We start from the raw sequence: 57,275 nt of genomic DNA, 5'->3' as shown, positions 1-57,275 counted from the left end.
CGCGCAGCCTTCAGGAGTTGTGCGGGATTCCGCGGGGCGGCGCCCCGGCGGGTCAGCAGGTGCCGGGCCAGCTCCCCGCGGGTGTGCTTGGCGAAGTGGCTGACAACCTTGCGGACGCCATTGGCCTCGGTGAAAACGTTCACTGAAACAGTCCGCTGCGCCGGCGGAACCCACGCCGCCGCGTAGGTGCTGGAGCGGCAGTCCACCAGCAGCTCGCCCTCGGTGGCCGCAGTGAGTGCCTCGGCGATCTGCGGTTTCCAGAAGGACGCAAGGCGTCCGACGTCGGGCAGTGACGTTCCCATGGACAGCCGGTAGGCGGGCACGCGGTCATTGAACCGGATGGCCCCCCAAAGGGCGGAGATGACCAGTACCGACTCATCGGCCTTCCGCCGCTGGCGGGCCGTCATGGACTGGTAGCCGAGAGCATCGTAGAGGACGCCGGAATAGACGCGGTGGGCCGGCGCCGCTGGTTCGGTATGCAGCCGGGTGTTGCGTTCGACGTCGGCGCTCAGGGATGCTCCGACGCCCAGCAGGGCGAGGGCATCCTCGTGAGCACTGACGGTCCCCAGGGCCTCCAGGACCTTCGCCCGGTACGTATTGAGTCCAGGGAAGCTGAGGGAGTTCCAGTCGACGGCGTCGCCTTGGCTTGCGGGGGTCTTGCCTTCGGACGGCGGCAGCAGAATTAGCACCGTACGATCTTACCGGGACGGCAACGGCCCGGCCCCCGTCGCGCGGGAGTCCCGTTCGGGCGGGCCTATGCGGCCTTGACCGGTGTGGCCGAAGCGGGCGGTTTTTGGGCGGAGGCGGCCGCCTGGGTCTCGCGGGCCAGGAATGCCGAGAGTTCGCCGATGGTGCTCATCAGCGGCGCCGGGAAGACGACGGTGGAGTTCTTGTCGACGGCGATTTCCACCAGGGATTGCAGGTTGCGCAGCTGGAGTGCCAGGGGATGGGCCATCATGGTGTCCGAAGCGTCTCCAAGGGCTGCGGCCGCGATCGATTCGCCCTCGGCGGCGATGATCTTGGCCCTTTTCTCGCGCTCTGCCTCGGCCTGGCGGGCCATGGCGCGTTTCATGCTCTCTGGCAGCTGGATATCCTTCAGCTCCACCAAGGTCACTTCAACGCCCCAGGCCAAGGTGAGCTCATCGAGAATAGTGCGGATGTCGCTATTGATGCGCTCCGTCTCCGAGAGCGTCTGGTCCAGGCTGTGGCGGCCCACGACTTTCCGGAGTGTGGTCTGTGCGATCTGGTCGATTGCCGCTGCAACATTTTCAATGGTTACCACGGACTTCACAGGGTCCACCACGCGGTAGTACGCCACCGCGGAGATATCCACGCTGACGTTGTCCTGCGTGATGATGCCCTGGGACTGGATGGGCATGGTGACGATTCGCAGGCTGACCAGCGGGAGGCGGTCGATGACCGGAATGATGAACCGCAAGCCCGGTGCTCTCACGCCGACGATCCGGCCCAGCCGGAACAGCACACCGCGTTCAAACTGCCGCACTATCCGGATGGACATCCTGGCCACGATGAGCAACAGGACCACAACCACGACGGTGGCGAAAAGGCTGATGGAATCCACTGCGATCCCCTCCTTGTTATCAGAGCTGAACCTTGATCCATTCTCTCACCACACCGGATTAATGTGTGTGTGGCCCGGCGGCGAAACCTGGAGGGCGGACTAGCCCGTAGAATAGAGCGCGGATGGGTTGACCAGGCGGTCGCGCGTCACTTCGGTGACTCGAGGAACGTCCGGGCTCCGCAGAGCAGGGTGGTGGGTAACGCCCACTCGGGGTAACCCGCAGGCCAGTGCCACAGAAAACAGACCGCCCGGCTTCGGCACGTGCCCGCACGGACCGGAGACCAGGTAAGGGTGAAACGGTGGTGTAAGAGACCACCAGCTTCCCGGGTGACCGGGAAGGCTAGGTAAACCCCACCCGGAGCAAGGCCATACAGGACACGTTTGAGGGCTGCTCGCCCGAGTGTCCGGGTAGGCCGCTGGAGGGCGTCGGCAACGGCGTTCGTAGATGGATGGCCGCTACTCCCGCGCCGGCAACGGCACGGGAACACAGAACCCGGCGTATCGGTCAACCCATCCACCCAACCCACCCAGGGCACATGTGAGTGACTTCACGCTTTTCGGGCCGCGCTGTTGGGCGTTCCAGCCCTAGAATGGACAGTGAACGCGGGAGTTCGGCCGCCGGGTCTGCGTTTGCAGCCGGTGGCTTTTTCTTTGCGCTCCTCCAAGGCGTCCGGGGTGGACCGAATCCCCGCCGACGCCTGTGCCCCGGATCATCTCCGGTGGCCGACTTCCGTATACGAGGACGTATGTGGTTGACCCAAGGAAGGTAGTTCTGTGAGTCAGACGTCAGATTCTTGTCTTGATACGTGGATGGGCCGCGAGGCACTTGCCGAGGCCATGATCCCGGTGATCGGCCGGCTATACCGCGAGAACAACGTGGTGACCAGTATCCACGGCCGCAGCCTGATCAATAAGTCCACCATGAACATCCTGAAGGCGCACCGGTTCGCCCGCAGGATGAGCAAGGACGAGCTGCTCCTGGAGGAGACCGCCCCGTTGCTGTCTGCCCTCGCCGATCTGGAGCTGGGCGCCGCAGCAATCGACATCGCGCGACTGAACCAGAAGTTCAAGTCCGAGGCCAATGGCAGCAGCCTGGAGGAATTCCTGCGCGCCGAGCTTGCCGATGTGGTGGGCAAGCGGGGCGGCGACGACCGCACCAGCACCGACGTCGTGCTCTACGGTTTTGGCCGGATCGGCCGGCTCCTGGCGCGCCTGCTCATCGAAAAGGCCGGCGGCGGTCATGGCCTGCGCCTTCGTGCAATCGTGGTCCGCCGCGGCTCCGACAACGACCTGGCCAAGCGCGCGAGCCTTTTGCGCAGGGACTCGGTGCATGGCTCTTTCGAAGGCACCATCAAGGTGGACACCGAGGCCAACACCATCACGGCCAACGGCGTCCAGGTCCAGGTCATCTACTCCGACAACCCGGCCACCGTGGACTACACGGCGTTCGGCATCAGGGACGCACTAGTGGTGGACAACACCGGCCGCTGGCGCGACGCCGAAGGGCTGTCCCAGCACCTCCAGAGCAAGGGTGTTGCCCGCGTCCTCCTCACGGCCCCCGGCAAGGGTGAGCTGAAGAACATCGTCCACGGCATCAACCACGACACCATTCTGGACTCGGACAAGATCGTCAGCGCCGCGTCCTGCACCACGAACGCCATCACACCGGTGCTGAAGGCCATCAATGACAAGTTCGGTGTGGTTCACGGGCACGTTGAGACTGTCCACTCGTTCACGAACGACCAGAACCTCATCGACAACTTCCACAAGGGTGACCGCCGGGGACGTTCGGCGGCCCTGAACATGGTCATCACCGAAACGGGCGCCGCCAAGGCGGTCGCCAAGGCATTGCCGGAGCTGCTGGGCAAGCTGACAGGCAGTTCCATCCGCGTCCCCACCCCGGATGTCTCCCTGGCCATCCTCAACCTCAGCCTGGAGCGCGGCACCACCAAGGAAGAAGTCAACGACTATCTGCGGCAGATGTCCCTGCACTCGGAACTGCGCAAGCAGATCGATTACATCGATTCACCTGAGGTGGTTTCCACCGACTTCGTCGGCTCCCGCCGTGCCGGCATCGTTGACGGCCTGGCCACCATTTCCAGCGACAAAAATCTGGTTCTCTATGTCTGGTACGACAACGAGTTCGGCTACAGCTGCCAGGTTGTCCGGGTCATGGAGGAAATGGCCGGAGTGAATCCGCCTTCGTATCCTGCCAAGGAACCCGCTGCGGTTCTGGAAGCAATCGCCGCCATCTAGCCCCCGCGACCGGCATCCCGGCAAATTCCCGGCTGATTCTCTGGAATCAGCCGGGAAAGGGAACCAGAATGGTCTCATGGAACACGAATCGACTCTCGAACATGAAACCACGCTGGAACACGCACTCGATGTGGCGCGGAAGAACCATAAGGAAGCCAACCGACTGCTCGACCAGGCACGCGTGGCCCATGCCGCGGGAGAGATCGGCGACGACAGGGTCCGGCAGCTCGAAGAGCTGTTGGAGCTTGCCACCGAAGATCTGAAGCGTGTGATGAAGGAGCAATAACCTTTCCTCCACACTGTGGATAGCGGTCTGGTTGTCAGGGGTCCGGCCTAGGCTCTTTTGGGTGATACCCAAACACCTACGCGCCAAGTTCCCGTGACCGCGAGCTGGACGGCTTATCAGCGCGCCCGGCGCCGCTCACGCCAGGCATGGGCCGTGCTGCTGGTCCTGGCCACGGGATTGGTCGCAGCGGTCATCTGGTTCTTCACCGCCGGGCAATTCGCAGTCGCCGAACCCTCGATATCCGGACCCAGTGAAGCGCCAGTGCTGGCTCCCGGCTGGATGAAGCCGGTCGCCGCGGTGCACCCTGTCCCTCCGGGTCCCGCCTCAACAGTGCTGGAGTCGCTACCGGTCAAGGGCCGGGCATCCAGCGACAACTACGACCGGACCGCCTTCGGCCAAGCATGGTCGGACGTTGACCACAACGGTTGCGACACGCGCAACGACATCCTGCGGCGCGATCTGGCTGGTGTCGTGTTCACCGAGGGTTCCCGCTGCAAAGTGGCGAGCGGGGAACTCCGCGAGCCTTACACCGGGGTTGTCGTCAATTTCCGTCGCGGAGCCGAGAGCAGCAAAACCGTGCAGATCGACCACGTAGTGGCACTGGGGGACGCCTGGCAAAAGGGTGCCCAGCAGTTGTCTCGGCAGCAACGTGAGAGCCTGGCCAACAATCCTCTGAATCTGGTGGCCGCCGACGGGCCGGCCAACCAGGAAAAGAGCGCTTCGGATGCTGCGAGCTGGCTGCCGAAGAACAAGACCCTCAGGTGCCATTACGTGGCACGCCAGATCTCGGTGAAGGCCGCTTACGGGCTCTGGGTCACGCAGGCTGAGAAAGACGCCATGAAACGCGTACTGGACTCCTGCCCCCAGCAGCGGACCATCGTTCCGGGTTACTCAGGTCAATGACCGAACGGATCGGGGTCGACGCCGGGCATCCAAGTGAGGCCGGGAACGCCCCAGCCGTTCTTTTTGGCCTGCTTCATGGCTTTCCTTGCATACCGGTCGATGAGCCGGTTCACGTACAGCTTTCCGTCGAGGTGGTCGTACTCATGCTGGATGATCCGGGCAAACCACTCGGTGGCTTCGAACTCCAGCGGATTGCCCTCGGCGTCGAAACCCTGCACGCGAACCCATTCCGCGCGCTTGAGCGGGTACTGGCCGCCTGGGAAAGACAGGCAGCCCTCCACTTCCTCATCGGGGTCGGGCAGCGCGCCGGAGACCTTGGAAAGCGTCAACACGGGGTTCACCACAACGCCGGTCGGAGGAACTCCGTCGTCGTTGGCGAATCTGTAGACAAACAGGCGCTTGCCCACCCCGACCTGGGGCGCAGCCAGCCCAACACCATTGGCGGCGTCATTGGTCTCAAACATGTCCGCGACCAATGTGCGAAGTTCGTCGTCGAAGATCTCCACTTCGGTGGCCCGGCGATGGAGAACCGGCTCGCCCCAAATGGTGATCGGCAGAACGGTCATGTCAGTTGTTCCTCTTGGTGCAGTGCGGATGACGTGATGCAGTGCGGGTGCTGTGCGGAAATCTATCAGGGGGGAGCGATCGGACAGCACCCCAATGAAGACTCCCGCTAAAACCAACAAAGGCCGCACCGGATATCCGGTGCGGCCTTTGTAAAAGGACCTGCCAGTCCCTTGTGAGGGTGAGCGACGGGGGTTGAACCCGCGACCTCCTGGACCACAACCAGGCGCTCTGCCAACTGAGCTACGCCCACCACGTGCCTGGATCGGACTCTCCAGCTAGCTGGCTGTCCGAAAAGGCAACGTCAAATAGCTTACCTGCTTTCGGCGGGTGTTTTGGCCACTTTTGACCTTTTGGCCAAAATTTCCCGCAAACGTGGCGCAGATTACATTTCAGGAGCTTCCGCGGGAACTTCCTCAGGCGCTCCGGCGGAGCCCATGACGGCCTTGGAGATGCGCTGCGCGGTGGCGCTGTCCGGCCCCGGGGCAGGGACAAAGATCGCTTCCCGGTAGTAGCGGAGCTCGTCGATGGAGTCCCTGATGTCGCCCAGCGCGCGGTGGCCGCCATGCTTGGCGGGCGCTTGGAAGTAGGCACGCGCGAACCAGCGCCGCGACAGCTCTTTGATGGTGCTTACGTCAATGACCCGGTAGTGGAGGTGTTCGACGACGGCGGGCATGTCGCGGGCAAGGAAAACGCGGTCGGTGCCCACTGAGTTTCCGCCCAGCGGTGCCTTGCGCGGATCCGGAACCCACTTCGCGATGTATTCCATGAGGGCGGCCTCGGCCTCGGCCATGGTCTTGCCGTGGGGGAGCTCCTCCAGCAGGCCGGACCGGGTGTGCATGTCGCGGACGAAGTCGTTCATCTGGGCCAGGGCCGCGTCATCGGGACGTATGACCACGTCCACGCCGTCGCCCAGGATGTTCAATTCTGAGTCCGTTACCAGGGCCGCTACCTCTATGAGGGCGTCGTTCTTGGGGTCCAGGCCGGTCATTTCGCAGTCGATCCAGACGATGCGTTCGTTAGTTATAGGCACTGGCCCAGCCTACCGTTTCGCCGCCGAAGAGCTGGCCGGTGTTAGGATTTCGGGTACGTGGCGGTGCGCTTTTTTCGCCTGCCGCGGCCCCACCAGGGCCGGTCTGCCCGGCTGTCACAGGGTGGAAATATGCCCCACGACTGATTGGACGTTCCTGAGATGACGGCGCCTGGACCTACTGCGGGGAAGGTGGCCGCCGCTACGTCACCTGCATCGGCTCCGGAAGTGGACAATGCCCTTTCGGCGCTGCTCGCGGGCTTCGCCGGCTCGATGTTCATGGCCATCGGGTCGTTGGGCGTTGGCTGGCTCGCCCCCGTCTCCGAGCTTCGCCGCCTCCCGCTGTTCATCTGGATGCGGACCGAGGCAATGGGGGTGGCCTTGTCCATCGTCCTGCTGGCGGTCGGGGGCATGCTGCTTGTGCGCGCGTGGCTTCGCCTCGGCCAACGGGTCCGCGTCTGGGGAGCCGGTGCACGCAAGGCGACACTGCAGGCCGTGGTGCTGTGGGGACTTCCCATGATGTTTTCGGTACCGCTCTTCAGCCGCGACGTCTACGCCTACATAGGCCAGGGCCGCCTGATGGTCGAGGGCTTCAACCCATACGAAAACGGGATCTCAGCGCTGTCGAATTATTTTCAGCTAGGTGCCGACAAAATGTGGACCGAAGCTCCCGTCCCTTACGGCCAGCTCTTCCTGTGGATCGAGCAGTTCGTCGTCTGGTCCACGAATGTCCAGCCGGAGGCCAGCATCATGCTGTTCCGCCTGGCGGCGCTGGCGGGGATCATCCTGTGCGTGGTCTATGTGCCTAAACTCGCCGAGCTCCACGGGGTCAACCCGCACCGCGCGCTGTGGCTGACCGCGGCGAACCCGCTGTTCCTGACGAATTTCATCGCGAGCGTCCACAATGACGCGCTAATGATCGGACTCGCCCTCGCGGGACTGTACTACTGCGCCACCCGGCGGGTGGTCCTCGGCATTGTCCTGGTGACGCTCTCCATCGCAGTCAAGCCCATCACCATCGTCTTCTTGCCGTTCATCGGCCTGCTGTGGGCCGGGAAGAATGCCGGCTGGCTTCGCAGGATCCTGTTCTGGGGACTGACCGCCGGCCTCAGCCTTGGACTGCTGTATGCCATGAGCCTCGTCAATGGGTTCGGTTTCGGCTGGATCAACGGACTCTCAGCACCAGGGAGCATCTGGATTTGGTACGCGCCCGTGGGGCTGCTGGGCCTCGTTGTGGCGTCCATCTCCAATGCCTTCGGGCTCGACGGCTGGGGCCTCGCCAAATGGGTCTATGACGCCGGGAAGCTCCTTGCCGTCGGCATCATCGCCTGGCAGATCTTCCGTGGCGACTACGACCGCTTGATGCGCCGGCTCACGCTGGCTTTTGCCGCCGTTGTCCTGTTGGCTCCGATGATCCAGTCCTGGTACATCGTCTGGCTCATCCCGCTCTTTGCCGTGACCGGCATCCGTGACGACTGGCAGGTCAAAGCCCTGTACTTCATCGTCTCGTTCTTTATGGTCTACGCCATCTCCGACCAGCTGGATGTTTTCCCCTACCTGCAGACCGAGGATCTGGGGCTTCCGCTGGCTCTAGCCCGCAACGCCGCGGCGATCATCGCCCTCATGTTTGCCTTGTACCTGATTTTCCTGGACCCCAAGACGAAGCAGTTGTTCAGCAAGTCCGACGAGCCCGTCACCACGCGACCCGTGATCTGACCGGCGGGTCAGCGGACGCGCGGAGCACCCTCTCTGCCGGCGGCGAAAGCAGGGTCCCCACACGCCCGAGCGGCCATCCAGGGCTCGTGGCGTTCTCGCGCAGGCTCTCGACAGCGAACAGCAACGGGTTTAGCTTGGGCACATGACTGAGATTCCAGACGAGGATGCCACCGCCAGGGGCGACGACGGCACGGTACGGCCGCGCTCTGAAGGCGCCCGCGGTTCCATTGCCGGCGACCTCGCGGCCACGATTGAGCCTGACATCGCAGAACTCGATGAAACACCCGAAGGGCACCGGGCCGACCCGACCCATCGCTAAGAACGCTCCGTAGCGGTCCGCCAATTAGCCGGGCTGGAGCAGGGCAAGCCATGCCGGCGGCGTTTAGCGCATCCGCTGGGCCAGCACCCGCCTGCGGTGTGCCACTGCCCGCAACTGGATAATGCGGGCCGCGCCGGCGACCGCCACCAATATGCCGCCGCCAACGGCCGCGATGAAAAGAGCTATGCCGAGCGGCACGGCCCCTTCGAGCCCAAAGTATTTCACCTGCACGTATTCCTGGTTCTGCAGGATGAAGACGATAAGCAGCACCATCACCACCAACGCGGTGGCGACTGCCGCCCAGACCATCCCTGCGCGCGTTACGTGTCGCTCTTCTCCGGCCGGGACGCCGGTTGGTTGGCCGCCGGCAACTGTGCCCCCAGGGCGCGCCGGGGTGCCGGGAACTTCTCCCGTGACCCCGCCGGGGCCTGGCTGCTCTCCAGTCGCGGCAGGTCCAGTGGGGCCGGCTGCTCCTGGTCCTCTTGGCTCTCCTGGCGTCGCCTCTGCTTCGTGGGGATCGTAGCCCTGCGGTTCTAGTGTCATGCGGTTCATCCTCTCCCGTAAGCCCGTGCAATTTTCCCGCCTGGGGCAGATGTGGCGCCGGCACCACATCAAAGGAGTCGGCGCCACAGTGAAATCATAAGCATGCTTAGGGTGAAACGGGTGGCAAGCCGGTCCGTTGATTGTTCGAAATTTTGGCTGTTCCGTGGATCCGCAGGCAAAGAAAAACACCCCGGTCCGAAGACCGGGGTGTCAACGATGACCCGACACATCCGTAAAGGTGTCCCGACTCACCACATTTGTGCCCCAGGAGGGAATCGAACCCCCGACCGGCGGATTAGAAGGCCGCTGCTCTATCCCCTGAGCTACTGGGGCACGTGCGCATCCGGGCCATTCCGGTGGCGCCTAGAAAAGTTTACAGTGCCCCGCACCGTGGGCTGATCAGGCAGGGACGTCTATTTGTCACTTGTCCCCAACAGTCATCTCTGAGCCACTGTTTTGCACATAGGAAAAGTCTGCCCTCGTCGGCCGAATGCACCCGCGCCAAGCTGAAGATGCCTGCTTAGTAGGCATCCAACTCGAGACAGGACAGCAAAGATGACTGACAGCATCACGGTCCGGGGCTTCGTCGCCTCGGAGATCAGAAGTTCCACGACGCCGGGCGGAGTCGCCACCGCGTCTTTCCGGCTTGGGTCGACGGACCGGCGTTTCGACCGTGCCTCCAGCTCCTGGATCGATGGGAACACCAACTGGTTCACGGTCCAGGGCTACCGTCAGCTCGCGGGAAATATTGGCTGCAGCATCAAGAAGGGGCAGCGCGTCATCATCGTGGGCCGGCTCAAGATGCGGAGCTGGGAAAAGGACGGCCGCATTTACCACGTCGCGGAAATCGATGCCGAGTCTGTTGGGCATGACCTCATGTGGGGATCGGCGAACTTTATTCGAACTGCCGGAAACTCTCCCCAAGCCGCCGGCGGCCAGGTCCGGCCTTCATCCTTGGGGGAGAACCCGGACCCCGAAGACCAGGACCCCGGATCCCAGGAAGACGGGGACCCCCGGGATGACGCCCATAGTCCAGCCGAGTCCGCTGGCGCGGACCCCGACGCCGGGCCGGAAGAGATCTACATGGATGACGACAACGGTGGCCTCCTCCACCTCGATACCGGGACGGGCGAGCTCACAGACGCCGCGGCCTGATCCGGCGCCGCTCCGCCGCAGGCCAACGAGGCGCCATCCCCTGCGGCGCCGCATGGCAGAATGGCACAGTGACCCCAGCAAACGCACTCCAGGAACAGTCCGGACAAAGGCTGCGAGCCGTGGATGCCTCAGTGCGCCTGGCTGTGTCGGCCCTGTTTCTGGCCGCTGTTGCGGGCTGTAGCGGCGGCGGAGCGGTGACATCTTCAGCAGCGTCGGCGCCGGCCGCGGGCCCCGCACCGGCGGCCGCTGCTTCTGTCTCTGCATCTGAAAAAGCTTCGCAGCCGGGGTCGCCAAAGTCGACGCAGCCCGCAGTACCGCCCACCGGAACCGGCATGGATCCGGCGACGTCCGGACTGAAGGAAACGGTTGCAGCGGCTCTCCGTACGGTTGTTGCGGCCAATCCAAAGCCGGATAAGGATCAGGTGGCATCAGCCCTGACGGGCGCCGGCATCCCCGCGGCGTCTTTGCAGGTGTCCGCAAGCCGCACCCCCACAGGCCTGGACGTTGATTCCCTGGAGGCCGCCGCCCTGCAAGGCAAGGACTGTGTGATTGGGCAGATACGCGACGGAGCCGTTGTGGTCACTGTTCTGCCCGTCCTGGCGAACGGCAAGTGCTTCGTGGGCACCCCAGCCTGAGCCTTGCCGCCCCGGACGCTTCCGAGGCAGCGGAATGGCCAACAGGGCGGAGCCCCGGCTGACGTTATCGGTTGCCGCGAATGTGAGATATCCCCGCCAACCCACTAGATTTGGAACCATGGCGGAATTTATCTACACAATGACCAAGGCCCGTAAGGCTGTTGGCGAAAAACTCATTCTCGACGACGTAAGCATGTCCTTCTTCCCTGGCGCCAAGATTGGTGTCGTTGGGCCGAATGGTGCCGGTAAGTCCACCATCCTGAAAATCATGGCTGGCCTGGACACTCCCTCCAACGGTGAGGCGCGGCTTAGCCCGGGCTACACGGTGGGCATTCTCCTTCAGGAGCCGCCGCTGAACGAGGAGAAGACCGTTCTCGGCAACGTCCAGGAGGGCGTAGGCGAGATTTACGGGAAGATCCAGCGCTTCAACGAGATCTCTGAGGAGATGGCCAGCCCGGACGCGGACTATGATACCCTCCTGGAGGAAATGGGCCAGCTCCAGGAAGCCATCGACGCCGCCGATGCCTGGGACCTTGACTCCCAGCTTGAGCAGGCCATGGACGCTCTGCGGTGCCCGCCGCCCGATGCTGACGTCACCCTTCTCTCCGGTGGTGAGCGCCGCCGCGTGGCTCTGTGCAAGCTGCTGCTGCAGAAACCGGATCTCCTCCTGCTCGACGAGCCCACCAACCACCTCGACGCCGAAAGCGTTCTCTGGCTGGAACAGCACCTCTCCAGCTACGCGGGTGCCGTCCTTGCGGTCACCCACGACCGGTACTTCCTCGACCATGTGGCCGAATGGATCGCGGAAGTGGACCGCGGCCACCTTTACCCGTACGAGGGCAACTACTCCACATACCTGGAGAAGAAGCGCGCCCGGCTTGAAGTCCAGGGTAAGAAGGACGCCAAGCAGGCCAAGCGCCTCACCGAAGAACTCGAGTGGGTCCGTTCAAACGCCAAGGGCCGCCAGACCAAATCCAAGGCCCGGCTGGCCCGCTATGAGGAAATGGCCGCAGAAGCGGACCGTACCCGGAAGCTCGACTTCGAAGAGATTCAGATTCCGCCGGGACCCCGCCTCGGCGGCTTGGTGCTGGAAGCGAAGAACCTGCAAAAGGGCTTCGAGGACCGGACCCTGATCGACGGCCTCTCCTTCACGCTTCCCCGGAACGGCATCGTCGGCGTCATTGGTCCCAACGGCGTCGGCAAGACCACCCTGTTCAAGACGATCGTGGGCCTGGAACCGCTTGACGGCGGCGATCTGAAGATCGGCGACTCGGTCAAAATCTCCTATGCTGATCAGAGCCGCGGCGGCATCGACCCGAACAAGACCCTGTGGGAAGTTGTCTCCGACGGCCTTGACTACATCCAGGTGGGCCACGTTGAAATGCCGTCACGTGCCTACGTGGCGGCGTTCGGATTCAAGGGTCCGGACCAGCAGAAGAAGGCCGGTGTTCTCTCCGGTGGCGAGCGCAACCGTCTGAACCTCGCCCTGACCCTCAAGCAGGGCGGCAACCTGCTGCTCCTTGACGAACCGACCAACGACCTCGACGTCGAGACACTCAGCAGCCTGGAAAATGCGTTGCTGGAATTCCCCGGCTGCGCCGTTGTGGTCTCTCACGACCGCTGGTTCCTGGACCGGGTGGCCACCCACATCCTCGCCTACGAAGGCGACGAGGAGAACCCTTCGAAGTGGTACTGGTTCGAGGGCAACTTCGAATCGTATGAGGAGAACAAGGTTGAGCGCCTGGGCCCCGACGCGGCCAAGCCCCACCGCGTGACCCACCGTCGCCTCACCCGCGACTAGCTTGTGATGGCGAAGGCCGGTTCCCACGGGAGCCGGCCTTCGCCATGTCATGGATTCGCGATAACCCTGATCAGCCGCGTTCCGCCTCGCTCATTTGATGCTGCATGGGCTTCGGCTGCAAAGCGCCCGCCACTTCGGTTGTGACGTCTGCGGGCACACGCACCATGCCCTCCTGGGCCACAGTGGCAACATGCAGACCGTCCCTGCTGAAGATCTTTCCCGTGGCCAGGCCGCGCGCGCCCTGGGCGCTCGGGGATTCCTGGACGTACAGCAGCCATTCATCGACGCGCACGGGCCGGTGCCACCACATGGCGTGGTCAAGGCTTGCGACGCTCATCCCCGGCGTGATCCAGCTGAGTCCGTGTCTGCGCAGGACGGATTCGAGCAACGTGTAGTCACTGGCGTAGGCAAGCGCCGCGCGGTGTGTGTTGGCGTCGTCCGGCATCGGCCCGAAAGTCTTCATCCAGACGGCATTGCGGGCTTCCCTTTCACCGTTGGCCGAAACGTACAGCGGCGGGTTCACATGCCGGATATCAAAAGGACGCTCATAGGCCCAGTGCCGGGCCACCGGGTGGTCGAACTTGCCCAGGAGGTCCGCGGTGCTGGGCAGCGACTCGGGGTCGGGTATGCCCTCGGGCATGGGGGACTGGTGGTCGATTCCCTCGTCCGCTTCCTGGAAGGAAGCAATCATGGACAGGATGGGCATTCCATCCTGGTAGGCGTGGACCCTGCGGGCCGAGAATGACCGTCCGTCCCGCAGCCGCTGGACGCCGAACGTAATTGGCTTGTTGGCATCGCCAGGCCGCAGGAAATATCCGTGCATGGAATGCACACTGCGGGCGGGATCAACGGTTCGGTTGGCCGCAATGAGCGATTGCGCCAGGACCTGGCCGCCAAAGACGCGCTGCCGCGGCTGGCGCTGGGAGGGTCCCATGAAGATGTCTTCATCGGTCCGGGCACCCTCAAGCTCGCCGAGGTCCAGGAGTTCAATGAGCGAGGAGGTGGGGTCCTGTGGCGGTGGCCCCGGCAGTCCGGCATCGGCTTCAGTCATGGTTCGACTTTAGACGGGACTCCGGCGCCGCCCCAATGAGGCACAGCCGGTAGAGTCGATATTGTGTCTGACGTCCTAACCCAGCCCCTGCAGTTCACCGACCACCGCGACCTCGCAGATCTGCGCACCTTTGCCACCCGCGCCAAGTCGATCGACGACGGCGCCATCCGCCTCCAGGCCTCCGGCCCGGTGCTGGCCGCTTATGTGTGCGTGCTTCGGCCCAGGCTGCTGGGTGAGGCGACGCCGACGATCCTGGGGCTGCGGACCATGGCCCTTGCTCAGCCCGCGGAGACTGACATCACCGTGCCGATTTCGGCCGTGCTGGACCGGCTCGCCCGGGCGGGGGACAACGACGTCGAGCTGCCGCTGCCGTCCGTGAGGGTCACCGAGTCATGGGCCGGCGTCGGAGCGCCGCGCACTGGTTGGGAAGCCGTCGCTACGTTTCCTGACGCAACGCTGCGCCAGGCCGGCCAGGCTGGCATGAGCGAAATCGCCGCCATCATCCCGGACAAACCCGGCGCTTTGATTGTCAACAACGCCCGCGCCGCAGTGTGGGGCCGCGAATTGCCAGGTGGTGCGGGGCTCCCGCTGGGTGCCGCCTTCGGGGCCCTCACGCTCGGCTTCCTGGCCGACGGCGAACAACAGCTCTACCGGGCGGGACGCTGGTTCCGGCTCAGCGGTTCACGTGGACACGTCCTGGCCCGCACGGGCGCCGGGCTCGGCCTCTAAGGTTGCCGCCCAAAAGCCGTCGAGCACGAAGGGACGGCGGACCGTTTTCAGGCCCCCGAGGGGCTGTTCACCATGGACAGCGCAGCCCGCTCCATGTAATCCCATAGAGTTCCTTCATAGAGCGGCGGCAGTTCCAGGGCATCAACGGCGGCACGCATATGGTGCAGCCAGCGGTCCTTTGCCTCGGGGGTGACGCGGAATGGCATATGGCGCATCCGCAGCCGCGGGTGGCCGCGCTCCTCGCCGTACGTGGTGGGTCCACCCCAGTACTGTTCAAGGAACATGAGGAAACGCCGCTTGGCCGGCTCCAGGTCCTCTTCCGGATACATGGCCCGGAGCAGCGGGTCCGAGGCCACCCCGTCGTAGAAAACATCGATCAGCTTCACGAACGTTGCATGGCCGCCCACTGCGTCATAGAAGTTGTCCGTGTATCCGGGCCGGCTGAAGGGGTCGTTCTGCATCAGCATCTTGGGCTGACGCGGTTCGGGGGTGGGAATGCTCATGGTTACTCTCCGGCCTTTTGCTGGGTTGCGGAATCTGGATGAGGTTCGTCCTGGGCCGTCTCGGCGGGCGGAACATAGTTTCCCTGGGACCGGTTGCCGACCCTCAGGATCTCCCCATTGCGCAGATACCAGATGGTGCCGTCGTCCGCACGGACGCGGGTGATCCTCAGGCCCATGGATTCCACCGTCCCCACCACCTCGCTGGTCTCGATGACGTCCCCGATGCCGTACTGGTCCTCGATGGTGATGAAAATGCCCGCCAGGAAGTCGCGAATGAGCTGCTGGGCGCCAAAGCCGATGGCCACACCGAGGATACCCACGCTGGTCAGCAGCGGTGCGATGTTGACGTCCAGGTTCTGGAGAACATAAATGCTGGTGATCACGGCCACGAGCGCCGCTACCACGCTGTTCAGCAACGAGCCGATGGTGTTGGCGCGCTGGACCCTGCGTTCGTGATCCAGCGCGCGGAGGGCAGGGGCCACCCAACGGAAATGCGGCTTCTTGAAAAGCGTGGTGCCCGCGGCCACGCGTTTGGTGATTCCGACGATCACGAACGAGGCGACGAGCCAGACTGTGACGCCTATCCCGATGCTGATCACGATTCCGGCGATATTGATTCCCGAGATGTCGGGAGCTGCGGGCGTGGTGATCGACAACACACTGTACATCGGCTGGGATGCTCCTTACTGCGGGCCGGCTGCGCCGGCGGACGCGGGCGTTCGCCGGCGTTTATGTTCATCTTCAACACTAGCGCCGCGTCGGTGCCGGGTTCGCATCCTGTTACCTCACTGCCCCGCGGCAACCGTTGTGGCCCGGTGGAGCACGGGGAAGTTAACGCTGCGGGCAATGAAGCACAGCTTGTTGGCTTCCTTATGCAGCTGGTCCATCAGCGCCGAGGCGGCCGGCTCCGCCACGGAGACCCGCGGCCTGAGCGTGACGCCTTCGAACTGGCCGCTTCCGTCACGGTTGGTCCGCATCGTTCCCTCGGCGCGGTCTTCGTACGCGGTGACTACAACCCCGTGGAGGACGGCGACGTGAAGGAAGGAGAGCATATGGCACTGCGAGAGTGCGGTCAGCAGCAGCTGTTCGGGGTTATAGCGCGTCTTGTCGCCGTGAAAAGTGGGGTCAGCGGATCCCTTCAGGACGGGAAGTCCCGGGATCTCGATGTCGTGGTCCCTGGAGTATCCCCGGTAGGACGAGGTCCCGCTTCCGAGATTCCCGGTCCACCGGACTGTGACGGAATAGCTGTGCTCATCAAGGGCCATACCGCAATTCTAGCGGCGGGAAAACCCGGAGCCCCGTGAAGGCCGGCAATGACGGAGGTCCCGGGAAGTGCCAGAAAGGACTCACCGGGACCCCTGTCGGAACCGTGACTGACCGCGGTCAGCCGACGTCGGCCTGCCGCGCCCGCAGGGCGCGTGCCACGCCGTCGCGGTTTTCCAGCATCATGCGGCGCAGTGCGGAACTTTCCTCCGGAAGGGATGCCAGGAACTTATCGGTCCGTTCCACGGTGGCTTGCGTGGTCAGTTGCGACGGGTAGAGGCCGACCACGATCTGCTGGGCGAGGGCGTGCGTCCGGCTGGCAACGATGCCGGGAACGGCTTCGAAATACTTCTCCGCATATGGTTCGAGCAGCTCCGTGTCCAACACGCGCGTGAATCCGGCCACGGCCGAGGCCTGGAGGGCGTTGGACAGCTCGCCCTTGACCACAATGGACTCCCATGCCGCTGCCTTGGCTTCCGCGGTGGGGATGGCGGCCTTGGCCAGGGCAGCCGCGTTCTGGCCATTGGCGGTGTTGTCCCGGCCTAGCTCTTCATCGATGCTCTCCTGGCCGCACCGGCCGCCGGTCACCAGCGAGGCCAGCAGTTCCCACCGCAGGTCCTGGTCCACGGTGAGGCCTGACAGGGAGGCTGAGCCGTCCAGGAGGGCTGCCACGGTGTCGAGCTGGCTGTCGCTGCGGGCCAGCAGGGCATAGGACTTGACGAACTGCAGTTGTGCGTCCGATCCTGCCGGAACGGCCGAGGCAAGCTCCCAGAGCCGGTCGGCTGCGGCCACCGTGGTCTTTTCCCGGTGGTCCTCGGCAACGTAATACGTCAGCGTGGTGGCGAGCTGGCGCAGCTGGACCAGGATCACGGAGGAATCGGATTCCTCGGCGATGTTGGCCAGGATCAGTTCCACGTAGCCGCGGGCCGGCGACTCGCCGTCGCGCGCCGCATCCCAGGCCGAACCCCACACGAGGGTCCGGGGAAGGCTTTCGCGGAAGTCCTTCAGGTGTGCGGTGGCAGTGGCCAGCGATTTTGTGTCCAGCCGTACCTTCGCGTACGCCAGGTCGTCGTCGTTGAGCAGGATAAGGTCCGGCTGCTTGACGCCGGTCAGCGCGGCCACTTCGGTGCGCTCGCCGTCGACGTCCAGCTCCTCCCGGTGAACGCGGATGAGCTGACCGTCTGTGAGGTCGTAGAAGCCGACCGCCAGGCGGTGGGGTCGGATGGTGGGCTGATCTGCCACGGCGGACTGGACGATGGCGAACGAGGTGATGCCGCCGTCGGAATCCACTGACACCTCGGGGGTGAGCGTGTTGACGCCCGCGGTCTCCAGCCACAGCTGGCCCCAGCGGTCAAGATCGCGGCCGCTTGCCTTTTCCAGCTCCACCATGAGGTCGCTGAGTTCGGTGTTCCGCCACGCGTGCTTGCTGAAGTACTCGCGGACCCCGGCCATGAACTGCTCCGGCCCTACCCAGGCCACCAGCTGCCGCAGCACCGAGGCGCCCTTGGCGTAGGTGATGCCGTCGAAGTTGACCTCCACGTCCTGCAGATTGTCGATCTCCGCGAAAATAGGGTGCGTGGTGGGCAGCTGATCCTGTCGGTAGGCCCAGGACTTCTCCACCGAGGCGAAGGTGGTCCACGCGGAGCCGAATTCGGTGTTTTCGACGGCGGCCAGGTGGGACATGTATTCGGCGAACGATTCGTTGAGCCAGAGATCGTTCCACCAGCGCATCGTGACCAGATCGCCGAACCACATGTGCGCCAGTTCGTGCAGCACGGTGATGGCACGGCGTTCGATCTGTGCCCCGGTCACCTTTCCACGGAACACGTACCCCTCCATGATGGTCACCGCACCGGCGTTCTCCATGGCTCCGGCGTTAAACTCGGGCACAAAGAGCTGATCGTATTTTTCGAACGGGTAGGGGCAACCGAACTCCGCTTCAAAGAACTCGAAGCCCTGCCGGGTGAGTTCGAAGATGTTGTCCGCGTCGAGGTACTGCATCAGCGACTTGCGGGCAAAGATTCCCAGCGGCGTGACCCGCCCGTCAGCGCCCTTGACCTCGCTCCGCACGCATTGGTAGGGGCCGGCGATCAGTGCGGTCACGTAGGAGGACAGGCGGGGCGTGGGCGGGAACTCCCATACGGACCGCGCACCGCCATCCTCACCGGGGATTGTTTCCACCGGAACGGGGGTGGGGGAATTGGACACTACGTCCCAATGCGACGGCGCTGTCACGGTGAACGCGAAGCTGGCCTTCAGGTCAGGCTGCTCGAAGACGGCGAACATCCGCCGGGAGTCCGGAACCTCGAACTGGGTGTACAGATAGACCTCGTTGTCCACTGGATCCACGAAACGGTGCAGTCCCTCGCCGGTGTTCATGTAGGGCGCGTCGGCCACAACCAGCAGGTGGTTCTCGGCGGCAAGATCCGGAAGCTGGATCCGGACCCCGTCAGAGACCACAGCCGGATCAAGGTCGAGGCCGTTCAGGGTGACACGGTGAACGGCATGGGTCACGGCGTCAATGAAGGTCGATGTTCCGGGCACTGCGGTGAACTTCACGGCGGTGGTGGAGCCGAAGACTCGTTCGCCGCGGGTCAGGTCCAAGCTGACGTCATAGGACTCTACGGCGATGAGGTCAGCGCGCTCACGGGCTTCGGCGCGCGTCAGGTTCATACCTGGCAAGGGGGTGCCTCCAGAAGGGTTGCGGTTGCGGGCCGGCGGCAGTCACAGCCGGCACTGTGAAATTATTCTTTCACTTCAGCGGGGGTTGGCAAGTTGCGCGGATCACAGGCGTGTGGCGCGGAGTAGCGTTGGGGTATGGGTAAGTTCAGGGAATCAATGGACGCGAAAGCATTGCGCTTCGCCGTGGGTTTTCCCGTGCTTCTGGCAGCCGCATTCACGGTGTGTGCCCTCCTGCTTCGCGCCGACCTCCCGGAGCCCCTGGCCGTGCAGTGGTCCGAGGCGGGCGCGTCCGGCTTCGCCCCGTTCGGCGCGGTGGTGGGTTTTGGGGCCGGACTCATCGTGGCGGTGGGGTGGCTGTTGCTGGTGCAGGCGGTTCCGTTGTCCCGTCCCGCCCTGATGCGGCGCATCCTGATGGGGGTCGGCTTGTTCGGTGTCCTCTTCGTGACTACCGTGCTGGCGGCCGTCCTGGTCGGCCAGGCGGGCATCGGAGACCCCCACGAGGCCCGGGTGGACATGTCCGTTCTCGCGCTGGGCAGTGGGGCCGCCCTGGCGCTGGGGGTCATTATGGGCTTCGTGTTCAAAGCGGACGAGCGGTGGTCCGTGGACGATGACCGTGCCGTGCAAGAAACCCTGGAGAGGGAACTGGATCCCGAAATCGCCGCTGATTCAGTGCGGCTTTGGGTCCATGCCCGTAGCTCTGTGTTTATCATGCTGGGAATCGCCACCTTGTTCCCTGCAGCCCTGATCGCACTCGCCGTGCCTTGGCTGGCCGCCCTGCTGACGGTTGTGGCCCTGTTGGCCGCAACGTTTCTCTTTGCCCGCATCCGGGTGGACCGAAGCGGTCTGCGGGTCTTCGCAGCAGGGTTCGTCCCGGTCATGGATGTGCCGGCGTCCGCCATTGCATCGGCATCGCCGGCGCTGGTCCGGGCATCTGACTACGGGGGATGGGGCTACCGGCACCACGGCGGCATCACCGCAATGCTGGTCAGCAGCGGTCCCGCCGTCGTGGTGGACCGTGCGGACGGCAAGAAGGTGGCGGTAAGCGGCGGCACGGCGGACTCCGCCGAACGGGTCGCCGCAGCGTTGTCCCGGGTGGCAGCGCGCGCCCGCGGGCAGAGGCGGCCGCCCCAGGCCTGACCGCCCCGGCCGCCGCGCATCTGTCACACGGGGCCGCACGGGCTCCTAGTAGGCTTGGACCAGACCTCCTGAAACAGCCGGTATGCCGGCGCCCATGACTGAACGGACAACGCAGTGACCACATCGCCTGACTTTCCCCGCGTCCACATCGCCACCGACCACGCAGGCATGGAACTCAGCGCGCATCTGGTGGGCCACCTCGCAACCAAGGGCTACGAAGTGATCGATCACGGACCCAAGGTTTATGACGCGCTCGATGACTACCCCTCCTTCTGTATCAATGCCGCCCTCGCCGTGGTGGCGGACCAGGCTGCCGGCGTTAATGCCCTTGGCATTGTGCTGGGCGGCTCGGGCAACGGCGAACAGATCGCCGCGAACAAGGTCAAGGGTGTGCGGGCAGCGCTGGCCTGGAACCTGTCCACCGCAACATTGGCCCGAGAGCACAACAACGCGAACGTGGTGGCCGTGGGCGGCCGGCAGCACTCCGTCGAGGAGGCCACCGAGATCATTGAGGCCTTTCTCCGGGAACCGTTCAGCAATGATGAGCGCCATGTCCGCCGGATCAACAAGATCGCCGCGTACGAGGCCACCGGCGAGATCATTGCCTGATGCCTGAAGGGCACTCCGTCCACCGGCTGGCACGCCAGTTCGGGGACGTGTTTTGTGGAGTCCGCCTCGCCGTCTCCAGCCCGCAGGGGCGGTTCGTTGAGGGTGCGGCGCTGCTGGACGGACACACACTGACTGAATCTGTGGCCCATGGCAAGCATTTGTTCCTGCACTTCGACCACGGGCTGGTTCTGCACATTCATCTGGGACTCTACGGCGCCTGGGACTTTGGCGGGGACGACACTTTCCGCGGGGCCTCCAGTATCGGCGCGCCGCGGAAGGTGGGGGAGCGCGAACTTTTCGACGACGGCTTCGCGGCGCCGCAGGACGGCCCGCTCCCCTACGGGGGGCCGCCGTCGCCGGTGGGTGCCGTACGGGTCCGCCTCGCCAGTAGCCACGGCTGGGCCGACCTTCGTGGCGCCACCACGTGCCAGGCCATCACCCAGGAGGAAGCCGACGCGGTGGTTGCCCGGCTTGGTCCGGACCCGCTGCGCAACGCGCCCGGGGACAAGGAGCGCTTCGTGGCCTCCTTGGGCGCCCGGCGGACGCCGCTGGCCGCGCTGCTGATGGACCAGAAGGTGATTGCCGGCGTAGGGAACGTTTACCGCGCGGAAGTGCTCTTCCGGGCGCGGCTCGATCCCTGGCTGCCCGGCCGCGACCTCGCGTCCGGCACGGCCGGTGTCCTGTGGCAGGACACCGTTTCGGTGATGTCCGACGGCCTCCGCGACGGCAGGATCATCACCACTACGCCCCGGCACTGGACCGGCCCTGAGGGGAGTCTGCCCCACCCTGAAGAGGCTCATTTCGTGTACCGGCGCCAGGGCCGTGAATGCCGGGCATGCGGCACTCCGGTGGCGCTTGCCGAGCTCGGAGCGCGGAAGCTTTACTGGTGCCCGGAGTGCCAGCGGCCCTAGGGCCGTCTGCCAGCACGTCTAACCCGTAACCGGCCGGAGTGCCCGCGGGCACAAAAAAGCCCCTCCGGAGAGGGGCCGTTCCTGTGCCGACCGGAGGCTTCGCCAATGTGGACCGGTTGGGACGTGTCCTGGAGGGGACGACGGGAATCGAACCCGCGTAATCAGTTTGGAAGACTGAGGCTTTACCATTAAGCTACGTCCCCGAGATGGTGCCTGCTGACGCCAACCTGACGTTATCCGGCCTGAGGGGGCCTGACGGGCATTTCTTTCGGGTGGCTGTTGAAGCCGGATACAACTAAACCTAATTCAGGGCCCCGCTGTCAAATGTGCAATTCCCGCCGGGATAAACGTAGACTGTTCTGTGCACTTACGGGGTGTAGCTCAGCTTGGCTAGAGCGCCTGCTTTGGGAGCAGGAAGTCGCAGGTTCAAATCCTGTCACCCCGACTCTGCAGTCCATTCAGATCACGCGGTTTGCAGAACCCCATCCCACAAAACCAGGAGTACTTAGACTGTGAAGAGCGCTGTCGAGAACCTCACCCCCACGCGGGTCAAGCTCAATGTTGAGGTCCCCTTTGAGGAATTGAAGCCCAGCATCGAAGAGGCATACAAGACTGTTGCTTCGCAGATCCAGGTCCCCGGCTTCCGCAAGGGCAAGGTTCCCTCCAAGCTGATCGATCAGCGCGTTGGCCGCGGCTACGTGCTGGAGACCGCCATCAACGAAGGCCTCAACGGGTGGTACCAGGAGGCTGTCCAGGAAACTGGAATCCGCCCCCTGAGCCGTCCCGAGGTTGAAATCACCGAAGTTCCGGACCCGTCCTCAACCGACGGCGAACTGAAGTTCCACGCCGAAGTGGACGTGCGCCCGGAGATCGAATTGCCCGACTACGCCGGCATCAAGGTCGAAGTTGCCGCTGCCGAGTCGTCAGAGGCGGACGTTGACAAGGCTCTTGACGAGCTCCGGGGCCGCTTCGGCACCCTGAAGTCCGTTGACCGTCCGGCCGCCGACGGCGACTTCCTGACGATCGACATCACCGCCACCATCGACGGCGCCGAAGTTGATTCCGCGGCCGGCCTGTCCTACCAGGTTGGAGCGGGCACCATGCTCGAGGGCCTGGATGAAGCTGTCACCGGCCTCAGCGCCGAAGAGGACGCCATCTTCGACACCACCCTGGTGGGCGGCGAGCACGCCGGCGAAGCCGCGCAGGTCAAGGTAGTAGTGAAGTCCGTCAAGGAACGCGAGCTTCCCGAGGCCGACGACGACTTTGCCCAGCTGGCATCGGAGTTCGACACGCTGGCTGAACTGCGTGCGGACCTCGCCAAGCAGGCTGCCGAGTCCAAGGTTGTTGAGCAGGGCGTCGAGGCGCGCGACAAGGTTCTGGACAAGCTCGTCGAGCTCGTTGAGGTTCCGGTTCCGGCTTCGGTTGTGGAAGAGCAGCTTGAAGCTCACTTCAAGGCCGAAAACTCGCACGGTGAGGGCGAGCACGACACTGAGGAGCACCGCGCCGAGGTCAAGGCCAACACCGAGCGTGCTTTCCAGAACGAAATCATCCTCGACGCCATCGCGGACAAGGAAGAGGTCGGGGTCAGCCAGAACGAGCTGATCGACTACATCGTGACCACCGCCAGCCAGTACGGCATGGACCCGAACCAGTTCGCCCAGATCATTGATCAGAGCGGCCAGGTTCCCATGATGGTTTCCGAGGTCCGTCGCCGCAAGGCACTCGCAGTGGTCCTCGGCCAGGCCGAGGTCACTGACTCTGAGGGCAACAAGGTTGACCTCAGCGACTTCGTCCGCCCCGGCGACGAAGAAGCTCCGGCCACCGCCGAAGAGGCTGCCGAGAGCTCCGCGGACGCCGCTGAGGAAGTCGCCGCCAGCGACGATCCGGCAGCAGTAAAGTTCTAATACCTGTTACGCGGCAGCCCCTGGATCCTTGATCCGGGGGCTGTCCCGTTTAAGCCCCTGGAAGGGTCCCGTCGGCAGCAACGACGGCGCCGCTCCAATCGTGCGCCGTCAGCGAACAGCACGATGTGTGAGAACAAAACGGCCCCGAAAACGGTTAGTGTCCAAGGAGTGAAGTTCAGTGATGTCGTTCAGTGATGTCACAGTCGCCAGCGAGAGGTAAGTACACATGTCACAGCAAGCAGGGGCCCCCCGGATGGCAACTGTCGATCCGGCAGCCCAGGACAACTACATCTACAACCGCCTGCTGAAAGAACGAATCATCTGGCTCGGGTCCGAGGTCCGGGACGAGAACGCCAACGCCATCTGCTCGCAGCTGTTGCTGCTCTCCGCAGAGAACCCCGAGAAGGACATCTACCTTTACATCAACTCTCCCGGCGGTTCCGTCACCGCGGGCATGGCAATCTACGACACCATGCAGTTCATCCCCAACGATGTGGTTACGGTCGCCACCGGCCTCGCAGCCTCCATGGGGCAGTTCCTCCTGTCCTCCGGCACTAAAGGCAAGCGCTATGCCACCCCGAACGCCCGTATCCTCATGCACCAGCCCTCCGGCGGCATCGGCGGCACGGCCTCCGATATCAAGATCCAGGCCGAGCTGATCCTGCACATGAAGAAGGTCATGGCGGAACTGACCGCGGAGCAGACCGGCCAGACCGTAGAGACCATCCTCAAGGACAATGACCGCGACAAGTGGTTCACCGCAACAGAAGCCCTGAAGTACGGCTTCTTTGACAAGATCGCAGCGCACGCCGGCTCCGTGGCCGGAGGCGGCGGAACACAGAACGCCAGCGGCGGCGAAACCAGCGGCACGGAAATCTAACCGGCACGTAGACAGCACTGAATCCAGGAGAATGAACATGAACTACAATTTCGGATCGTCTGCCGGCAACCTGCCCACCAGCCGCTACGTGCTCCCGCAGTTTGAAGAGCGCACCCCCTACGGCTTTAAGCGCCAGGACCCGTACACGAAGCTTTTCGAGGACCGCATCATCTTCCTTGGCGTCCAGGTCGATGACGCCTCCGCGGATGACGTCATGGCCCAGTTGCTGGTGCTCGAGTCCACGGACCCGGACCGCGATATCACCCTTTACATCAATTCCCCGGGCGGCTCCTTCACCGCGATGACCGCCATTTATGACACCATGCAGTACATCCGCCCCGAGATCCAGACTGTCTGCCTCGGGCAGGCTGCCAGCGCTGCGGCCGTCCTTCTCGCGGCCGGCACTCCAGGCAAGCGCCTGGCGCTGCCGAACGCCCGCGTCCTGATCCACCAGCCGGCCCTGTCCGGCGGCCAGGGCGGCCAAGCGTCCGACCTTGAGATCCAGGCCGCGGAAGTCATGCGCATGCGTTCCTGGCTCGAAGACACGCTGGCCAAGCACTCGGGCCGGACGTCGGAGCAGGTCAACAACGACATCGAGCGTGACAAGATCCTGACGGCCGCGGAGGCGCAGTCCTATGGCCTGATCGACCAGGTCCTTGATTCGCGCAAGATCAAGCCCCAGGCCATCAGCAGGTAGCCCAGACAGTCCCAACGCCGGTGCGGTTCGTTCACAGAATATGAACCGCACCGGCGTTCGGTTTCCACCCATCAGGCCGAATGTGACCTAGAGTGGAACTTGTCACGGCCGGGAAATCCCGGGCGCCGTGATTTCAGCAACCGGTGCAGTGCTGCATTAGCGGCAAGATACTAAGGGGTTCACATATGGCTCGGATTGGCGAGAGCACGGATCTGCTGAAGTGTTCTTTCTGCGGAAAGAGCCAGAAGCAGGTGCGCAAGCTCATTGCCGGGCCCGGCGTCTACATCTGCGACGAGTGCATTGAGCTCTGCAACGAGATCATTGAAGAAGAACTCGCCGAAGTCGCCGACCTGGGCAGTTTCGAACTGCCGAAGCCCCGCGAAATCTTTGATTTCCTGCAGGAATACGTGATCGGCCAGGAGCCCGCCAAGCGTTCGCTCGCGGTAGCGGTGTACAACCATTACAAACGCATCCAGGCGGGCCATGCACCCAAGAGCGGCAGCCTCGCTGAGGGCGTGCATCACGACGACGTGGAGATCGCCAAGTCCAACATCCTCCTGATCGGTCCCACCGGCTGCGGCAAGACCTATCTGGCGCAGACCCTGGCCCGCCGGCTCAACGTGCCGTTCGCCGTCGCCGACGCCACGGCCCTGACCGAGGCCGGCTACGTCGGTGAGGACGTGGAGAACATCCTGCTCAAGCTCATCCAGGCCGCCGACTACGACGTCAAAAAGGCCGAGCAGGGCATCATCTATATTGACGAGATCGACAAGATCTCACGCAAGAGCGAAAACCCGTCCATCACCCGCGATGTCTCGGGCGAGGGGGTGCAGCAGGCGCTGCTGAAGATTCTTGAGGGGACAGTCGCCTCTGTTCCGCCGCAGGGCGGCCGCAAACATCCGCACCAGGAATTCATCCAGATCGACACCACCAACGTGCTCTTCATCGTTGCCGGCGCCTTTGCCGGCCTCGAGGACATCATCGGTTCGCGGTCGGGCCGCAAGGGTATTGGCTTCGGCGCCCCGTTGAACGAAGTCAAGAACAACACCGACTCCTACGGCGAGGTCATGCCGGAGGATCTGCTCAAATTCGGTCTCATCCCGGAATTCATCGGCCGCCTCCCGGTTATCACCACGGTCTCGAACCTGGACCGTCCCGCGCTGATCCAGATCCTCTCGACGCCCAAGAACGCCCTGGTCAAGCAGTACCAGAAGATGTTCCAGCTCGACGGCGTCGAGCTGCTGTTTGACGACGAAGCGCTGAACTTGATTGCCGACCAGGCGCTGGAGCGCGGCACCGGCGCCCGCGGCCTGCGCGCCATCATGGAGGAAGTCCTGCTTCCCGTCATGTTTGATCTCCCCAGCCGTGACGACATTGCAAGCGTGGTGATCACCGAGGACGTGGTGGCTAAGAAGGCGCCGCCCACCCTGATCGCGCACGATGTCAAGCGCCGTAAATCTGCCTGATCCGGAATAAATCAGCCGTTTAGGGCGCTGCCCCTGTTGATGGCCCGGCGTTGACGTGCCCGCGCACGAGTCCCCGCTGACTTTTCTGCTGACTTTGCTAAGGAGAATTTCCTATGTCTGAAACCATGACTAACAAGGCCGATTTCTGGTTCGACCCCATGTGCCCCTTCGCCTGGGTTACCTCCCGCTGGATCGGCGAAGTCGAAGAAGTCCGCGACATCAGGACCCAGTGGCACGTCATGAGCCTCGCCGTGCTCAATGAGGGCCGCGAGGAGCTGCCTGAGGAGTACAAGGAGTTCCTGAAGAAGGCGTGGGCCCCGGTCCGCGTTATCACGGCCGCCGCCGAACAGCACGGTGCCGAGTACATTAAGCCGCTCTACGATGCCATGGGCACCAGGATCCACAATGAAGGCAACAAGGACACCGAAGAGGTCATTGCCAAGTCGCTGACCGAAGTGGGCCTGCCGGCGGAACTGGCCGCGGCCGGAGAGTCGGATGACTTCGATGCCCTGCTGCGTTCGAGCCATGAGGCCGGGATCTCACTGGTGGGCCAGGATGTCGGAACGCCTGTCGTTGCCTTCAACAGTACGGCTTTCTTCGGCCCGGTCTTGACCCGCATCCCGCGAGGGGAAGAGGCCGGACGCCTCTGGGATGCCAGCGTGACCCTCGCCGGTTTCCCGTACTTCTTTGAACTCAAGCGCAGCCGTACCGAAAGCCCGGAGTTCAACTAGCCGGATAAAGCCGAGGGAGCTCCGCGGGAACTACTTGGTTGTAGTTCTGCCGGTGCTCTTGTGCATCCCGAACCACGGGAGAAGAATAGTTTCTACCCACTTCGCGAGAGGTGGGACGCAGGAACCAAAGATTCAGTGACACTCATCTGACGCAGCCTTCGGCAAAGTCAGATGATGGCTACCGGTGACGAGGTAGGAAGACCTGAAGTTCTGAGGATCTTGCCAGATTGTCTAAGACGTCACGTGACAATCGAAAGTCGAAGCCCCACCAACCGCAAAAAGCTGATGGGGCTTCCCCTTTGCGCAAAAATTGGTCAGGGTGTGCGTATGAGCACTGAACCGATCGCCGACTATGCGCTGCTGTCCGACTGCCGCTCAGCGGCCCTCGTCAGCGCGGGCGGTTCCGTGGACTGGCTGTGCTTCCCCCGCTTCGACAGCCCCTCGGTTTTTGGCCGCCTCCTGGGCCAGGACGCGGGATTCTGGTCGATCCGTCCACATGGAGAATTCTCCTCACGCCGAAGGTACGTTGGACCGACGCTGGTGCTTGAGACAGTGTTTGCCACCCCACGGGGCTCGGTGACCGTGCTGGACGCCCTTGTCCTCGGGGACGGCACCCGCGGCCACCAACTCGGTGCGGCGGCTCCGGGAGTCCTCCTCCGGCAAGTATCGTGTACGGCCGGGAGCGTGGAACTGGACATCGTTTTCGCGCCCCGGCCCGAATATGGCCTGATCCAGCCGCTGCTGCAAGGCACCGCCGCCGGTCTGCTTGCCCGCGGCGGCGCCGACGTCCTGGCGTTTTCCACTCCCGTCAGCTTCGAAGTCCACCACGGCGCGGCACAGGCCAAACCCGTCCTCCGGTCCGGGGACGTCCTTGGTTTCGCGCTGCACCACCAGCACACGTGGGAAAACCCGCCGTCGTATTGGACCCAGCAGGATATTGCACGGAGGATAGCTGACACCCTGACTGGCTGGGAGAGCTGGTCGGGGATGCACCAGAACTACCGGGGTCCCTGGGAAGACCTGGTGGGCGCCAGCGGCAGGATCCTGCAGGGACTGACCTTCTATCCCACCGGGGCCATCGTCGCCGCCCCCACCACCTCACTGCCAGAGGTTGCCGGCGGAACACGGAACTGGGACTACCGCTACACCTGGATCAGGGACGCCAGCATGACCCTTCAGGCTCTGTGGGTGGCGGCGTGTCCCGATGAGGCCGGGAAGTACTTCCAGTTCCTCGCCGCCGCCGCCGCGAGCCAGTTGGCCGGGGGTGCGGACCTGCAGATCATGTACGGCGTCGGCGGCGAGCGGGACTTGTCGGAGCGGGAGCTCCCGCATCTTCCCGGCTGGCGGAACAGCAAGCCCGTCCGGGTGGGCAACGGCGCCTGGAACCAGCGCCAGCTGGACGTCTACGGGGAACTGCTGGATGCGGCCGCCACCCTGCCGGACTATCTGGCGGATCTCGAACCCGAAACACGGCTCTTCCTTGCCGACGCGGCCGATGCCGCCGCCGCCCGGTGGACGCTCGAGGACCAGGGCATCTGGGAGGTCCGGGGCGCTCGCAGGCACTACCTGCATTCGAAACTCATGTGCTGGGTTGCGGTGGACCGGGCCATCGCATTGGCCGATCTCCTGCACGCACAGGAGAGGGTGCCGCGCTGGAAAGAGGCGCGGGCCCGGATCCGTGACTCGATTCTGGCCAATGGCTGGAGCGCCGGGGCCAATGCCTACACCCAGGCCTATGGTTCGGAGGAACTTGATGCGTCCTCGCTGCTGCTTTGCATCACGGGCTTTCTTCCTGCGGACGATCCCGCGATGCTCGCCACCATTGAGGCAATCGACCAGCGCCTGACGGACAGCCGGGGACTCGTTTTCCGCTACCGGGGAGCGGACGGGCTCGCTGGAGAAGAAGGTACGTTTCTGCTGTGCACGTTTTGGTTGGCACAGGCACTGGCGCTTGCCGGACGGACCCAACGCGCACGGGAGGTCTTCGAAAGAGCAGCCGGATTCGCCACGGATCTGGGTCTCCTGGCGGAGGAGGTTGCACCCGACAGCCGGGAATTGTTGGGTAATTTCCCGCAGGCCTTCAGCCACATCGGCCTGGTTAACGCCGCGTGGGCCATCAGCATAGCGGAGGACGCAAACCGCGAAGGGCCCCGTCCGCCGTGAGGCGGGCGGGGCCCTTCAAAGGGTCAGGTCATGCCTGCGCGGGCTCCTCGGCTGGGGCCAGGGCAACGTCGCTGACGGTCAGCTCACCCTCTGCGGCCAGAAGCACCAGTTCGCGGGCATTGGCGGCGGCCTTGAGGTCACCAAGGCCGGCCCTTAGCTGCGTGGTGAGGGACTCTGTGGCGGTGACGGTGGCTGACAGGACCTCGGTGCGCTGCTTGACCTTCGCCTCGGACTTCGCCTTGCGAATGCCGCTCAGCGCCACCCCCACCGTGGCGAGCATGCTGGTGTCCCCATCGGATACATCCAGGGGAGCGGGCCACTGCGCCCGGTGAACGGATCCGGTGCGCCACCATCCCCAGACCTCCTCCGTTGCGAACGGCAGGAAGGGGGCGAACAGCCTGAGCAGCGTGTCAAGGCTCGTCGCCAGGGCAGCAAGGACTGAAGCCTGCCCGGCCTCGCCCGCTGCACCGTAGGCGCGGTCCTTGATGAGCTCCACATAGTCGTCGGTGAACTGCCAGAAGAAGCTCTCGGTGATCTGCAGCGCCCGGGCATAGTCGTAGTTCTCGAACGCCTTGGTTGCCTGCTGGACCACATCGGAAAGCTGCGCCAGCACGGCGCGGTCCAACGGGTTGGTCAGCGCCGAGAGGTCAGTCGAAACAACCGAGTCCTCCGTGGCGCCGAGGTTGAGCACGAACTTCGAGGCGTTGAGCAGCTTGATGGCCAGTCGCCGGCCGATCTTCATCTGCGCAATCTCATAAGCGGTGTCCGCGCCGAGCCTTGCCGAGGTTGCCCAGTACCGGACGGCGTCGGATCCGTACTCATTCAGCACGTCCGTGGGCACCACCACGTTGCCCTTGGACTTGGACATTTTCTTGCGGTCCGGGTCCAGGATCCAGCCGGAGATGGCCGCGTGCTTCCAAGGCGCAGTGTTCTGAAGCGCGTCGGCGCGCACGGCGGAGGAGAACAGCCATGTCCGGATGATGTCGTGGCCCTGGGGGCGCAGGTCAAACGGATAGACCTTGGCGAACAGTTCTTCGTTGCTGCTCCAGCCGCCCACGATCTGCGGCGTCAGCGAGGAGGTGGCCCAGGTGTCCAGCACATCGGCGTCGCCGGTGAAACCACCGGGAACATCGCGCTGGGCTTCCTCGTAGCCCGGGGCGGCATCTGCCGCCGGGTCCACGGGCAGCTGCGCGTCGGACGGCAGGATCGGCGATTCGTAATCCGGGTTCCCGTCGGCATCCAGCGGATACCACACCGGCACGGGCACGCCGAAGAAGCGCTGGCGGGAGACCAGCCAGTCCCCGTTCAGCCCGGAGATCCAGTTCTCGTACCGCGAGCGCATAAACGCGGGGTGGAAGTCGATTTCGTGGCCGCGGGCGATCAGGCGTTCGCGCCGGTCCTCGTCACGGCCGCCGTTACGGATGTACCACTGGCGGGACGTCACCACCTCGAGAGGCTTGTCCCCCTTTTCGAAGAAGTTGACCGGGTGCATGATCTTCTTTGGCTCGCCGTCGAGCAGCTCTGCGGCGGACAGCAGCTCCACCACGCCTTCTTTGGCGCTGAAGACCGTCTTGCCGGCGATCGCAGCGAAGTTGGCGCGGCCTTCCTCGGTGGTGATCCAGTCCGGGGTTTCGCCGACGATGCGCCCGTCGCGACCCACGATCGCCCGGGTGGGCAGTTGGAGTTCGCGCCACCAGGTGACGTCGGTGAGGTCACCGAAGGTGCACACCATGGCGATGCCGGAGCCCTTGTCCGCCTTCGCGAGCGGGTGGGCCTTGACCTCGACCTCGACGCCGAACACGGGAGAGGTGACCGTCTTGCCGAACAGCGGCTGGTAGCGCTCGTCGTCGGGGTTTGCCACCAGGGCCGCACACGCCGCGAGCAGCTCGGGACGCGTGGTTTCGATGTAGATCTTCTCGCCGTCTGCGGTGAAGAAGGGGTAGCGGTAGTATGCTCCGGCGACTTCGCGGTCCTCGAGTTCGGCCTGGGCCACGGCCGTGCGGAACGTGACGTCCCACAGGGTGGGTGCCTCGGCCATGTAGGCGTCGCCGGCGGCGAGGTTGGCCAGGAAGGCCCGCTGGGAGACGGCCCGGGAGTTGTCATCGATGGTCCGGTAGGTCAGGTCCCAGTCCACCGAGAGGCCCAGGGTCTGGAACAGGTTCTCAAAGACCTTCTCGTCCTCGACGGCGAGTTCCTCGCACAGTTCGATGAAGTTGCGGCGCGAGACGACGTCGAAATCGCGCTGGTTCTTGGCCGGCTCGGCCGGCGGACGGTAGCCGGCGTCGTAGGGGACGGCAGGATCGCAGCGGACGCCGTAGTAGTTCTGGACGCGGCGCTCAGTGGGCAGGCCGTTGTCGTCCCAGCCCATCGGATAGAAGACGTTCTTTCCCCGCATGCGCTGGTACCGGGCCAGGGCATCGGTCTGCGTGTAGGAGAACATGTGCCCCACGTGCAGTGAGCCCGACGCTGTAGGCGGGGGGGTGTCGATCGAGTAGACCTGTTCCCGGGTGGTGTCCGGATTGAACTTGTAGGTTCCGTCGTCAAGCCAGCGCCGGGTGAGGGCCGCTTCCAGCCCCTCAAGGGCGGGCTTGTCCGGAACGTTGATGGGGGCGGTGGTGGGCGTGTCTGTACCCTGTTTGTCTTCAGCCATGGGGCAATTCTTTCACTAAGTTCCGCAGGGACCCCTACCGGCCGGCCCAAGCACCGGACAGGGACCTGCAGTACCATGCGCAAATGGACAAACCTGAAGGAAGTTCTGCCGGACATTTTGCGATCAAGCGCGTCTATGAGGATCCCGCCGACGACGACGGATGCAGGGTCCTGGTGGACCGTCTCTGGCCGCGCGGGGTCACCAAGGAACGGGCTCAACTTGACCTGTGGCTCAAGGAGGCGGCGCCGTCGGCGCCGCTGCGGAAGGAATTCGCCCACATGCAGGAGAGATTCGCCGAGTTCCGTGCCGCCTACGAAGCGGAGCTGGAAGAGAACCCGGCCGTGGACACGCTGCTCGATCTGGCCGCGAAACATGAAAAGGTGACACTGCTGTTCGGAGCCAGGGACCCGGAACTTAACAACGCGCGCGTCTTGCTGGAGTTCCTGACACGCTGACTCATCCCGTATGGGCCGCGCATCCGCCCCGCGCTCCGCCCGGGGCAGGGCGCGTTGCCGTTAGGGTGGTGCCATGACTGAGGGAATCCAGAACAAAGCAGCAGTAGTCACCGGCGCCAGCACCGGAATCGGGGAAGCCACCGTGCGTGCCCTGCGGGCGGAGGGCTGGACGGTTTTCGCCGTGGCCCGCCGCCAGGACCGTCTTGAGGCGCTCGCCGCGGAGACCGGAGCGGTCGCCATACCGGCGGACGTGACGGACGACGCCGACGTCGCCCGGCTCGTGGACGAGGTGACCCGCGGCGGCGGCATCGACACTCTCATCAACGTGGCTGGAGGCGCCCGCGGCGCCGACAGGCTTGCCGACGCCAAGACCGAGGACTGGGAATGGATGTTTGAGGTCAACGTCCTGGGCACGATGAAGCTGACCCGTGCGTTCCTGCCCATGTTGCGCGCCTGCGGCGAAGGCACCATCCTGAACCTGACATCCACGGCGGGGCTTTCCGCCTACGAGGGCGGCGGCGGTTACAACGCCGCCAAGTTTGCCCAGCACGCCCTCACCGGGGCCCTGCGGCTGGAGGAGGCCGAGCACAACGTCCGGGTGATCGAGGTGGCTCCGGGGCTGGTGCAGACGGAGGAGTTCGCGCTGAACCGCCTCGGCGACCAGGAAGCGGCCGCCAAGGTGTATGCGGGCGTCGAGAAGCCGCTGACGGCGGCGGACGTCGCGGACGTGGTCCGCTATGCCGTCACCGCCCCGCACCACGTGAACCTGGACCAGATCATCATCCGGCCCGTTGCACAGGCGGCCAACTACAAGCTGATCCGCAAGGGCTAGGAGAACGCACTGCCCGTTACCGGGCTTTACGAGCCCCGGCCCTTAAAGTCCGGTAACATCGGTATCAAAGCTTCGACCCGGCCATCACCGGTGAGCTTCCGGAAGAACCCCTTGGCGTTAGAGGCCACGGCCAGTAGAACCGGACGGGTAAGCCCGTCACAGCAGTAATGAGCGGCCGACGCCGGGACGGCTCCTTCCAACGAAGGAGCGGTGCCAGTGGCGGTAAGTGAGGTGGTACCGCGGTGCCGGTGCTGTTGGAAAACAGCTACGGGCCGTCCTCGCATCCTGAATGAATCCACTTGTTCACTAGCTCAACCAGGATGTCGAGATGACCTATTACCCCAAGGCCTCAGCCGCAGCTTCCGCTCCGTCAGGTGTGTCTCCCTCTGTGAAGTTCCCGGAGATCGAAGAGCGCATCCTCAAGTACTGGGACGCGGACGGCACGTTCCAGGCCAGCATCGACCAGCGCAGCGCGGACCTTCCCGGTGGCAAGCCAGGCAGTAACGAGTTTGTCTTCTACGACGGACCTCCCTTCGCCAATGGCCTGCCGCACTACGGACACCTCCTGACCGGCTACGCCAAGGACCTGGTGGGCCGCTACCAGACCCAGCGCGGCCGCCGGGTGGAGCGCCGCTTCGGGTGGGACACCCACGGGCTGCCCGCCGAACTCGAAGCCATGAAGCAGCTGGGCATGACGGACAAGACCCAGATCGAGGCCATGGGCATCGACAAGTTCAACGACGCCTGCCGGGCGTCCGTGATGAAGTACGCCGATGAATGGAAGAGCTACGTCACCCGCCAGGCACGCTGGGTGGACTTCGAGAACGATTACAAAACGCTCAACGTCGAGTACATGGAATCCGTGCTCTGGGCCTTCAAGCAACTCCACGAAAAGGGCCTGACCTACAACGGCTACCGCGTCCTGCCGTACTGCTGGAAGGACGAGACCCCGCTGTCCAACCACGAGCTGCGCATGGACGACGACGTCTATAAAAACCGCCAGGACCAGACAGTCACCGTCACTTTCCCCATCACCGCGGGGGAGTCCGAGCTGTCCAGGACTTTGGCCGGCGTGCAGGCGCTCGCCTGGACCACCACCCCCTGGACGCTGCCCACCAACCTGGCGCTCGCCGTCGGACCCGCCATCACCTACGCGGTCCTGCCTGCCGGACCCGACGGCGTGAAGGCCGCCTCCGCCGAAGCTCCGGTCACCGGTAGCTTCCTGCTCGCAGCTGAGCTCCTGGGAACCTACGCCAAGGACCTCGGCTACGGCGATGGAACCGCAGGAGTGGAAGCCGCTGAAGCCGCCGTGACCTCCCGCCACACCGGTGCGGAGCTTGAAGGGCTGCAGTACGAACCGCTGTGGCACGACTTCAGCGACACTGAAAAGTACGGTACGGAGAACGCCTGGCGCTTCCTCGTGGCGGATTATGTCACCACCACTGACGGCACCGGCATCGTCCACCAGGCGCCCGCCTACGGCGAGGACGACCAGAAGGTCTGTGAAGAGGCCGGCATCCCCGTGGTGCTGTCCGTGGACGAGGGCGCCAAGTTCCTGCCGCTGTTCTCGCACGGGGACCTGCACGACATCGTGGGCCTTCAGGTGTTCGAGGCCAACAAGCCCATCACCCAGGTGCTCCGTGCCCAGGGCCGCCTGGTCCGCCAGGCCAGCTACGAGCACAGCTACCCGCACTGCTGGCGCTGCCGCAACCCGCTGATCTACCGCGCGGTGTCCTCCTGGTACGTGGAGGTCACCAAGTTCAAGGACCGCATGTCCGAGCTGAATCAGGAAATCAACTGGATCCCCGGCAACGTCAAGGACGGCCAGTTCGGTAAGTGGCTGGCCAACGCCCGCGACTGGTCCATCAGCCGCAACCGTTACTGGGGCAGCCCCATCCCGGTATGGCAGTCCAGCGACCCCGAATACCCGCGCACCGACGTCTACGGTTCGCTCGCCGAGATCGAAGCCGACTTCGGCCGGCTGCCGCTGAACAAGGACGGGCAGGTGGATCTGCACCGGCCCTTCATCGACGAACTGACCCGCCCCAACCCGGATGACCCCCGCACCCCGGAGCAGGGCCAGTCCGTCATGCGCCGCGTCGAGGACGTCCTGGACGTCTGGTTCGATTCCGGCTCCATGCCCTACGGCCAGGTGCACTACCCGTTCGAAAACGAGCAGTGGTTCGACACCCACAACCCCGCGGACTTCATCGTCGAGTACATCGGCCAGACCCGCGGCTGGTTCTACATGCTGCATATCCTGTCCACCGCACTGTTTGACCGGCCGGCGTTCCGCAACGTCATCAGCCACGGCATCGTGCTCGGCTCGGACGGTCAGAAGATGTCCAAGAGCCTGCGCAACTACCCTGACGTCTCCGAAGTCCTGGACCGGGACGGCTCGGACGCCATGCGCTGGTTCCTCATGTCCAGCCCCATCCTGCGCGGCGGCAACCTCGTGGTCACCGAGCAGGGCATCCGTGACGGCGTCCGGCAGGTCATCCTGCCTTTGTGGAACGTGTACAGCTTCTTCACCCTGTACACGAACGCCTCCAACGCAGTTGACGGCACAGCCTCCGGCTATGACGCGCAGCTGCGCTACGACGGCTACACCGACACGCTGGACCAGTACCTGATGGCGAACACCGGTGACCTGGTGCGCAACATGACCGCGCAGCTGGACAGCTACGACATCTCCGGAGCCTGTGACGAACTGCGCGGCTACCTGGACATGCTCACCAACTGGTACGTCCGCCGCAGCCGCCAGCGCTTCTTCGACGAGAATGTGGACGCCTTCGACGCGCTCTATACCGCGCTGGAGACGGTCTGCCGGGTGTCCGCGTCACTGCTGCCGCTGATCTCCGAGGAGATCTGGCGCGGCCTCACCGGCGGGCGCTCCGTGCACCTGGCCGACTGGCCCGAGGCGGAACTGTTCCCGGCCAACGCCGAACTCGTCGAGGCCATGGACCGCGTGCAGCAGATCTGCTCCACCGGATCCTCGCTGCGCAAGGCCGCCAACCTCCGCGTCCGGCTTCCGCTGCAGGAACTGACCGTCGTGGCGCCCGGTGCGGATGCGCTGGACGCCTTCGCCGCCGTCGTCGCAGATGAACTGAACCTGCGCTCCGTCCGGCTCCTCGACGCAGAGAGCGCTTCCCCGGAAGAGTTCGGCATCGAACAGAAGCTCGTGGTGAATGCACGCGCGGCCGGACCCCGCCTGGGCAAAAACGTCCAGCTGGCCATCAAGGGCTCCAAGTCCGGCGACTGGTCGGTCAGCGAGGCCGGAGTTGTCACGGCCGGCGGGCTGGAGCTGGAGCCGCAGGAATACACCTTGGAAACCGTGGTGGCCGAAGCCGCGGAAGGCGAGGGATCGCGGGCCGCGGCTGTCCTGCCGGGCGGCGGCTTTGTGGTCCTCAACACCGAGGTAACCCCCGAACTCGAGGCCGAGGGTCTGGCCCGGGACCTGGTCCGTGCCGTCCAGCAGGCCCGGAAGGATGCTGGACTCAACGTCAGCGACCGCATCCACACCACCGTCACCGCCGCCCGGAATGTGCTTGATGCCCTGCTCGCGAACAGCGAACTGGTCAAGAGCGAAACCTTGACGGTCCGCCTGGACACTGTGGCGGCGGACCTCAAGGACCCGCAGGTCAACGTGCAGAAAATCGCTGCCGAAAACGCTGCCCCCAAAGTGAAGGCCTGAATCATGACCGACGAATTCTCAGTGGAAAGTGTCTATGCCGAGCTCCTCGGCCGGGCACCGGAAAACAAGATGGAGCCTCGGCTTGCCCCGCTCTTCCGGGCCATGGACGTGCTGGGTGAGCCGAACAAGGCCTTCCCGATCATCCATGTCACCGGCACCAACGGCAAGACCTCCACGGCACGGATGATCGAGGCCGGACTTCGTGCCCACGGACTGAGCACGGGCCGCTACACCAGCCCGCACCTCTCCAAGGTCACCGAACGGATCAGCATCGACGGCGCCCCCGTGCCCGATGCCACCTTCGTGCGGATCTGGGACGAGATCCGCCCCTACCTGGAGATCGTGGACAACGAGCTCCTGGCGGAGGGGCAGCCGCGGCTGACGTACTTCGAATGCCTGACCATCCTGGCCTTCGCCGTTTTCGCCGACCAGCCGGTGAATGTCGCGGTCATCGAAGTGGGCCTGGGTGGGATCACCGATGCCACTAACGTGGGGGACGGGCAGGTGGCCGTGGTGACCCCTATTTCCCTGGACCACACGGAACTGCTGGGGGACACCACTGCGGATATCGCATACGAGAAGGCCGGCATCATCAAGCCGGGCGGCTTCCTGATCAGCGCCGCCCAGCCGATGGACGCCGCGCAGGTGCTCCTGGAGAAGGCCAAGGAAACAAACGTCCCCTTCCGTTTCGAAGGCGTGGAGTTCGGCGTGGAGTCGCGGACGGTTGCCGTTGGGGGCCAGATGGTCAACGTTAAGGGCATTGCCGGCCGCTATGAAGACCTGCTGGTGCCCTTGCACGGCGCCCACCAGGCCGAAAACGCCGCCGTTGCCATTGCCGCCCTGGAGGCGTTCTTCGGGGGAGAGAAGGCGCTGGACACCGAGGTGCTGCAGGAGGCGTTTGCATCGGTGACCTCTCCTGGCCGGCTTGAGGTGGTCCGCACGGCGCCCACCATCATCGTGGATGCCGCACACAACCCCGAGGGTATCCGCGTATCCGCCGAAGCCATCCATGAGTCGTTCAACTTCACCAAGCTGGTGGTGGTGGTCGGGATCCTGAAGGAAAAGGACGCCGAGGAGATCCTTCGCCGGCTCAAGGAGTCCATGGGCGATCTTGCTGAGGAATACTGCTTTACGCAGTCCAACTCCCCGCGGGCCGTTCCCGCCGAAGACCTCGCCGAACTTGCACTGGAGCTGGGCTTCGGTGAGGACAAAATTCATGTGACCGAAAAACTCGATGACGCCCTGGAGTGGGCGGTGGAGCGCGCTGAGGCCAACTACGATCTCTCCGGCGGCGTCCTGGTGACCGGCTCCATCACGCTCGTGGCTGAAGCACGGATCCTGCTTGGAAAGGCGGACGCCTAGCTATGGCCAGACTTACCAAGGCCCAGCGTGAATGGCGTCCGGGTATGCCCAAGAAGCGCCGTTCCACCAAAGTCCTGTTCGCCTCGACCGTGCTCCTGCTGGAGGCCTTCGTGGCGATCTTCGGCACGCTGGTCGTCTTTGGACTGCGGCGGAACGATCTCCCGCCGGGCATGATCTTCGCCGTCGGGATCGGGCTGGCCCTCGTTTTGGTGTTCACCTGCGCTGTTGTGTCCAAACCGTGGGGCCTGGCGCTGGGCTGGATCCTGCAGCTTCTGCTGATCCTGTCCGGAATCGTGGAACCCACCATGTACGTGGTGGGGGCGCTCTTCGCAGCATCCTGGTGGTACGGCATCCGCACCGGAATCCGCATTGACCGGGAGGCAGCCCAGCGGGAACGCGAGCAGGCGGCCTGGGAGGCCGCCCACCCTGACGGCGAAACCAACTAGACTTATTCCGAATCCCCCACCAACCACATTGGAGCAGATGTGAGCATTGAGCGCACCCTCGTCCTGATCAAGCCCGACGGCGTGATCCGCAACCTGACCGGCGCCATCCTGGGCCGGATCGAGGCCAAGGGATACACGCTGGCCGAACTCAAGAAGGTCGACGCCAGCCGGGAGCTGCTGGAGCAGCACTACGAGGAGCACATCGGCAAGCCGTTCTACGAGCCGCTGGTGGAGTTCATGCTCAGCGGCCCCGTGGTCGCGGCCATCTACGAAGGTCACCGTGTGATCGAGGGCTTCCGGGCCCTCGCCGGCACCACCGACCCGACGACGGCGGCACCGGGCACCATCCGCGGAGACTTCGGCCGGGACTGGGGACTGAAGGTCCAGCAGAACCTGGTCCACGGCTCCGACTCGGTGGAGTCCGCAGAGCGTGAGATCAAGATCTGGTTCTAGTCCACCCCTTGGCGGGAGCGGGCACTTAAGCCCCGCCTCCTGAATGCCTTAAGCGCGAACGGACAGTTGAGGCCCCGGTTTACCGGGGCCTCAACTGTCCGTTCGCGCCGTCGTGGGGTCAGTAGCCGGAAGTGCCGATGAAGACTTGGATAAAGGCGAAGAAGATCGTGGCGACCACGGCCACATAGAGCAGGGCTGTGACGATCCAGCCTGACTCGGCCAGGATCCTCGTGGGGCCGGCCGGCAGGCGGATAGCGCCGTTGGCCACGTTGCGGACCGTCACCCACACAAACAGGGGAATCATCGTGGCCCAGACGATCATGCAGAAGGGGCACAGGATGTGGATTGAGTAGAGCGCCTGGGACCACAGCCACACCACGAATGCGAAGCCGAGCGTCACGCCGGCCTGCAGTCCCAGCCAGTACCAGCGGGAAAATTTTGCGCCCGCGAGCAGCGCCATTCCGGTGGTGATAGTAACGGCGAAGGCCACGATGCCAATGAACATGTTGGGAAAGCCGAAGACGGCACTTTGCCACGTCTGCATCACCTGCCCGCAGGAGATCCAAGGATTGACGTCGCAGACGGTGACGTGCTTGGGGTCCTTGAGCACTTCGAGTTTTTCCAGCACCAGGGTGCCGGAGGCCAGCCAGCCCACCACACCGGTGATTACCAGGAGCCAGCCGAACGGCTTGTCCCGGGTCAGCGGTGGCTGACTGTGGCCTGCCGCGGGCCCTGCCAGGGGGCCGCGTTCCGTCGTGACGTCCGCAGCGGAATTGGAGATGCTGGGCATGGGAAGTGGTGTCCTTTGTCTCGAGTACTCCTCGCCCCGATTGTAGCGCCGGTGGCTGGGGGAGTGTCCCAGCCAGCGCATCCCGGCGGTGCCAAGGCGTGTTTCCGCGGCCGCCTTCCACCTGCTTTCACCACTCATGTGAGAGAATGAAGCTGGCTGGAAGACGATCCACATTCGGATTCCGGTCCGGTGGCTTGGTTCCAAGACCGCCAATGATGAGCAGGGCATGATCCGGATCCATGCAGAGATCCCAACGTTCCCGCAATTCCATTGGACGGCACCTGGTTGTGATTGACGAACAACGGGTTTCAGAACATTGCCGCCGGCCCTCCAGGGCTGCCGCACCCCCACTGCCGGTGCGAACCTGAGGGTACTCAATTGACTTCTGTCAATGCCTGCGGGTTTTGACAATATGTGCCCCAATGGGTGCCGAATGTGGCGGTGCGTCAGGGGCAGGAGTGTTGCCACTTATGGATAATGACCAGGTTCTAGCCGTTAACGACGAAGCAGCTGCTAACGAGTCCACCGAAACCACCCAGGCGCCAGAGGCTCCGAAGAGGGCGGTCAGGACACGGCGCAAGGCCGCTCCCAAGGCCGCAGCCGCCGACGAGGGAGGCAAGACGGCCGCCGAGGCCGGCTCGGGCGGGGCCAGCGAGGCTCCGGCTGACAGTGCTGCTGCTCCGGAAGCCAAGCCGGCTGTGCGCCGCACCCGTGCGCGGAAGAAGGCCGAACCGGCCGAACCTCTCCCGGCTTTCGCGGACGATTCCTCCGTACCCGCTGCCCAGGATGTGCAAAATGCGCAGGCCGGGGCCCGTGTTGAGCCCGCGGCAACTGCCGAGGCTGTGGACACAACCCCCGCCGCCGTGGAGCCCGCTGCAGAGAAGCCGGTGCGGCGCCGTGCCAGCCGCGCGAAAACCGCCGTCGCCGCGACGGTCCCCGCTCCGGCCACCGCGACGGAGGAACCCGCGGCCGGCGCCCCGGTGACCACGGAAGCGGTGCCGGGCCAGGAAAGCGCTCCGGCGGCCGGCACGGAAGCCGTTCCGTCCGCACCCGCCGAAGAGGTTCCCGGCGCAGAGGTTGCGGGGAGGCCGGCCGAGGCACCTGCTGCTGCAGCGCCGTCGCTCTTCCTTGAACCCGGCGCGGTCACCTCCATGATTTTCCAGGCCCCGGACCTGAGCACTGTGGTCCGCCCCGCCGCACCGGCGGCAGTGGAGGCAGCCGACGAAGAGGACACCGAGGAGGAGGGCGAGCTCGACGACGCCGGCAGCCGCCGTCGCCGCCGGAGCCGGGGACGCCGGGGTCGCAGCCGCGTCACCGAGCGCGAGCCCGGGGGCGAGGCCGCCGAAGGCGAGCCCGTCGAGGAAGAAACTGACGAAGAAGCCGCTACCACTGTGGAGGACGGCGTGACGTCGCGCCGTCGTCGCCGTCGTCGCCGTGGCGAACAGGACCTGGAGCTGACCGGCGGCGGGGACAACGATCCCCCCAACACGGTGACCAGGGTCCGGGCGCCGCGCGCCCTCACCGAGGCCCCGGTCAACAACCGCGTCACGTCCGTCAAGGGTTCCACCAGGCTTGAGGCGAAGAAGCAGCGCCGCCGCGAATCCCGCGACACCGGCCGCCGCCGCACTGTCATCACCGAGGCCGAGTTCCTGGCGCGGCGCGAGTCTGTGGACCGCCAGATGATCGTCCGCCAGCGCGATGACAGAATCCAGATCGGTGTCCTGGAGGACGGTGTCCTGGCCGAGCACTTCGTGTCCAAGACCCAGCAGGACTCCCTGATCGGCAACGTGTACCTGGGCAAGGTCCAGAACGTGCTGCCGTCGATGGAAGCGGCCTTCGTGGACATCGGACGCGGCCGCAACGCCGTGCTCTACGCCGGTGAAGTCAACTGGGAAGCCGTCCACCTCGAGGGCAAGCAGCGCCGGATCGAAAACGCGCTGAAGTCCGGCGACTCCGTCCTGGTCCAGGTCAGCAAGGACCCGGTGGGCCATAAGGGTGCCCGCCTCACGAGCCAGATCTCCCTTCCCGGCCGCTACCTCGTGTACGTGCCGGGCGGGTCCATGACCGGCATTTCCCGCAAGCTGCCCGACGTCGAACGGAACCGCCTGAAGCGGATCCTCAAGGACCGCCTGCCGGAAGACGCCGGCGTTATCGTCCGCACAGCAGCCGAAGGTGCCTCCGAGGAAGAGCTGACGCACGACATCAACCGCCTGCGCGCACAGTGGGAAGGGATCGAAAACCAGGCCACCTCCACCAAGATCCTCGCCCCTGAACTGCTCTACGGCGAACCCGACCTCACCATCAAGGTGGTCCGGGATGTCTTCAACGAGGACTTCTCCAAGCTGATCGTCTCCGGCGAGGAGGCCTGGGACACGATCGAGGCCTATGTCACCTACGTTGCCCCGGACCTCGTCGGCCGGCTCGAAAAGTGGACCAAGGACCAGGACATTTTCGCAGCCTGGCGCATCGACGAGCAGATCCACAAGGCGCTGGACCGCAAGGTCTTCCTGCCCTCCGGCGGTTCCCTCGTGATCGACCGCACCGAGGCCATGACCGTGGTGGACGTCAACACCGGCAAGTTCACCGGCTCGGGCGGCAACCTCGAGGAAACCGTCACCAAGAACAACCTCGAAGCGGCCGAGGAAGTCGTCCGGCAGCTGCGCCTGCGCGACATTGGCGGCATCATCGTGATCGACTTCATCGACATGGTGCTCGAATCCAACCGCGACCTCGTGCTGCGCCGCATGGTGGAGTGCCTCGGACGCGACCGGACCAAACACCAGGTGGCCGAGGTGACCTCGCTGGGCCTCGTGCAGATGACGCGTAAGCGGATGGGCACGGGTCTGCTGGAAGTCTTCGGTGAGCAGTGTGAAGTGTGCGCCGGCCGCGGGATCGTCACCCATGACGAGCCTGTGGAGCACCGTCGCGCCAACACGGTGGCGGCCGAGCACCATGTTCAGCGGACGGAAACGCAGCAACAGCCGGCCGCCCGCACGGAGCGCAAGAGCCGCCGCCGCGGCAAGGGCGGCCAGCCCGGGCTTGAGGCTGTTCCGTTGCCGCAGGCACAGGACCACCATGAGCTCACGGATGCCGAGCGCCACGCGAAGGCGGAAGCCACCCGCGCTGCATTGGCAAACATCGCTGCCGCGGCGCACGCAGCGCACCTGCACGACGCCGACGCCGCCCGTGCAGCGTCAGCGGCTGTTGCCGAGGTTGTCAGCGAAGGGGCGGCCGCCCCTTCGACAGCCGGACGTCCGGCGCCCATCCAGGCAGCTCCGGTCCAGCCCGCGCCGTCGAAGACCGCACCCTCCCGGGCTCCCGGGTCCGACGACGCCGCGGCCGGCCGTCCCGCGGCGGTCTTGACATTCGGCGGCGAAAAAGTCGCGTTGCCGTTCGTTGAGCATGCCGGCGAAGCGCAGGCCCCGGCCCCCGCATTGTCCCTGGACCGGCTCGCTGAAGCATTCGCCCACCTCGGCGCGCCCGCTGAACCGATAGCTCCGTCCGCGGAGCGGCTGGCCCCCGCAGCCGAGGCGCCGGTTGCCCAGGCCCCCGCGGCCCGGGCCGCTGCCACGCCCGTCGACGAGGGCGACTACTCCGATCACACGGCAGTGCAGGGCAGGACCCGGCGGCCCCGCCGCCACCGGAGCGCCAGCCGCGCCCAGGGCGCAGCCAACGAGACGTCCGTGGAACATCACGAGACGGCTCCGGCAGCCCCCGCACGGCACTCCCACGAGGCAAAGGCTCCCGAACCGGCAAAGAGGGATGCGGCAGCCAAGGCCCCGGCCAGCGAGCCGATCATCCTGGGCGTAGGCGTTCCCGCGTCAGAACTCTAGGAAGGCGGAGCCCTTAGAAGGCAGAGCTCCAGCAAGTCGGAGCTCCAGCAAGTCCACGGCTTGACGGACCTGGACTCCCACGAGCGCGTGCGGCCCGGGACCGGTGAATTTCACCGGTCCCGGGCCGCACCCGCGCTGTCCCCGCGTCCACGCGATAAGCTGGGTAACTGACACGGGGTGCCGCGCACAGGGCCGGCTGAGATTCACACCCGTTGAACCTGTCCGGCTAGCACCGGCGAAGGGATGTCTCCTTTGTCCTCATCGTTCCTGCCGCTCCACGGCTCCCCAGACGCCCCCGCGTCCGCTCCGGCCGCCCCTGCAACACCGCCCCGGGAGCTCCGGTCCATTCCCCGGGTGCTGGCCATCGCCGGCTCGGACCCCTCTGGCGGCGCGGGAATCCAGGCCGACCTGAAGAGCATCGCCGCCAACGGTGGCTACGGCATGGCCGCCATCACTGCCCTGACTGCCCAGAACACCCAGGGTGTCCGGGCGGTCCACGTCCCGCCGGCTGAGTTCCTGACCGCGCAGCTGGAGGCTATCAGCGAGGACATCAGCGTGGATGCCGTCAAGATCGGAATGCTTGGCGACTCCTCGGTGATTGCCGCCGTCCGCAGCTGGCTCGAAAAGTCCCGGCCCGGCGTCGTGGTCCTTGACCCGGTGATGGTCGCCACCAGCGGCGACCGGCTCCTGCAGGAGGCCGCGGAAGCGGAACTGCGGGATCTTCTGCCGCTGGCCGACCTGGTGACCCCCAACCTCGCCGAACTCGCCATGCTCCTCAACGAGCCGCAGGCCCGGGACTGGGAAACCGCCCTGGACCAGGGCAAACGGCTGGCGAGCCAGACCGGCACCACCGTGCTGGTCAAGGGAGGCCATCTCGACGTCGATGATTGCCCGGATGCCCTGGTGAACACCGGGGGACTGCTCAGCCAGGATGTGGTGGTGGTGGGCGGCGAGCGTGTCAACACGCGCAACAGCCATGGCACCGGATGCTCCCTGTCCTCCGCCATGGCCACCGCTCAAGCGCGGCTGGGCGACTGGGAGGCCGCCCTGCGTGAGGTCAAGCCGTGGCTGCAGGGCGCGCTGCGCGAATCAGGGCTCCTGGAGGTGGGATCCGGCAACGGCCCCGTCCACCACTTCCACCACCTGAAGTCCAGCGAGGTTGCCTGGGGCGAAGGGCAGTTCGCCGGGGCCCTGCGCGCTGAAGCCCAGGCGGATCTGGATGCCATCTACCGCCTGGAGTTCATCAAGGGACTTGCCGAGGGGACTCTGTCTGAGCAGCACTTCGGCTATTACCTCGCGCAGGACGCCCTCTACCTCAACGGGTACTCCCGGGTTCTGGCACGCGCGGCGGCCATTGCGCCCAGCGAGGCGGAGCAGCTGTTCTGGGCCCGGTCCGCGCAGCAGTGCCTGGAGGTCGAATCCGAGCTGCACCGCAGCTGGCTCAGCACCCGCTCCGTGACCGTCGAGCTGGGGCCCGTCACGAAGTCCTATGTGGACCACCTTCTCGCCGCCTCGGTGTCGGGCAGCTATGGGGTGCTGGTTGCTGCAGCGCTGCCGTGCTTCTGGCTCTACGCCGAAGTCGGCGCCGCTTTGCACGGGGAGTTTCTGGCCGCGGGCGCCCCGGCCGGGCACCCCTACGCGGACTGGCTCCGGACCTATGCGGATGAGGCATTCGCCGCCGCGACCCAGCAGGCGATCCTGTTCACCGATGCAGCCGCCCGGTCGGCATCGGAGGCGGAGCGCCAAGCCATGACCGTGGCGTTCAGGCAGTCGTGCCGGTACGAGGTGGATTTCTTCGACGCGCCGCGCCTTCACGCCTGACGCCAACAAGGCGGTAAGCCGGTAGGATAGTTGGGCACGGTTCCGGAAACCGTAAGGGCAACACGCGATCAGCATCCAGTGGCGCCTATCACGTAACATCATCCGGAACCAGCCTCATTTGCGGCCGAAGGCAAAATTAGCGTATTCTAGATCTTCGGTGCTTACGCCAACACTTGGGTTATGACCTCAAGGACGCTCCGCTTGGAATACGAGCCGGATTTGTCCAGGGGATAGCTCATGGGTTCCCAAGGGAATCCACCGGCGTTGAGGCACAGCGTGAGCCAAGCCAAAGAATTTGGACCCAGGTTCCGCACGCAAATCTAGTAATAAACGTCGAGAGAAGTGAGTTCCCCAGTGGTGTACGCGATTGTCCGCGCAGGCGGCCGCCAAGAGAAGGTTTCCGTTGGAGACTTCGTTACCCTGAACCGCGTCGCCGGTGGAGCCGGCAGCACCATTGAGCTGCCCGCCCTGTTGCTGGTCGACGGCGAGAAGGTCACGTCCGCAGCTGCGGATCTGGCTAAGGTAACGGTTACGGCTGAGATCCTCCAGGACCTTCGTGGTCCGAAGATCGTCATCCAGAAGTTCAAGAACAAGACCGGTTACAAGAAGCGCCAGGGTCACCGTCAGGAATTGACCAAGGTCAAGATCACCGGTATCAAGTAACCACCCGTTACTGTTCAGGTTTTCAACAGATTCCCCAGAATTTTTAAGGCAGGCATTTCAAATGGCACATAAAAAAGGCGCGAGCTCCACTCGCAACGGCCGTGACTCCAACGCCCAGTACCTCGGCGTCAAGCGCTTCGGCGGCCAGGTAGTTTCCGCAGGCGAGATCATCGTCCGCCAGCGCGGCACCCACTTCCACCCGGGCGCCGGCGTTGGCCGCGGCGGCGACGACACCCTGTTCGCTCTGACCCCCGGCGCCGTCGAGTTCGGCACCCGCCGTGGTCGTCGAGTCGTGAACATTGTGGCTGCTGCAGCTGCAGAGTAACAGCAATTCTTGAAGCGGTGGGGCGGGCCATTTGGTCCGCTCCACTGTTCTTTTAACCGCATTACAATCATCTTGGCGTCTTCGCACGTCCAGGAAAAAGCACTGAGGAGATCCACGTGGCTAGCTTTGTAGACCGGGTAGTACTGCACGTATCCGGCGGTACCGGCGGCCACGGCTGTGTCTCCGTCCACCGGGAGAAATTCAAGCCCCTCGGCGGACCCGACGGCGGCAACGGCGGCGACGGCGGCGACGTCATCCTGCGCGTTGACCCCCAGACCACCACGCTGCTGGATTACCACCACGCCCCCCACCGGCACGCCACCAACGGCGGACCCGGAATGGGTGACTGGCGCGGCGGCAAGAAGGGCGAAACGCTGATCCTTCCGGTGCCCGAGGGCACGGTTGTGAAGTCCAAGGACGGCGAGGTCCTGGCTGACCTCGTGGGCGAGGGCACCGAGTTCATCGCTGCTGCCGGCGGCCAGGGCGGCCTCGGCAACGCCGCACTCTCCTCGCAGAAGCGCCGCGCCCCCGGCTTCGCGCTGCTGGGCATCGAGGGCGAGTCCAGCGACATCGTCCTGGAACTGAAGTCCATCGCGGACATCGCGCTTGTGGGCTTCCCCTCGGCCGGCAAATCCAGCCTGATCGCGGCCATGTCCGCCGCGCGGCCCAAGATTGCCGACTACCCCTTCACCACCCTCATCCCGAACCTCGGCGTGGTCCAGGCCGGCGAAGTCCGCTTCACCATCGCTGACGTGCCGGGCCTGATCGAAGGCGCCAGCGAGGGCAAGGGCCTCGGCCACCACTTCCTGCGCCATGTGGAGCGCTGCGCCGCCCTCGTACACGTGCTGGACTGCGGCACGCTCGAGGCCGACCGCGACCCGCTCTCCGACCTTGCTGTCATTGAGGCCGAGCTTGAGAAGTACGCCGTCGACATGAGCTACAGCGGCGCCGACGGTGAAGTGGTGCCCCTGAACCACCGCCCCCGCCTCGTGGCGTTGAACAAAGTGGACCTGCCCGACGGCAGGGACATGGCCGAATTCGTCCGGCCTGAGCTCGAATCCCGTGGGTACAAGGTCTTCGAGATCTCGGCCACGAGCCACGAGGGCCTGCGCCAACTCGGCTTCGCCATGGCCGAAATCGTCAAGGCAGCCCGGGACGCGGCCGCCTCGGCTCCGCCCAAGGTCCATGCGCCGGTGCTCAGGCCCCGCGCCGTCAACGAGTCCGGCTTCACCATCCGCCGCGAGGAGAAGAACCTGGAGCCGCTGTTCCGGGTTCTGGGCGATAAGCCCGTGCGATGGGTCAAGCAGACCGACTTCACCAACGAGGAGGCAATCGGCTACCTCGCGGACCGCCTGGCCAAGCTGGGCATCGAAAACGAACTGTTCAAGCAGGGTGCCAAGCCTGGCGACACGGTGGTGATCGGCGAGGAAGACGGCGTCGTATTCGATTGGGAGCCCACCATGATGGCCGGCGCGGAGCTGCTGGCGTCCCCGCGCGGCACCGACGTGCGCTTCGCCGACATCGGCGACCGCCCGACCCGCGGCCAGAAGCGCGACGAGCAACAGGAGCGCCGCGACGCCAAGGCCGCTGCCCGTGCTGAGCTCGAAACGGAGCGCAAGGCCGGCATCTGGACCGAATCCGTGAGCAGCCGCAGGCTCCCGAAGCCGCTCAAGGAGAGTGGACTGGGCGCAGATGACGAGTAACGCCGTCGCAGTCCCCGGCGCAGCGGCAAGCCCGGCACAAGTGGACCGGACCTTGCTCTCCGGTGCGCGCCGGATTGTGGTCAAAGTGGGCTCATCCTCACTGACCAGCATTAAGGGCGGCATCTCCGAGGAGGCCCTGACCGGCCTGGCGGACGCCTTGTCGCACAAGCGGAATTCCGGCACCGAAATCATCCTGGTGTCTTCAGGTGCCATCGCAGCCGGGCTCGCGCCCCTGGGCCTGCCCAAGCGCCCACGTGATCTTGCCACCCAGCAGGCAGCCGCAAGCGTCGGGCAGGGTCTCCTGATGGCCCGGTACACGCAGGCGTTCGGCGCCCACGGGGTGACCGTCAGCCAGGTCCTGCTGACAGCCGATGACTTCATGCGCCGCAGCCAGCACACGAACGCCTTCCGCGCCCTCGACCGTCTCTTGAACCTTGGCGTGGTGCCCGTGGTCAACGAGAACGACACCGTGGCCACCCACGAGATCCGGTTTGGTGACAATGACCGCCTGGCGGCGCTGGTGGCCCACCTGGTGCGTGCGGACGCCCTGGTGCTGCTGTCCGACGTCGACTCTCTGTACGACGGTCCTCCGTCTCATGGAGCAAAGCGCATCGCCCACGTGGCCGGACCCCATGACCTCGAGGGCGTTTCCATTGGTCGCGCGGGCAAGGCCGGCGTGGGGACCGGTGGCATGCTCACCAAAGTGGAGGCGGCGTCCATCGCCGCCGGCTCCGGCATTCACGCCCTGGTGACTTCCACGTCCAATGCGGCCGCCGCGCTGGCGGGGGAGGACGTGGGGACCTGGTTCTCCGTCAATGGCTCGCGCAAGCCCATCCGGTTGCTGTGGCTCGCCCACCTTGCATCGGTGGAAGGCACGCTGGTGCTTGACGACGGCGCGGTCAAGGCCGTGCGCGACCGCCACACCTCGCTGCTGCCGGCCGGGATTTCCGCGGTGAGCGGCGACTTTGAGGCCGGCGATGCCGTGGAGATGGTGTCCGCCGATGGCACCGTGATTGCCCGGGGACTGGTCAACTACTCCGCCGCGGAATTGCCGCAGATGCTGGGCCGGTCCACCAAGGAACTCGGCAGATCGATGGGTCGCGGATATGACCGCGAAGTTGTTCACGTTGACGACCTGGTGCTGGTCTAAGCCTCCTGCTCGCCTAAACTTGGAGTATGACTGAGGCTTTGATTCCCCACGCTGCTGACATTCGCCAGGACACCGGGCAGGGTTCGCCTGCTGCGGCGGCGCCGGTTGCTTCTGCGTCGCCGGCCGAGGTGGAGGCCGCGGTGCACGGCATCGCCGACCGCTCGCGTGAAGCGTCCCGCCGGATGGCCCGCGCCAACCGTGCCTGGAAGGACAGGGGACTGCGTGCCATCGGTGCGGCCCTCCTCGAGCGCAAGACGCAGATCCTCGCAGCAAACGCCAAGGATGTGGCTGCAGGCAAAGCCAACGGCACCACGGCCGCTCTCCTTGACCGCCTCACTCTGACCGACGCCCGGATCAGGGCCCTTGCCGCCGCGCTGGAAAATCTTGCCAACCTCCCCGACCCCGTAGGTAATGTGGTGCGCGGCCAGACCCTGCCCAACGGGCTCCGGCTACGGCAGATCAACGTCCCCATGGGCGTCGTGGCAGCCATCTATGAGGCCAGGCCCAACGTCACTGTGGATATCGCGGGCCTGGCCCTGAAGAGCGGCAACGCCGTGATCCTGCGGGGCGGCAGCGCCGCCGCGGCCACCAATGAGGCCCTGGTGCATATTCTCCGGGATGCGCTGGAAACCGTGGGGCTGCCGGCCGATGCCGTCCAGACCGTGGACCAGTACGGACGTGAGGGGGCCAACGTACTGATGCGCGCCCGCGGCCGGGTGGACGTCCTGATTCCGCGTGGCGGCCGCGAACTGATCCAGGCCGTGGTCACCAACTCCTCGGTGCCTGTTATCGAAACCGGGGAAGGTAACGTGCACATCTTCCTGGACGAGTCGGCCAGTGAGGAAATGGCGGTGGAAATCCTCCTGAACGCCAAAACCCAGCGGCCCAGTGTCTGCAACACGGTGGAAACCCTCCTCGTCCACTCCCGTTCAACGGTGCTGCCCGCCGTCGCCTCGGCGCTGCGGAAGGCAGGCGTCACCCTGCATGCGGACGAGCGGATCCGGGCTTCCCTGCCGGCCTCCATCGAATCCACAGCCGCCACCGACGAGGACTGGGCCACCGAATACATGGACCTGGACCTTGCAGTTGCCATGGTTGACAGCCTGGATGATGCCCTCAAGCACATCCGCAGGTGGTCCACCGGCCATACGGAGGCAATCCTCACCAACAACCTGGCCAATGCGGAGAGGTTTATTGCGGAGATCGATTCGGCCGCCGTTATTGTCAACGCCTCCACCCGGTTCACCGACGGCGGTGAACTTGGCCTGGGTGCCGAGGTGGGAATCTCAACCCAGAAACTTCATGCGCGCGGTCCCATGGGGCTCACGGAGCTGACCACCACCAAGTGGATTGTCCAGGGCGAGGGCCAGATACGCGGCTAACAACGCTGTAACATGGAACAGAAGTCCTAAACGGCGCGTTCGTCCGCCGTCCCAATCTTATGAACTTATTAGGGGAGAAAAATGCTGCTCCAGCAGATCGCCACATCACTTGCCGCTGTTGGCGGCGAATCCGGCCATGAGGCGCCCGCTCCGCTCTGGGGCGAGCCGTGGATGTTCGGTGTGTCGATCTTTGTGATCATGGTGGTCCTGCTGTCCATCACGCTGTCCTACTCCAACCTGGGCAACCGTCACGAACCGGTGGAAGAGCACTCGGACCCGCACCGCCAGCACACGAACAAGCACGACCACGGCCAAGGCCGGAGTCACTGACATTAGTGCCATCCTGAAGCAGCGCGGCAGTAAGCGCCGCCTGCGTTTGGGTGTGATGGGCGGCACGTTCGACCCCATCCATCACGGCCACCTTGTCGCAGCCAGTGAAGTGGCTGCGAAGTTTGGCCTTGACGAAGTGGTGTTTGTACCAACCGGTCAGCCGTGGCAGAAGATGAGCAAGAAGGTCAGTGAGCCGGAGCACCGGTACCTGATGACTGTTATTGCCACGGCATCGAACCCGCGGTTCACCGTGAGCCGGGTGGACGTGGACCGGCCGGGTCCCACCTACACGATCGACACCCTGCGCGACCTTCGGACGCAGCGGCCCGACGCCGACCTGTTCTTCATCACCGGGGCAGACGCCATGGCCCAAATCCTGTCCTGGAAGAACATTGACGAGTTGTGGTCGCTGGCGCATTTTGTCGGCGTGACCCGGCCCGGGCATGTGCTGGACGGCATGGGCAGGAAGGATGTCAGCCTGCTGGAAGTTCCGGCCATGGCCATCTCTTCCACTGATTGCCGGACGAGGGTGGCAGCCGGGAATCCGGTCTGGTACCTCGTGCCGGACGGAGTGGTGCAGTATATTGCGAAATATGGCCTCTATACCGGTCAGGTCGACCCGGTGGACGACGCCACATTTACCGAGCTACACGAACCAGCCAGTACCGAGTGAGTTTTTAGATGAGCAAGGAACAGCCTCCCATCCGCAGCCGGCGTGAGCTACGCCGGGCCAGAGATGAGCGCGCCGAATCAAACCCGGACATTAAGACAGATGCTCCGGGCCAGGTTTCCCCTGCCGCAAAACCCCAGGCACCCCAGCCCGCAGCCCCCGATGTGGCGCCGGGGCGCGCTGGCGAGGACACCGGGACAGGGCGGGTCCGCCGTGTTGCTCCGGGCCCCGTGGACTCAGTCCGCCCAAGCTCCGCCACCGAACGGTCCTCGCAGATCCGGGCGCGGGACCGCGCAACCTTGCGCACCATCAAGGAACTGGCGGAAAAGGAAGAACAACTTTCCGGGGGCGGCCCTCCCACCCGCCGCCAACTGCGGCTCCAGCAGCTGCAGGCCGAAGCGGCTCCCGCGACCGCCGCCAACATGATCGTTCCGCCGGCCCGGACGTCGGCCCAGCGGATTGTGCCCACCGGGGGCCGCCCGGTTGCGGCACCGCCCGCCGGGGACAAGCCGGATGCCCCGGCAGCGCCAGCCTCCCCGCCATCGGAAGAAGGCCAGCCGGCCGACGGAATGACCGTTGAGCAGGCCCTGGCGGCACGGGCGCTCCTGGCCGAGCAGGCCCGCAATCAAATTGCCGGCATGGGGCATAATCCCGCCGACGATCCCGAGGCTGTGGACCCCGAGATCCTCGCCCAGCAGATTGCCTTGGCTGAACGCGCCGCCGTGCTGAACCGCCGCGCCATGGCCAAGCAAAAGCTTGCCGAAAAGACCAGCCAGCCCGCCCCGCCCAAGCCGGAGCCCTCGGCGGTGAGCAACCTTGCCATGGTCACTCCGCTGGAGTTTGTTCAAGTCCCGGGCGTGGACCGGCCGGTCATGAAGAAACCCGCAACCTCCTACGTTCCGGTGGTTACGAACCCCGGCCCCCGTCTGCAGCCGCCGCGGAAGGCTGGAGCGCGTAAGTCCGGAGCACCCAAACTGCGGAACGCGGGACCGGTCACCGGCCGGTCCGGCGTGCTGGCGCGGGCTGAGGCAGCCGCCCAGGCAGCGTCCGCTCCCGCCCGGCCGGACGCGCGGGCCCAGCAGGCAGCTGGCGGCGATTCCTGGCCGGCCGAATCCACCGAGAACTTCACCGAGGTCCCGCCCGTGGCCGCCAACGCGGCTTACGGATTGGATCCTTTGGATGCCGCCACGGCAGGGCTCGGACGGGCACACCGGGTCCGCCTTCTGCAGTTGGTGGTTTTGGCAATCGGCATCGTCGCACTCATCGCCGGGGTCACCATGATCATCAGCGGGCTCGCGCGCTGACCAGCACGTTGCGCACCGTCCCCAGGGCGGCCGCCACAGAAAAACACCCGGGTGCCCGCCCTGCGGCATCGAAACAAATCAGGCTTTAAACCACAACAAGGAGTCCCGTGACTGCATCCGAATCATCCATCGCCACAGCACGCGTGGCAGCGCATGCTGCAGCGGAAAAAATCGCCCAGGACATTGTGGCCCTGGACGTCAGTGAACGGCTTGCCCTGGCTGACGTCTTCCTGATCGCCTCGGCACCCAGCGAACGCCAGGTCAATGCAATCGTTGACGGAATCGAAGAGGAGCTGGGCAAGCAGGACATCCGGCCGGTGCGCCGTGAAGGCCGTTCCGGCGGCCGCTGGGTCCTGCTGGACTATTCCGACGTCGTTATCCACGTCCAGCACGAAGAGGACCGTGTTTTCTATGCGCTCGAGCGTCTGTGGAAGGACTGCCCTGTGGTGGACCTCCAGCTCGGCGATGACACGTCGGCTAAGGCCGCGGTTTCCTCCGAAGCGGAGTAGCAGAGGTTCGAACAGCCTGAATATGCCCGATTTGGAATTTTCGGAAAGGCTGTTCTAAGATATTTGAGTTGCTTCGGAGAGATCCGAACAGAAATTCGGGCCCTACAGTTCAGACTGCAGGAGCCGGAGCAACGAAAATTCGGGGCTGTGGCGCAGCTGGTAGCGCACCTGCATGGCATGCAGGGGGTCAGGGGTTCGAGTCCCCTCAGCTCCACCGGATAGTCCGCCGGAATCGCAAGGTTCCGGCGGACTTTTTTGTTGCCTTACGAGTTTGTTGCCGTCCGAGGGGGCCGCAAGGCACCGCCCGGGACTGCGAACGAAAGGAACGGCGGCTTATTTGTCCCGATTCGCGTCCGGGGCGATTGTGGATTAAGATAAACAAGTTGCTTTCGGGATAGCGGACTTATTCGGAGGGCAGCAGCCAGGAATACTGGGGCTGTGGCGCAGCTGGTAGCGCACCTGCATGGCATGCAGGGGGTCAGGGGTTCGAATCCCCTCAGCTCCACCAACAAAAAGGGAATCACCGTGACGGTGGTTCCCTTTTGGCTTCTTCCCGGCCGCCCCCCGGGGAGACGCTGCTGTGCTGCCGCCTGGCCTCGGGCAAGGGCACGGCCCGACTAAACTTGGGGACGTGAATGACTCCCTTCCCCCCTGCCCCGAATGCTCCAGCGAATACACCTATGAGATGGGGGCGCTCCTGGTGTGCCCGGAGTGCGCCCATGAATGGTCCCCGGGCGCCGATGAAGGCGCGGATGAGGCTGCGGAGGCAGCCATCAAGGATGCTGTGGGCAACATCCTCGCGGACGGTGACACCGTCACTGTGGTGAAGGACCTGAAGATCAAGGGCAGCTCCACAGTCATCAAAGTCGGCACCAAGGTCCGCGGTATCCGCCTCGTCAACGGCGTGGGCGACCACGACATTGACTGCAAGGTGGACGGCGTCGGCCCCATGCAGCTCAAGTCAAGCGTCGTCAAGAAGATCTGACCGGGGGAGCGGCCATCACCGACGATAACGTGCGGTTCGCCGACGTCGTGTTGATCGGCGCCGGCGAGGCAGGTTTGTCCGCCGCCTTTCACCTGCTGCGCCGCGGCTTCGTGGCCCCGAGTTTGGTGATAACCACCCTGGTCACCCGACGGGAGCCGGCGCAGCGCCGCGGCCGAACCGCGGGTGCACCTGGGGGAGCTACGGTAAATTGACTGGGTGGATTCCCGGCCGATGGGACCTTTCCCGGCCGATTGGACCAAGAAGATGACAGAAGGCGGCAGTTCGCACGTGGCGGAGCACAACTTTGAATCAGTAGCCAGCCGTCTGCGCAGGTTCCCCGACGTGGAGGCCCCGAACCTCCAGGCCTGGGATGCCACGGACAAGCTCCTGCTCGAGGCTGCGGCCGGGGTGCTGACTGAGCACAGCGACGTGGCAATTATCGGGGACCGTTTCGGTGCGCTCACCCTGGGCATGCTGTCTTGCCACGGGCGGAAGCATGTCCGCGTCCACCAGGACCTCATCACCGGTGCGCGTGCCCTCCGCAACAACGCAACCGCCCTCGGCATCGATGGCGGGTACGAACAACTTCCGCTCGGTGCTGCTCTGCTTGAGGGTGCGGACGTGGTCCTGATGCAGTTGCCCAAGACGCTCGCGGAGCTGGAGGAGGTGGCAGATGCGGTGGCCCGCTACGCCGCGCCGCACGCCGTGCTGTTCGCCGGCGGCCGCGTCAAACACATGAGCCTGGGCATGAACGCGGTCCTTGCGAGGTATTTCAGCGACGTCCAGCCGCAACTTGCCCGGCAAAAGTCCAGGGTCCTGACCGCACGGAACCCCCTGCCCGTCCCAGGGCCGCCGCCCTTCCCCGTCACGGAGCGGAATTCGGAACTCGACCTCACCGTTTGCGCGCGCGGCGCGGTATTCGCCGGCACCAAGCTGGACATCGGAACCAGGTTCCTGTTGGAGTTCCTGCCCAGCATGCCGCCGGCGCGGCGTGTGGTGGACCTGGGCTGCGGAACGGGCATCCTCGCCGCAATGTATGCGCGCAGCCATCCGAACGCCCGGGTCACCGCCACCGACCAATCGGCAGCCGCAGTGGACTCCGCCGGCGCCACCGCCGAAGCGAACGGGCTGACGGGCCGGATCACCGTGCTCCAGGATGATGCGATGCGGTCGCTGCCCGATTCCTGCGCTGACCTGATTCTGCTGAATCCGCCGTTTCACCTTGGCGCCAGCGTTCATGCCGGGGCCGGGACTAAGATGTTCGAGGCGGCCGGACGGGTCCTTGCCCCACACGGAGAGCTCTGGACTGTGTTCAACAGGCATCTGCACTATCTGCCGGCCCTGGAACGGCTGGTTGGGCCCACGCGGGTGGCGGGACAGAACGCCAAATTCATCGTTACCGTGAGCACCCCGGGCGGCCGCTAGCAGAGGTGGAATACATTGCCGCCGGCAGAGCGTGCGGCTCGCCCCGGAAGCCCGGCTTCCGCGGCCATCAGCTCAGCGTGTGGACGTACCGTGACGCCCACTCGTAACGTACGATTCAACCATCAGTAGTGCATAGCCGAAGAAGTTTAGGGGAATCCGTGACTGAGATCCGCCAGCCCTCGCCGAGGCGCGGAACAAATCTGCCCCGCATGGGTGACTTCAACCTCACGGTCATCCTGGACGCAATCCGCCGTTCTTCGGGCGGCCTCAGCCGCGTTGAACTCGCCCAGATCGTGGGACTTTCCCCGCAGACCATCTCCAATATTTCCCGGCGGCTTTTGGAGCAGAACCTCATCGTCGAAGCCGGCAAGGAAGGTAGCGGGCCGGGCAAGCCGCGCACCATCCTCCGGCTCAACCCCGCCGGCATGTATGCCGTGGGCGTGCACCTTGACCCGGCAGTCACCACTTTCGTGGTCCTGGACCTGGTGGGGGCGGTGGTGAAACACTCTCGGATGAAGACCCCCGAGGCCGGCGATCCGGACGCCGTGATCGGCATCATAGCGGCCGAAATCAAAGAACTCGTGGCCACCTCCGGAGTGGACCCGGAGAAAATCGCCGGACTTGGCGTTGCCGCCCCGGGACCCATCGACCTTGATGAGGGCACCGTGGTGGATCCGCCATTGTTGCTCGGATGGGACCACGTGCCGCTTCGCGACGCCCTGGCCGAGGCCACCGGCTTGTCCACGCTGGTGGACAAGGACGTCACAAGCGCCGCTGTCGCTGAGACCTGGGCCGGCGGCCCCAGCGGCTCCGGAAGTTTCGTCTTTATGTACATGGGCACCGGCATCGGCTGCGGAATCGTCCTCAATGACGAAGTGGTGCGTGGCACCTCCGGTAACGCCGGCGAGATCGGGCACATCATCGTTGACCCCGACGGGCCACCCTGCGACTGCGGCCTGCGGGGATGCGTCAAGTCT

Annotated in this window: 50 protein-coding genes, 6 tRNA genes, 1 other RNA gene and 1 riboswitch (2 of these 58 running past the window's edge); of the genes, 42 read left to right on the top strand and 15 right to left on the bottom strand. The window is 64.9% G+C overall.

The features are described 5' to 3' along the window. Together ACP4XC_RS15310 and ACP4XC_RS15305 are read right to left on the bottom strand one after the other, a co-directional pair. Positions 1-689, bottom strand: partial view of a YaaA family protein gene (locus tag ACP4XC_RS15310; RefSeq protein WP_427171110.1) — the 5' portion only. Its footprint begins 76 nt before the window's first position; 689 of the gene's 765 nt are visible here — the first part of the coding sequence; it begins with the start codon at positions 687-689; its stop codon lies beyond the left edge, outside the window. A 65-nt stretch (positions 690-754) separates the two neighbouring features. Further along, complete coding sequence (locus ACP4XC_RS15305; protein WP_427175126.1) at positions 755-1,519, bottom strand: slipin family protein; 765 nt, start codon at positions 1,517-1,519, stop codon at positions 755-757. Positions 1,520-1,705: 186 nt separating this feature from the next. Between ACP4XC_RS15305 and rnpB the strand changes: the two genes are divergently transcribed. The 4 genes from rnpB (at position 1,706) to ACP4XC_RS15285 (ending at position 5,027) form a co-directional block, all read left to right on the top strand. Next, positions 1,706-2,099, top strand: an RNA gene (gene rnpB / locus ACP4XC_RS15300) — RNase P RNA component class A. A gap of 257 nt (positions 2,100-2,356) precedes the next feature. Beyond that, positions 2,357-3,838: a glyceraldehyde-3-phosphate dehydrogenase gene (locus ACP4XC_RS15295; RefSeq protein ID WP_427171108.1), complete on the top strand. Its 1,482-nt coding sequence runs from the start codon at positions 2,357-2,359 to the stop codon at positions 3,836-3,838. 76 nt (positions 3,839-3,914) lie between these two features. Further along, positions 3,915-4,124, top strand: coding sequence for a hypothetical protein (locus ACP4XC_RS15290; protein WP_427171106.1), 210 nt, complete (start codon positions 3,915-3,917; stop codon positions 4,122-4,124). Between the two features lie 93 nt (positions 4,125-4,217). Next, on the top strand, positions 4,218-5,027 hold the full coding sequence (locus tag ACP4XC_RS15285) for an HNH endonuclease family protein (protein WP_427171104.1): 810 nt from the start codon (positions 4,218-4,220) through the stop codon (positions 5,025-5,027). Here ACP4XC_RS15285 and def read toward each other — a convergent pair. The 3 genes from def to orn form a co-directional block, all read right to left on the bottom strand. Further along, on the bottom strand, positions 5,021-5,593 hold the full coding sequence (def, locus tag ACP4XC_RS15280) for a peptide deformylase (protein WP_427171102.1): 573 nt from the start codon (positions 5,591-5,593) through the stop codon (positions 5,021-5,023). The genes ACP4XC_RS15285 and def overlap by 7 nt on opposite strands. 178 nt (positions 5,594-5,771) lie before the next feature. Further along, positions 5,772-5,844: transfer RNA gene (locus ACP4XC_RS15275), tRNA-His, on the bottom strand. Between the two features lie 132 nt (positions 5,845-5,976). Further along, on the bottom strand, positions 5,977-6,624 hold the full coding sequence (orn, locus tag ACP4XC_RS15270; RefSeq protein ID WP_427171100.1) for an oligoribonuclease: 648 nt from the start codon (positions 6,622-6,624) through the stop codon (positions 5,977-5,979). A 159-nt stretch (positions 6,625-6,783) separates the two neighbouring features. Here orn and mptB point away from each other — a divergent pair, with 159 nt between their 5' ends. Beyond that, positions 6,784-8,337 carry a polyprenol phosphomannose-dependent alpha 1,6 mannosyltransferase MptB gene (gene mptB, locus ACP4XC_RS15265; protein WP_427171098.1) on the top strand — a complete coding sequence of 518 codons (1,554 nt, stop codon included), beginning with the start codon at positions 6,784-6,786 and terminating at the stop codon, positions 8,335-8,337. Positions 8,338-8,479: 142 nt separating this feature from the next. Beyond that, a complete protein-coding gene (locus tag ACP4XC_RS15260; RefSeq protein WP_427171096.1) occupies positions 8,480-8,656 on the top strand; it encodes a hypothetical protein in 177 nt (58 codons plus the stop codon). A gap of 63 nt (positions 8,657-8,719) precedes the next feature. Here ACP4XC_RS15260 and ACP4XC_RS15255 read toward each other — a convergent pair whose 3' ends face one another. Then, positions 8,720-9,199 (bottom strand): lipopolysaccharide assembly protein LapA domain-containing protein, encoded by a 480-nt coding sequence (locus tag ACP4XC_RS15255; protein ID WP_427171094.1) that lies wholly within the window; start codon positions 9,197-9,199, stop codon positions 8,720-8,722. Positions 9,200-9,459: 260 nt separating this feature from the next. Then, positions 9,460-9,532: transfer RNA gene (locus ACP4XC_RS15250), tRNA-Arg, on the bottom strand. 222 nt (positions 9,533-9,754) lie between these two features. Here ACP4XC_RS15250 and ACP4XC_RS15245 point away from each other — a divergent pair. The 3 genes from ACP4XC_RS15245 to ettA all read left to right on the top strand — a co-directional run bounded on the left by ACP4XC_RS15245 (position 9,755) and on the right by ettA (position 12,790). Beyond that, positions 9,755-10,354: a single-stranded DNA-binding protein gene (locus tag ACP4XC_RS15245; protein ID WP_427171093.1), complete on the top strand. Its 600-nt coding sequence runs from the start codon at positions 9,755-9,757 to the stop codon at positions 10,352-10,354. A 332-nt stretch (positions 10,355-10,686) separates the two neighbouring features. Then, the gene (locus tag ACP4XC_RS15240; RefSeq protein WP_427175125.1) at positions 10,687-10,989 is read left to right on the top strand and encodes a DUF6993 domain-containing protein; all 303 of its coding nucleotides are present in this window, start codon (positions 10,687-10,689) and stop codon (positions 10,987-10,989) included. 118 nt (positions 10,990-11,107) lie between these two features. Then, positions 11,108-12,790, top strand: a complete 1,683-nt coding sequence (ettA, locus tag ACP4XC_RS15235; RefSeq protein WP_427171092.1) for an energy-dependent translational throttle protein EttA — start codon at positions 11,108-11,110, stop codon at positions 12,788-12,790. Between the two features lie 70 nt (positions 12,791-12,860). Here the strand turns inward: ettA and ACP4XC_RS15230 are convergent, their stop codons facing one another. Beyond that, positions 12,861-13,841, bottom strand: coding sequence for an acyl-CoA thioesterase (locus ACP4XC_RS15230; RefSeq protein ID WP_427171091.1), 981 nt, complete (start codon positions 13,839-13,841; stop codon positions 12,861-12,863). Positions 13,842-13,904: 63 nt separating this feature from the next. On the opposite strand from ACP4XC_RS15230, the gene ACP4XC_RS15225 reads away from it, so the two are divergent. Beyond that, positions 13,905-14,570, top strand: a complete 666-nt coding sequence (locus ACP4XC_RS15225) for a hypothetical protein (RefSeq protein ID WP_427171089.1) — start codon at positions 13,905-13,907, stop codon at positions 14,568-14,570. A gap of 47 nt (positions 14,571-14,617) precedes the next feature. Here the strand turns inward: ACP4XC_RS15225 and ACP4XC_RS15220 are convergent, their stop codons facing one another. The 4 genes from ACP4XC_RS15220 to pepN form a co-directional block, all read right to left on the bottom strand. Then, positions 14,618-15,073 carry a globin gene (locus tag ACP4XC_RS15220; protein ID WP_427171087.1) on the bottom strand — a complete coding sequence of 152 codons (456 nt, stop codon included), beginning with the start codon at positions 15,071-15,073 and terminating at the stop codon, positions 14,618-14,620. 2 nt (positions 15,074-15,075) lie between these two features. Beyond that, entirely contained in the window at positions 15,076-15,741 is a 666-nt protein-coding gene (locus tag ACP4XC_RS15215) for a mechanosensitive ion channel family protein (RefSeq protein ID WP_427171085.1), read from the bottom strand. A gap of 117 nt (positions 15,742-15,858) precedes the next feature. Continuing rightward, entirely contained in the window at positions 15,859-16,338 is a 480-nt protein-coding gene (locus ACP4XC_RS15210) for an OsmC family protein (protein WP_427171083.1), read from the bottom strand. A gap of 118 nt (positions 16,339-16,456) precedes the next feature. After that, on the bottom strand, positions 16,457-19,009 hold the full coding sequence (gene pepN / locus ACP4XC_RS15205; protein ID WP_427171081.1) for an aminopeptidase N: 2,553 nt from the start codon (positions 19,007-19,009) through the stop codon (positions 16,457-16,459). 144 nt (positions 19,010-19,153) lie between these two features. Here pepN and ACP4XC_RS15200 point away from each other — a divergent pair, with 144 nt between their 5' ends. The 3 genes from ACP4XC_RS15200 (at position 19,154) to ACP4XC_RS15190 (ending at position 21,675) form a co-directional block, all read left to right on the top strand. Next, positions 19,154-20,155: a hypothetical protein gene (locus ACP4XC_RS15200; RefSeq protein ID WP_427171079.1), complete on the top strand. Its 1,002-nt coding sequence runs from the start codon at positions 19,154-19,156 to the stop codon at positions 20,153-20,155. A 114-nt stretch (positions 20,156-20,269) separates the two neighbouring features. Beyond that, complete coding sequence (locus ACP4XC_RS15195; RefSeq protein WP_427171077.1) at positions 20,270-20,764, top strand: ribose-5-phosphate isomerase; 495 nt, start codon at positions 20,270-20,272, stop codon at positions 20,762-20,764. Then, the gene (locus ACP4XC_RS15190) at positions 20,764-21,675 is read left to right on the top strand and encodes an Fpg/Nei family DNA glycosylase (RefSeq protein WP_427171075.1); all 912 of its coding nucleotides are present in this window, start codon (positions 20,764-20,766) and stop codon (positions 21,673-21,675) included. Before ACP4XC_RS15195 ends, ACP4XC_RS15190 begins: the two co-directional genes overlap by 1 nt. 129 nt (positions 21,676-21,804) lie before the next feature. Here ACP4XC_RS15190 and ACP4XC_RS15185 read toward each other — a convergent pair. After that, a tRNA-Gly gene (locus ACP4XC_RS15185) sits at positions 21,805-21,878 on the bottom strand. Between the two features lie 167 nt (positions 21,879-22,045). Between ACP4XC_RS15185 and ACP4XC_RS15180 the strand changes: the two genes are divergently transcribed. The 7 genes from ACP4XC_RS15180 to ACP4XC_RS15150 all read left to right on the top strand — a co-directional run bounded on the left by ACP4XC_RS15180 (position 22,046) and on the right by ACP4XC_RS15150 (position 29,516). Continuing rightward, positions 22,046-22,120: transfer RNA gene (locus ACP4XC_RS15180), tRNA-Pro, on the top strand. 67 nt (positions 22,121-22,187) lie between these two features. Beyond that, positions 22,188-23,579: a trigger factor gene (tig, locus tag ACP4XC_RS15175; protein ID WP_427171073.1), complete on the top strand. Its 1,392-nt coding sequence runs from the start codon at positions 22,188-22,190 to the stop codon at positions 23,577-23,579. A gap of 253 nt (positions 23,580-23,832) precedes the next feature. Beyond that, positions 23,833-24,459 carry an ATP-dependent Clp protease proteolytic subunit gene (locus tag ACP4XC_RS15170; protein ID WP_427171071.1) on the top strand — a complete coding sequence of 209 codons (627 nt, stop codon included), beginning with the start codon at positions 23,833-23,835 and terminating at the stop codon, positions 24,457-24,459. Between the two features lie 37 nt (positions 24,460-24,496). Beyond that, positions 24,497-25,156: an ATP-dependent Clp protease proteolytic subunit gene (locus ACP4XC_RS15165; RefSeq protein ID WP_028268993.1), complete on the top strand. Its 660-nt coding sequence runs from the start codon at positions 24,497-24,499 to the stop codon at positions 25,154-25,156. Between the two features lie 185 nt (positions 25,157-25,341). Next, positions 25,342-26,622, top strand: coding sequence for an ATP-dependent Clp protease ATP-binding subunit ClpX (gene clpX / locus ACP4XC_RS15160; RefSeq protein ID WP_427171069.1), 1,281 nt, complete (start codon positions 25,342-25,344; stop codon positions 26,620-26,622). A 113-nt stretch (positions 26,623-26,735) separates the two neighbouring features. Further along, positions 26,736-27,353 (top strand): DsbA family protein, encoded by a 618-nt coding sequence (locus ACP4XC_RS15155; protein WP_427171067.1) that lies wholly within the window; start codon positions 26,736-26,738, stop codon positions 27,351-27,353. Positions 27,354-27,680: 327 nt separating this feature from the next. After that, a complete protein-coding gene (locus ACP4XC_RS15150) occupies positions 27,681-29,516 on the top strand; it encodes a glycoside hydrolase family 15 protein (protein ID WP_427171065.1) in 1,836 nt (611 codons plus the stop codon). A 28-nt stretch (positions 29,517-29,544) separates the two neighbouring features. Here ACP4XC_RS15150 and valS read toward each other — a convergent pair whose 3' ends face one another. After that, positions 29,545-32,166, bottom strand: coding sequence for a valine--tRNA ligase (valS, locus tag ACP4XC_RS15145; protein WP_427171063.1), 2,622 nt, complete (start codon positions 32,164-32,166; stop codon positions 29,545-29,547). A gap of 83 nt (positions 32,167-32,249) precedes the next feature. Between valS and ACP4XC_RS15140 the strand changes: the two genes are divergently transcribed. The 6 genes from ACP4XC_RS15140 to ndk all read left to right on the top strand — a co-directional run bounded on the left by ACP4XC_RS15140 (position 32,250) and on the right by ndk (position 39,408). Next, positions 32,250-32,621 carry a DUF488 domain-containing protein gene (locus ACP4XC_RS15140; RefSeq protein WP_427171061.1) on the top strand — a complete coding sequence of 124 codons (372 nt, stop codon included), beginning with the start codon at positions 32,250-32,252 and terminating at the stop codon, positions 32,619-32,621. A 73-nt stretch (positions 32,622-32,694) separates the two neighbouring features. Further along, positions 32,695-33,453 (top strand): SDR family oxidoreductase, encoded by a 759-nt coding sequence (locus ACP4XC_RS15135; protein ID WP_427171059.1) that lies wholly within the window; start codon positions 32,695-32,697, stop codon positions 33,451-33,453. Between the two features lie 328 nt (positions 33,454-33,781). Further along, the gene (gene ileS, locus ACP4XC_RS15130; protein ID WP_427171057.1) at positions 33,782-37,147 is read left to right on the top strand and encodes an isoleucine--tRNA ligase; all 3,366 of its coding nucleotides are present in this window, start codon (positions 33,782-33,784) and stop codon (positions 37,145-37,147) included. A 3-nt stretch (positions 37,148-37,150) separates the two neighbouring features. After that, positions 37,151-38,509, top strand: a complete 1,359-nt coding sequence (locus ACP4XC_RS15125; protein WP_427171055.1) for a bifunctional folylpolyglutamate synthase/dihydrofolate synthase — start codon at positions 37,151-37,153, stop codon at positions 38,507-38,509. 2 nt (positions 38,510-38,511) lie between these two features. Continuing rightward, positions 38,512-38,955 (top strand): DUF4233 domain-containing protein, encoded by a 444-nt coding sequence (locus tag ACP4XC_RS15120; protein WP_427171053.1) that lies wholly within the window; start codon positions 38,512-38,514, stop codon positions 38,953-38,955. A 39-nt stretch (positions 38,956-38,994) separates the two neighbouring features. Then, a complete protein-coding gene (gene ndk / locus ACP4XC_RS15115; protein WP_427171051.1) occupies positions 38,995-39,408 on the top strand; it encodes a nucleoside-diphosphate kinase in 414 nt (137 codons plus the stop codon). A 118-nt stretch (positions 39,409-39,526) separates the two neighbouring features. Here ndk and ACP4XC_RS15110 read toward each other — a convergent pair whose 3' ends face one another. Next, positions 39,527-40,198, bottom strand: a complete 672-nt coding sequence (locus ACP4XC_RS15110) for a vitamin K epoxide reductase family protein (protein WP_427171049.1) — start codon at positions 40,196-40,198, stop codon at positions 39,527-39,529. A 470-nt stretch (positions 40,199-40,668) separates the two neighbouring features. Here ACP4XC_RS15110 and ACP4XC_RS15105 point away from each other — a divergent pair, with 470 nt between their 5' ends. The 16 genes from ACP4XC_RS15105 to ACP4XC_RS15030 form a co-directional block, all read left to right on the top strand. Then, complete coding sequence (locus ACP4XC_RS15105) at positions 40,669-44,031, top strand: Rne/Rng family ribonuclease (RefSeq protein ID WP_427171047.1); 3,363 nt, start codon at positions 40,669-40,671, stop codon at positions 44,029-44,031. Positions 44,032-44,194: 163 nt separating this feature from the next. Continuing rightward, positions 44,195-44,292: riboswitch (TPP riboswitch) on the top strand. After that, complete coding sequence (locus tag ACP4XC_RS15100) at positions 44,275-45,852, top strand: bifunctional hydroxymethylpyrimidine kinase/phosphomethylpyrimidine kinase (RefSeq protein ID WP_427171045.1); 1,578 nt, start codon at positions 44,275-44,277, stop codon at positions 45,850-45,852. (Overlaps the previous riboswitch by 18 nt.) Before the next feature lie 354 nt (positions 45,853-46,206). Beyond that, positions 46,207-46,515: a 50S ribosomal protein L21 gene (rplU, locus tag ACP4XC_RS15095; RefSeq protein WP_056625134.1), complete on the top strand. Its 309-nt coding sequence runs from the start codon at positions 46,207-46,209 to the stop codon at positions 46,513-46,515. A gap of 61 nt (positions 46,516-46,576) precedes the next feature. Further along, the gene (gene rpmA, locus ACP4XC_RS15090) at positions 46,577-46,840 is read left to right on the top strand and encodes a 50S ribosomal protein L27 (RefSeq protein ID WP_009372867.1); all 264 of its coding nucleotides are present in this window, start codon (positions 46,577-46,579) and stop codon (positions 46,838-46,840) included. 116 nt (positions 46,841-46,956) lie between these two features. Then, complete coding sequence (gene obgE / locus ACP4XC_RS15085) at positions 46,957-48,543, top strand: GTPase ObgE (RefSeq protein ID WP_427171042.1); 1,587 nt, start codon at positions 46,957-46,959, stop codon at positions 48,541-48,543. Then, the gene (gene proB, locus ACP4XC_RS15080; protein WP_427171040.1) at positions 48,533-49,693 is read left to right on the top strand and encodes a glutamate 5-kinase; all 1,161 of its coding nucleotides are present in this window, start codon (positions 48,533-48,535) and stop codon (positions 49,691-49,693) included. Before obgE ends, proB begins: the two co-directional genes overlap by 11 nt. A 26-nt stretch (positions 49,694-49,719) precedes the next feature. After that, entirely contained in the window at positions 49,720-51,075 is a 1,356-nt protein-coding gene (locus tag ACP4XC_RS15075; RefSeq protein WP_427171038.1) for a glutamate-5-semialdehyde dehydrogenase, read from the top strand. Between the two features lie 81 nt (positions 51,076-51,156). Beyond that, entirely contained in the window at positions 51,157-51,405 is a 249-nt protein-coding gene (locus ACP4XC_RS15070) for a hypothetical protein (protein ID WP_427171036.1), read from the top strand. A gap of 40 nt (positions 51,406-51,445) precedes the next feature. Continuing rightward, positions 51,446-52,078, top strand: coding sequence for a nicotinate-nucleotide adenylyltransferase (gene nadD / locus ACP4XC_RS15065; protein ID WP_427175124.1), 633 nt, complete (start codon positions 51,446-51,448; stop codon positions 52,076-52,078). Between the two features lie 8 nt (positions 52,079-52,086). Further along, positions 52,087-53,379, top strand: a complete 1,293-nt coding sequence (locus ACP4XC_RS15060; protein ID WP_427171034.1) for a hypothetical protein — start codon at positions 52,087-52,089, stop codon at positions 53,377-53,379. A gap of 107 nt (positions 53,380-53,486) precedes the next feature. Beyond that, a complete protein-coding gene (gene rsfS, locus ACP4XC_RS15055; protein WP_427171032.1) occupies positions 53,487-53,888 on the top strand; it encodes a ribosome silencing factor in 402 nt (133 codons plus the stop codon). Positions 53,889-54,029: 141 nt separating this feature from the next. After that, a tRNA-Ala gene (locus ACP4XC_RS15050) sits at positions 54,030-54,102 on the top strand. 218 nt (positions 54,103-54,320) lie between these two features. Then, positions 54,321-54,396 (top strand) — tRNA-Ala (locus tag ACP4XC_RS15045). Between the two features lie 123 nt (positions 54,397-54,519). Next, entirely contained in the window at positions 54,520-54,873 is a 354-nt protein-coding gene (locus ACP4XC_RS15040) for a zinc ribbon domain-containing protein YjdM (RefSeq protein ID WP_427171030.1), read from the top strand. Between the two features lie 264 nt (positions 54,874-55,137). Next, a complete protein-coding gene (locus tag ACP4XC_RS15035; protein WP_427171028.1) occupies positions 55,138-56,298 on the top strand; it encodes a class I SAM-dependent methyltransferase in 1,161 nt (386 codons plus the stop codon). Between the two features lie 158 nt (positions 56,299-56,456). Then, on the top strand, positions 56,457-57,275 hold the 5' portion of the coding sequence (locus ACP4XC_RS15030; RefSeq protein ID WP_427171026.1) for an ROK family protein. The gene runs 435 nt beyond the window's last position; 819 of the gene's 1,254 nt are visible here — the first part of the coding sequence; the start codon lies at positions 56,457-56,459; its stop codon lies off the right edge, out of view.

Origin of the sequence: Arthrobacter sp. 92 (genome assembly GCF_050260325.1) — a bacterium.
Lineage (GTDB): Bacteria > Actinomycetota > Actinomycetes > Actinomycetales > Micrococcaceae > Arthrobacter.
The sequence above is the reverse complement of the archived record's forward strand: the minus strand, read 5'-3'. Positions and strand labels throughout refer to the sequence as shown.

Coding starts and splice junctions, on each gene's coding strand:
- proB (WP_427171040.1), top strand. CDS start 48,533: ATGACGAGTAACGCCGTCGCAGTCCCCGGCGCAGCGGCAAGCCCGGCA.
- ACP4XC_RS15305 (WP_427175126.1), bottom strand. CDS start 1,519: ATGTCCATCCGGATAGTGCGGCAGTTTGAACGCGGTGTGCTGTTCCGG.
- ACP4XC_RS15155 (WP_427171067.1), top strand. CDS start 26,736: ATGTCTGAAACCATGACTAACAAGGCCGATTTCTGGTTCGACCCCATG.
- ACP4XC_RS15120 (WP_427171053.1), top strand. CDS start 38,512: ATGGCCAGACTTACCAAGGCCCAGCGTGAATGGCGTCCGGGTATGCCC.
- ACP4XC_RS15220 (WP_427171087.1), bottom strand. CDS start 15,073: ATGAGCATTCCCACCCCCGAACCGCGTCAGCCCAAGATGCTGATGCAG.
- ACP4XC_RS15240 (WP_427175125.1), top strand. CDS start 10,687: ATGGATCCGGCGACGTCCGGACTGAAGGAAACGGTTGCAGCGGCTCTC.
- mptB (WP_427171098.1), top strand. CDS start 6,784: ATGACGGCGCCTGGACCTACTGCGGGGAAGGTGGCCGCCGCTACGTCA.
- ACP4XC_RS15125 (WP_427171055.1), top strand. CDS start 37,151: ATGACCGACGAATTCTCAGTGGAAAGTGTCTATGCCGAGCTCCTCGGC.
- ACP4XC_RS15060 (WP_427171034.1), top strand. CDS start 52,087: ATGAGCAAGGAACAGCCTCCCATCCGCAGCCGGCGTGAGCTACGCCGG.
- ACP4XC_RS15210 (WP_427171083.1), bottom strand. CDS start 16,338: ATGGCCCTTGATGAGCACAGCTATTCCGTCACAGTCCGGTGGACCGGG.
- ACP4XC_RS15140 (WP_427171061.1), top strand. CDS start 32,250: ATGGACAAACCTGAAGGAAGTTCTGCCGGACATTTTGCGATCAAGCGC.
- ACP4XC_RS15245 (WP_427171093.1), top strand. CDS start 9,755: ATGACTGACAGCATCACGGTCCGGGGCTTCGTCGCCTCGGAGATCAGA.
- clpX (WP_427171069.1), top strand. CDS start 25,342: ATGGCTCGGATTGGCGAGAGCACGGATCTGCTGAAGTGTTCTTTCTGC.
- ACP4XC_RS15230 (WP_427171091.1), bottom strand. CDS start 13,841: ATGACTGAAGCCGATGCCGGACTGCCGGGGCCACCGCCACAGGACCCC.
- ACP4XC_RS15100 (WP_427171045.1), top strand. CDS start 44,275: ATGTCTCCTTTGTCCTCATCGTTCCTGCCGCTCCACGGCTCCCCAGAC.
- ACP4XC_RS15075 (WP_427171038.1), top strand. CDS start 49,720: ATGACTGAGGCTTTGATTCCCCACGCTGCTGACATTCGCCAGGACACC.
- ACP4XC_RS15110 (WP_427171049.1), bottom strand. CDS start 40,198: ATGCCCAGCATCTCCAATTCCGCTGCGGACGTCACGACGGAACGCGGC.
- ACP4XC_RS15170 (WP_427171071.1), top strand. CDS start 23,833: ATGGCAACTGTCGATCCGGCAGCCCAGGACAACTACATCTACAACCGC.
- ACP4XC_RS15290 (WP_427171106.1), top strand. CDS start 3,915: ATGGAACACGAATCGACTCTCGAACATGAAACCACGCTGGAACACGCA.
- ACP4XC_RS15165 (WP_028268993.1), top strand. CDS start 24,497: ATGAACTACAATTTCGGATCGTCTGCCGGCAACCTGCCCACCAGCCGC.
- ACP4XC_RS15255 (WP_427171094.1), bottom strand. CDS start 9,199: ATGACACTAGAACCGCAGGGCTACGATCCCCACGAAGCAGAGGCGACG.
- ACP4XC_RS15215 (WP_427171085.1), bottom strand. CDS start 15,741: ATGTACAGTGTGTTGTCGATCACCACGCCCGCAGCTCCCGACATCTCG.
- ACP4XC_RS15150 (WP_427171065.1), top strand. CDS start 27,681: ATGAGCACTGAACCGATCGCCGACTATGCGCTGCTGTCCGACTGCCGC.
- def (WP_427171102.1), bottom strand. CDS start 5,593: ATGACCGTTCTGCCGATCACCATTTGGGGCGAGCCGGTTCTCCATCGC.
- ACP4XC_RS15260 (WP_427171096.1), top strand. CDS start 8,480: ATGACTGAGATTCCAGACGAGGATGCCACCGCCAGGGGCGACGACGGC.
- ACP4XC_RS15070 (WP_427171036.1), top strand. CDS start 51,157: ATGCTGCTCCAGCAGATCGCCACATCACTTGCCGCTGTTGGCGGCGAA.
- ACP4XC_RS15035 (WP_427171028.1), top strand. CDS start 55,138: ATGACAGAAGGCGGCAGTTCGCACGTGGCGGAGCACAACTTTGAATCA.
- pepN (WP_427171081.1), bottom strand. CDS start 19,009: ATGAACCTGACGCGCGCCGAAGCCCGTGAGCGCGCTGACCTCATCGCC.
- ileS (WP_427171057.1), top strand. CDS start 33,782: ATGACCTATTACCCCAAGGCCTCAGCCGCAGCTTCCGCTCCGTCAGGT.
- ACP4XC_RS15105 (WP_427171047.1), top strand. CDS start 40,669: ATGGATAATGACCAGGTTCTAGCCGTTAACGACGAAGCAGCTGCTAAC.
- ACP4XC_RS15135 (WP_427171059.1), top strand. CDS start 32,695: ATGACTGAGGGAATCCAGAACAAAGCAGCAGTAGTCACCGGCGCCAGC.
- ettA (WP_427171092.1), top strand. CDS start 11,108: ATGGCGGAATTTATCTACACAATGACCAAGGCCCGTAAGGCTGTTGGC.
- valS (WP_427171063.1), bottom strand. CDS start 32,166: ATGGCTGAAGACAAACAGGGTACAGACACGCCCACCACCGCCCCCATC.
- ACP4XC_RS15200 (WP_427171079.1), top strand. CDS start 19,154: ATGGGTAAGTTCAGGGAATCAATGGACGCGAAAGCATTGCGCTTCGCC.
- ACP4XC_RS15190 (WP_427171075.1), top strand. CDS start 20,764: ATGCCTGAAGGGCACTCCGTCCACCGGCTGGCACGCCAGTTCGGGGAC.
- rpmA (WP_009372867.1), top strand. CDS start 46,577: ATGGCACATAAAAAAGGCGCGAGCTCCACTCGCAACGGCCGTGACTCC.